A 57,671-nucleotide genomic window follows, 5' to 3' on the forward strand; every position below is an offset into this window, starting at 1 on the left:
CGGCCTGACGCCGAGTCGCGCCGCTGAACTCGATGCCCTGCCGCGCACGACTGAACAAGCCTTGCAACTCGTCCAGTTCCGGCAGGGTTTCGCGCAGTTTCAACAAGCTTTCGCCATCGAACTGCAACACCACATCGCGCCCGATAATCTGCTCGCCGGGCGCCAGGTCACTGATCCAGTCATGGGGCAGTCCCGGCCCGATCAACGCCAGGTGCCCGGGGCCGAAGTGGCCGATGTAGTCCCCGGCGAACAACCGGCCACTGCCGTGGCGAATCAAATGGATCTCGAACTGCGGATGATGATTCCAGCGCGCCAACGGGTACGGGTAGTCATGCTCGTACCAGCGAAAACTGTGCTGTGGCTCGGTAAAGATCACTTCAAGCTCGGAGAGCTTTTCCGTTGTTTTCTTGCTGTTCATCACCCAGGGGTTCCGTTCTGTCAGGTCAACTCAGGGTCGGGTCGAAGCTGATTTGCAGCTTTACATCCCCCGGCAAGGCACTGGCTGCCCGCTCGAACGCTTCGACGCCGCGGGCAAAGGGAAAGGTCGCCGAGACCAGCGGTTTCAGATCGACCTTGCCGCTGGCGATCAGGTTCACCGCCCGTTGGTAGACATTGGCATAACGGAACACCGTTTCGATACGGATTTCCTTGGCCTGGGCGGCCACCACGTCAAATGCCACCGGTTCGACCGGCATGCCCACCAGCACCAGCGCACCGCCAGGGCAGACACTGGCCAGGGCGTCGTCATAGGCGCGCGGGCTGCCGCTGGCTTCGAACACCACGTCGGCGCCCCAGTTGTCGGTCAACTCGGCGACCCTGGCCGGCAATGCGGTTTCGCGGACGTTGATCGCAATAATGCCATCGTAACTCCGGGCAATCGCCAGTTTTTCTTCCATAAGATCGGACACCAACACCTGACTGGCGCCGGCCGCGAGCGCCGCCAGGGCAGTCATGATGCCAATGGTGCCGGCACCGATCACCACCGCCACGTCGCCGGGTTTGATCCGCGCTTTCACCGCCGCCTGCATGCCGATGGCAAAGGGTTCGACCAGTGCGCCTTCGGCAAAACTGACGTGGGCCGGCAGTTTGTAGGCAAACGCTGCCGGATGAATCACTTCCGGCGTCAGGCAACCGTGCACCGGCGGCGTCGCCCAGAACACCACTGCAGGGTCGATGTTGTAGAGACCCAGGCGCGAGGCTTTCGAGGTCGGCTCGGGAATCCCCGGTTCCATACATACCCGGTCCCCGACCACCAGATGCCGTACCCGGCTACCGACCTCGACCACGGTTCCCGCCGCTTCATGCCCGAGCACCAGCGGCTGATCGACCACGAACGGACCGATCTTGCCGTGGGTAAAGTAATGCACATCGCTGCCGCAGATACCGACAGTGTGGACACGAATCCGCACATCGTCCGGGCCCATGACCAGCGGCAGCTCGACATCGCGGATCGTCAGGGTATGTTGTTTTTCCAGAACCAGGGCTTGCATGGTGAACCTCGCTTGTCGGAAGGCCGGTTCGATACCGACTCCCGCAGGTGGAAAACACCTGAACAGGTTCGGCTGGCCGTAACGCCAGAATCCCATTGGCGCGCAAAGGCAGCTAGCGCGGTGGTTTCGCCGCAGCGATGGTTTTTTGCAAGTGCGTGGGGATTGGTGTTGTGATGGTTGGCAGGAGATGCGAGTTACTCACCCTGTGGCGAGGGAACTTGCTCCCGCCGGCCGGTCCGCGCTCGGGCGAAGCAGTCGTAAAATCTGCGGACGAGGTCTACCTGAAGAACCGCAGTTGCAGGTTTTAGGGACGCTTCGCGCCCCAGCGGGAGCAAGTTACCTCGCCACAAAACTTCATCAGCACTTGAGCGGATCCTTCAGACGCACACGCCGGAACAGTTCCGGGGCGAAGTGTGGGATCCCGGTGAAATCCAGTGCCTCGCCTTCGCTGAAGGTGTCGCCGATCTGGGTGGTGCCGTGACTGTGCGAATCTATGATGACGCCAAACAACCTTAATATTGCTCAAGCGTCGCGCAAAGAAAACGAAAAAACCTTACAAAAAAAGAGAACTGCCTGAAAGAATTTTCCGAAAAATCAAACAAAAAATATCAGTTCTTGAAATTTCAAACCTCAAAAAATATACATACACCTACACAACACCAATCTCAAAATCACACGCTGTCTTCTCAAAGCCGGGGCATTATGAAAAACGCAATATCACCTACAAGAAGTGAAAACTTTTCCGAATGGTATCAACAAGTCATCAGCCAGTCTGAACTGGCTGAAAATTCTCCCGTTAGAGGTTGCATGGTCATCCGCCCTTGGGGCTATGGTATATGGGAACAGATTCAACGAGAGCTTGATCAAAAATTCAAGGATACAGGCCATGTGAACGCATATTTCCCACTTTTGATCCCATTATCCTTTCTTCAAAAAGAAGCAGAACATGTCGATGGTTTTGCCAAGGAGTGCGCAGTTGTAACCCATCACCGTCTGAAACAGACCGCAGATGGAAAACTCACTCCCGCTGGTGAACTGGAAGAGCCTTTGATCATCAGGCCTACCAGCGAAACGGTGATCGGTGCCTCCTTTTCACGATGGGTGCAAAGTTATCGGGATCTGCCGCTACTCATCAACCAGTGGGCCAACGTCCTGCGCTGGGAAATGCGTCCAAGAATCTTCCTGCGCACCTCAGAGTTCCTGTGGCAGGAAGGCCACACCGTTCACGGCTCCAGTGAAGAGGCCTTGGACGAGACGCTGAAGATGTTGGATATCTATGAGCGGTTTACTGTCGAGCACCTGGCCATACCAGTAATCAAGGGTGAAAAGTGCTCATGGGAACGTTTCCCGGGCGCTGTCAGCACCTACACCATCGAGGCAATGATGCAGGACGGTAAGGCCTTGCAAGCGGGCACCTCACATTTCCTGGGACAAAATTTTGCCCAGGCATCAGACATCCGCTTTGTTAACAAGGAAGGGGTAAAAGAACTGGCCTGGACCACTTCGTGGGGCGTTTCCACGCGTTTGATTGGTGCAATGATCATGGCCCATGGCGATGACGATGGCCTGGTGATCCCACCGCGGGTGGCACCGACGCAGGTCATCATTGTTCCGATCGTACGCAGTGAACAGGATGCCGAAGCCATCCATGCTTATTGCGACAAGTTGCAAAAGCAGATCTCCCGAAAAAAACTGAAGGGACAAAACCTGCGTGTAAACGTTGATAAGCGGGACATGAATGGCGGCGAAAAAAAGTGGTATCACATCAAGCGCGGCGTGCCTGTTCGGGTCGAGGTCGGGATAAAGGAACTGGAACAGAACATGGTCACCTATTCCTGCAGAGACCACAGTAAGAAAATCTTGAATATGGACATCAATACTTTTGTAAAGGACGTGTCAAAAATACTGAAATCTATCCAGACAGGCATGCTTAAAAGTGCCAGAAAGAAACTTTTCGATAACACAGAGACCGTCACCACGCTCGAAGACTTTAAGCAAATATTCAAGCGTAAAGACAAAATCAATAGATTCGTTCTCGCGCCTTTCATTAATGACGAGAAAATTGAGAAAACCATCAGCGAACTGGGTGTAACGGTTCGCTGTATTCCACTGGTTCAACCCAAGGCTGCAGCCTCCTGTTTGTTTACGGGTCAGCCCACCAGACTCTGGGCACTCTATGCAAAGTCATATTGATCCCTGATCACCAACAGCCCCATTTGCCAGGGGCTGTTTTGCTTCCGGTCGGATTAACTTGCCCCCTTCTACATAGAAAATCACACCGCCGACCATCAGCAACACCAACAAGTACAATAAAAAATACAGCGGATTGAAATCGGCAAGAATGAAACCACAGACCACCGGAGTCGAAGCAGCGCCCAGGTACGTGAAGTTTTGCGAACTGTAATACGCCCCAGCCATGTGCGCCGGTGCGATACGGGTGATGTAGAAAAATTCCAGTGGCTGAATGATTATTTCTCCCACCGTAAAGATGGCAGTGAACAAGCCCCATAAATAGAGGTTGCTGGAGAAAGCAAACCCCATCAGCCCGATCAGGAACGCCAGAATGCAGCCACAGATCCAGTATCTGAATCGTTCAGCAGCCACCCTGCGACCGATCTGGTATTGCAACAGGATCGAAGTCAGTGCATTGGTGACAAACACCACATTGATGATCTCGTACATTTGCGCGGTGGAATGGGTCGTGATCAGATACTGGCCCACGTACATGTGAAACTGCCCGAACACTCCGGCCAGCAAGACGCTGGCTACCGTGAACTTCAGTAGATTGCGATCCTTGGCCATGATTGCCAGCGAACCGAACCACCCTTCGCCTTCGACGTTTTGCTGATCGACCACCCTCGGCAATGCAAACGGATTGACGGCAACCAGAATAAAGATCAACGCCGATGCGCTGCAGAACAGCAATGGCGAAACACCTTGGCGATTCAGCCACAGCCCGATCAGCGGCCCCAATGCATACGCGGTGTTGGTGAAGGTGTATTTGAGCGACAGCACCGACGCGGTTTCCTGCGGAGGAAACAATCGGGCGATGCACATGCGCACGGCTGTCTCCAGTGACAGGTAAGCCAGATTGAGCAGCAGGCACAGGATGAAAACCAGGGCCAGCGAGTTGAACATAAACAGGCTCAAGTACACCGCTGACTGGATGACGGATGAGGTCAGCATCAAGGCTTTGAGACTCAACCTGTCCAGTGCCGAGCCGAACACCAAGCTGGACACTGAGCTCAGGAGAATAAACCCGCCGACAAACAGCCCGATCTGATCCACCGAAAGGTCGAAGCGCTCCTTCAGAAAAATCAGAAAGTAGGAAAGAAAAGCGGCCCGTGCCAACGTCGGGAAAAACGACAGCGGCACTACCAGTGCCGATCCGCTGAACAACCGACTCAGGCCCATTCGGTTAAATACGCCCATAGACCACACGCGTTTTATAGTTGAGTGAAACAAAGCCGTTTTGCTGGTACTCCTGATGCAAGGCGTTCAGGGCGTTGCTGGCCGTACGATATTCGAGTGTTCCTGGCTGCGCCGCATAGGAACAGGACAGGGTTCTTTCAAGCAGAGCCGACTCGCTCAGTTGCTGACTATTGTGGAACGTGCGTTCCTCGTAGGGACCGGAAAAAAACTGCCGGACCCGGCTTTCCAGGGCTTCGTCGATTTGCAACGTCTCGGCATAACGTTCGAAGGCATCGTTCAGCAATTGTTCGTAAGCACGGTGAAACTTATCGCAGTCGGGGCTGCGAATATTCCAGATGAGGAACACCGGATTGTCGGTCGCCAGCACTCGTCTGAATTCAGACTGGGCGCTGGCTGGTTCAAACCAGTGAAAGGACTGGCCGCATACCAGTGCCGCCACCGAGTGCGGCGCCGCCCCCAGTTGCTCGGCCGTTCCAAAGCGATAACTGGCGTTTGGCTGTTCGGTGTGTGCCTTGGCCTTGGCCAGCATGTGTGCGTCAGGTTCGATTCCGATCATCGGCATGCCGGTAGCCGCCAATTGTCGAGTAAGTATTCCGGTTCCCGAACCGACATCCAGTACCGGTAAGCCCTGCGATAAATCGAGTTGACGTTGTATGAACAGGACAGCCTCTTGCGGGTAGGACGGTCTCGCACTGTCATACATCTCGGATTTATTGGTATAGGCAGTAGAGAGGGGATGGGCCATATCAAAGCTCCTTAGAGGGGTATTCAAGCCTGGTGTAGTCATCCAGCAAGCGGGAAAACAGGGCGATGAAATCCCTGGCGTGAGCGAAGGCTGGCATGGGACTTTCAATGCGATGAAGGTCGTCAACGATGATCGAAAAGATGATCCTTACTACGCCGCCATGGGCCAGGTAAGCGACGTTGTTGTAGTTGCGATAGCCGATGCCGTGTTTGTCGCCTACCTGGTCCACATCGGTCAGCCAGCTCCTGATTGCAGTGGTGTCTTGCTGCGCGCGCATGCTGTTCAGGCCGAACTCGCACAACTCCCGGCGGATAAAAGCCCCGCCGGCAGGCAAGCGATTGTTTGCGCCTTCCACCAATATCGACAGGGCCGTTACCAAGTCCGACGCCGTAGTGGTATTGACTGCGCTCAACGAGTGATTGGCAGTCAACGCCTGACTCGGCACCGCCGATAAATGCCAAGTCCCGGTCAACCCAAGTACAGTCGACAACGCATTCAAGCGTTCAAGACCAAGCAGATCCACAAGATAGAAGGTGGCGACGTTGTCGCTTAAACCCATCATCAACTTGAGCAGTTCCGCCACGGTGAATACCCGGGGGCTGTCCAGCAACCAGAGACCACCACAGGTTTGAACCCCTGCTCTTTCGTTATCCACAACGACGCTGTCGCTCAGCGCCAACTCTCCACGCTCAATCAGCAGCAGCACTGCCATCAGGATGTACAGCTTGCGGGTACTTGAGGCGGGAACACGGGCGTGCTCATTGAACGCATGACGGGTGCCGCGCACCACATCGTGTATGCACCAGCGGTAGGAACAGGCTGGTTCATACTGTGCCCGTTCTTTCATCCGCTGCCCGATGACATGCAGTGGCCAACCACGGCTACCCAACCAATTCAGCACCTCAGGTTCATCCATCATTCAATGCAAACTCCTGCAGTTTTTCCCCTACCAGTTTGGCGACCGATATCGTTTGGGAACGAATAAAAAAATGATCCCCGTCGATGACTGATACCTGACACCCACGGGAGGTATGACGGGTCCAGCCTGGATAGTCCTTGAAGAGGTTGGTGACCTTGTCCTGGCTGCCCAGCAACAGGTCGATAGGCGCCATGACGGGCGTAACGATGCTTTTCGAAAGATCGATAGCCAGCTGAAAGTCGGCCTTGATCATCGGCAGCGCCGCCTTCATCAGTGCGGGATTGGCTATCAGTTCCGGCGGAGTTCCCCCCAGGCTTGCCAGTACCTGCAACAAGGTTGAATCGCTCAGATCCTGCTCGCGGATACGCATGGCCTCGGCGAACCGTTCGGGGGCCAGGCATCCGCTGACGATCAACCGGGCGGCTTTAAGCCCGCGCGTTTGTTCCAGCACCCACTGGAACTCGAACGCGATGCGCCCGCCCAGACTGTGGCCGAAGAGCGCATAGGGGGGTACGCACCATCGAGCGTAGTGGGCCAGCAAATAGTCGATCAGTCCGTCGCGGGTGACCAATGCCGGTGCATCCTGTGCCCCACCCCGTCCTGGAATGTCGACCGGAATCACCCTGACATGCGGCAACACACGACGCCAGCGTGCATAGAATCCGGCGCTGCCACCCGCGTACGAAAAGCACAGCAGCGTCAGCGGCTCAGTACTCATCGGTTGTCCTCGCCAGGCTAAGCAGATGCTCCAGGTGCTGCACCATGCGATGCCCCCAGTCTTCAACTTCGGCGGTCGAGAAGCGCTGGGTGTGGAACCAGAAGTTAAAGCGCAAATCATCGCCGTTGATTTCGACCACCAGATGCAGACCCGGTACTCGCCGCATGTCTTCGACGTTGGCCCCCGACAGCAACCCCTCCGATACCGGACCAAGGATCTCCACTCCTTCGATCCGAACCTTGCCCGGGGCCTCAGCGGTGTGGCGATAGTTGAGGAAGTTGATGCCTACGTCCGAAAAGTAGGTGTCGTGCGCCATTCCGGAAAACGCCGACACTTCACCGATCAACATGGACGGGTGCATGAGTGGATAACCCTGAATGGCCTCCAGCGTGCGTGCAACCATTGAGATGCCGCTCAACCAGTCGTGATGCACAGTGATCGGTACCGGCAGTGGAGATGTGAACGGACCGATCACATTGTTGAATTCACTCAAACCACGCCCGCTGTTGATCGCACTGATAATCAACTGATCGCAACCGATGACGTCGGCCATAGTCTTGGCATAAACATACAAGATTGCATTGAACACGCTGAACCCGTGGTGCTCGGCCAGCTCGCTCAAAATACGGTTCGCACCGGCGACTTCGACGCTGTACCGGGACGACGAACAAGCGGCAATAGATGTGAAACCCGGATGCGCGGACAAAACGGTAGGGCCTTCAAAGGCGTTGTACAGTCCCTTAAAGAAGCCGGCATCGATGGCCCACTGCTGGTTCAGATACTGCTGTTGGCGTCGCGCATAGTCGGCATAGCCAATGTCGTGATCTATACGATTCAGCGGCTGATGCTCGGCGAGGTGATGCAGACACTCGCCAAACCGGTCAAACAACAGGGTCAGGGATTTGCCATCGAACTCCAGATGTTGAACCCCTATCAACGCGATGAAGAATGGCTCCCCAACATTGATAAAGTGAATCGCCCAAGTCACATTATCCTCTGGTTTGGGCAACGCCTGCGCCATGGCCTGCACACGGGCCGCGATCTGCTGTGTTTTGTCCGCAGCCGTTTGTGAAGACAAATCCGTAAACAGCGCCCCAAAGTCCTGGAGGACCTCAGCGGTGGTTCTGACTGTTGGCTGTCCTTGCGGGAAAAACGTTCGCAACAACCGATGCTCATCCACCACCTGAAACAACGCATTCCGGCAGTGCTCGGCGTCGAAGCGACAGTAAATCAAATAGGGAATTACGCGCAGACCATAGTCCTTGCCAATAAGCGAAATCCACCGCATCTGTTGTAATGAAACCGCTGTGTCCTGCACATCCATATCAACAGAGCCGTTGCGCTCGCTATGGGCTGCACGCCATGCCGGCTGACTGACGTGGGACACAAGGACGGCATGCAGCTCACTTAACGCCTGCATGGAGTTAAGGTGTTTGACGGTCCACTGCAGGTCAAACTGCGTGACGAGTGCATTCTTCAGTTGCACCAGCGCCAATGAGTCAAAGCCCAGGGCCTTGAAGCCAAACTCTTTGATCTTGTCGTAGCGTCCACGACTCGACGCCTCCAGACCGACCAGCGAATCAATCGTTGCTACGAGCCAGGTCTCGAGCACGCTACCCACCTGAGTTTCATCGGCACACTCGAGAAGGCGAGCCGAAACGCTGGCCGGCCGGGTCCTGTCTTTATTGCTGTCATCAGTCACCAGCTGCTCAAGGAATCGTGCACACACCCGAGATCTGTCGCCCAAGACCTTGGCGTCAATGTTCATGAACCCAGCGATACGGGATGGACCGGACAGTAACTGACGGATAACAAGCAAGCCCTGTTCACTGCTGTGGCTGTTCAAGCCACTGGCTTTGAGCACCTGCATTCGCTGGTGGTTATCGCGCAGTTTTCCGGCATCGCCCCACACCCCCCAATTGACCGTCAGTACCCTGGACGCCCGGGGAAACAATGCCTCATGGGCGGCGTCGAGAAAGGCGCTGGCCGCACCATAGGTCGACTGTCCGCCATTACCCAGAATCGAAGTGGCCGAAGAGAAATTGAAAACACATTCGATCGCCCGTCCCTGGTCACATAGCAGTTGGTAAAGAGTCAGGACACTCGTGCATTTAGCCTCGAACGAACGCTGCAGATCCGCAACCTGAACCTCGCTGGATAACTGGTCATGGAGATCGACGGCCAGATTGAAAATGGTCACCTTGCCAATCGCTGCACATTGCAGCCAATTCGCACACTCGTCGCGCCCTTGATCGGACGAAAGGTCGAGCCCCAGATACCGGACGCTCGGGTAACGTATCATCAGGGCTTGCATCGCTTCACCAGGCAGTGCCGAGCGTCCGATAACATGAATGCACCGGATCTGATCAGCGCAAAGGCTTTCGATCAACTGCCTGCCGATGCCGCCAGCACCGCCGATCAGAAGGTAACTGTGATCGGCAGGGAAGCTGAAGCGGGCGTCATGGCTGTCCATTGTCCTTTCCAGCCGGGGCACGAAGGCTTGCGCCTGTCTGACCGTGATGACGAGCTCGTCGGTTAACGGCAACAACTCGATCGGGCTGGCATCCTCGATGTCTGTGGGAGATTGCTCTCTGATGAAATTGAGAACGGTCACCTTCCAGTCAGGCTCTTCGATCAACACCGAGCGAAGCATGCCCACGACGCTGTTTGCCACCGGGTTGAGGCTCAGGCCCTCATCGCGGATGGCCGCCGTGGCAAACAACAGACAAAATTGTGGAGGTCGGTCATAACCGTCAGGCACGGAGCGCAACAGGTTCAAGACTCGCGCACAGGTACTGACTGCCGTGGATACGTCATTGTTCGGCAACTGCCGCAGGTCGAGATACACCCTGTCTACGCCGTCAACATACTCCATCCACATCCCGTCAAAATCCTGCGCTGCGATGACATCCAAGGCTTCGCGCGATGACGCGTCAATGCCCATGAAGCGATTCAACGCAACACAGTGAAACTGGCCGAAGGTGTTTTCCAGATAGCGGGTTTCAGCCTCGTTGACTGCCTCGTTCGGCGCGAGAAACAAAACCTTTTGTCCGGCAGTCGAGTGGCTGTCCATCCGTTCCACCGTCAACGACTGCCAGACCGTTTGATAGGTGTGTTCGGCTAGGGCGTGAGCCGGCTCAGACGTTTCAATCCAGCAGCGAACGCGCTGGAAAGGATAAGTCGGCAAACCCGCCAGTATCGGCGCCCGCTCTTGCGTGGCCGGCACGTGAACATCGGCGCCGGCCTGGAACAACTCACCCAGCACCGTCAGATACTGTCGATGATCCATCTGCCCTCCCCTCGCCATGGGCAGCACGCTCGAGCCATCTCCGGCCTCGCTGAGCACCAGACCTGACAGCATGGCTTTCGGCCCGATCTCGACCAGGTGAGTGCAACCCAGGTCAAGTGCAACGGCAACGCTCGCTCGGAAACTCACGGTTTCACGCAACTGACGACGCCAATAATGCGAGGTCGCCACTTCATCGCCGGCCAGTGTTGCCGTTACAGTGGAAATGAAAGGACGAACAGGTGGGCTCAGTTCGACGCTGTCCAGATAGGCTTCAAAGCGGTCCAGTAACGGGTCTAACAAAGAGGAGTGCCCGGGACGTGAAATCTTCAATCGCGTTGCGCTCACCCCGGCAGCGTCCGCGTTTTTCAGGAGCAGCTCAACCGCTTCTAGCGTTCCGGATACCGCCGTGTTATTTACCGCGTTCAAAGCGGCAATCGACAGCCCACCTGGCGTTCTTTCGATCAATCTCGACGCGCACTCGTGATCGCCCCCAAGGACTACCATGGCCCCGATGTCTCCCAGCGAATCCAGCAATCGGCTGCGCTGCACAAGCATCCGGAAACCCTGCTCGGCAGTGAACACACCCGCGACGCAGGCTGCCGCGTACTCACCCAGGCTGTGCCCGAATAGTGCCACGGGGCCGATGCCACTACTCAGGAACAGGCGCGACATCGCCACTTGCAGAGCAAATGTCATGGGCTGCGAGCGAGCAATATCCTCCTCGATTTTCCCGTTGATCAGGGGATCGAATAACAGATTTGCGGCAGAGGCACCGAAGACGTCTTGGCAAACCGGGTCGAACGCATCCAGCTCGGCTTTGAACAGCGCTTCATGGGTATAGAGCTCTCGCCCCATGTCCCGATGTTCGCCGCCTTGACCGGAAAACATCAGACCAACCCGTGGCGCGGTCGCCGCCGGCGGCCAAGCGTCGAAGGTCAACCCCGCCAGTGCGTCGATGGCTTCCCTACGATGGCTGGCGATGACGTACGTGCGCTGCTCGAACAATGATCTGGAATGAAGAAGATTGGCGACAAACAGGGGGAAACTGTCGTCCGTTTGAGCCTCGAGAAACTGCCGGTAACCGGTGCACAGCTGCTGCAGGCCGTCGCGCTCTCTGGCCGAGACGGGAATCAGGCACAACCGCTCATGGTCGAGTGATGAACTGGCAACCTTCGGTGCCGGCGCCGTCTCGACAATCAAGTGCGAGTTATTGCCACCCAGGCCGAAACTGCTGACCCCGACAATGACATGAGGCGTCGTGATGACCACTTGTTGCCGGTTGACGGTAAAGGGGGTTTCCTCAATGTACAGCTGCGGGTTGTACTGTTCAAAGTTGAGGGTCGGGGGAATCACCTTGTGTCGAGCGATCAGGACTGCCTTGATCAGACCGGCCATCCCGGCCGCCCATCCCAGGTGCCCGATATTGCCTTTGACACTCCCCAGGAAACAGGTGTGGTCACGGTCGGCAAAGACATTGGCCAGGGCCTTGATTTCGATGGGGTCGCCAATGGAAGTCGCAGTGCCATGGGCCTCGACGTAGCTGACCTGCGCGGGACCGACACCGGCGATATCGAGTGCCTCGCGAATGACCCGAGCCTGCCCGGCCACAGAAGGCGCCGACATACCCGCTCGATGAGCACCATCGTTGTTGGTGGCGACCGAGCGAATCACCGCATGGATCTGATCACCGTCGGCCAAAGCATCAACGAGCCTTTTCAGTCCAACTACCGCTGCACCCGAACCGAACACTGTCCCGCTGGCCTTGGCATCGAACGGACGACAATGCCCATCGGCGCTAAAAGGCATGCCGGGCTCGAAATAGTAGGGGATCGATTGCGGAACAGAGACCGCTGCGGCACCGACCAGTGCCGCATCGCACTCCCTCAGCAATAGCGCCTGAATGGCGGCCTGAATACCGAACATCGACGTCGCACAGGCGGCCTGAACGTTTACCGCAGGACCGCAACAGTTGAGCTTGTAAGCGATGCGACTGGCGAGGAACTCTTTGTCCGTGGCCATGAATTGCGCCAGAGCCTCGGAGGAATGATACAAGCCGCAAGCGTTGTCGCGGGCACGCAGGCCGTGAACATTGTTAATGAAATAGGAACTGGGGCCGGCACCGCAGAATACGCCAACAGCACCGGTCTGCGCGTGCAACGATGCATCCTCCAGCACCTCCCACGCGCATTCGAGCAAGACCCTGTGCTGGGGATCCAGCAACTGGGCCTCCTTGTAGCTGAACCCGAAAAAACCGTAATCGAAGTCTTCGATACCCGGAAGCTCGGCGCGAGCCAAAATTTGCCCGTCCGCGCCGGTCTCGACATAAATGCTTTCAACACCGTTCAACAGGTTTTGCCAGTATTGGTGGATCGATGTTGCCCCCGGAAAACGGCAAGACATACCGACAATCGCAATGCCACTTTCATCCGACGGTCCTTGATACTCCTCATGATCGCGCATGTCAGCCTCCCTTTCTTTCCTGAAATCTTTGAATGGTGGCCGATCTCTGTTTTCGGCTGCTGGTGGGTACAACCGCCGGCGCAACCTGTTGCGTCGTATCCAGCGAGCACTGGTAACAGGCACACAACAATCTGGGCGTCGGGTACTCGAACAGATCAGTCTGGCGGAAGTCATGGGCCAGCACGTAACGTAGTTCGGCCAACAGGGAAATCAGAGTGATCGAGTTCGCACCGACGTCCATGAAGTTATCGGTGGCACCGAGCCGGTCCAGACCAAAACAGGACGCCGCCAGCTCACACACCGTCGTTTCAAGCTCACCATGCGGCTCAACGTAGCTCGTTGAAATGTGCGATCGCAGCCCACCGACTTGAGGCAGCTTTTGCAGATCGACCTTGCCGTTTTGCGTCAAAGGAATGGCCGAAATCTTTTTGTAGAAGGACGGCAGCATGTAATCTGGCAGTCTTGCCGCCAGATGCGTATGCAGGCTCATACTGAGATCTTGATCACGTTCCAGCGCCGTGAAGTACAGGACCAGCGTCGTAGTCCGGCCGAACTGTCGGGCCACGACGAGGCAATCGTCGACCAGCTCGGAATCAGCGACGACGATCTCGATTTCTTTCAGCTCGACCCGGTAGCCACGAACCTTGTACTGCCGGTCACGCCGGCCCTTGTACTCGAACAACGCCTGTTCATTCAGGACACAGATGTCGCCGGTGTTGTACATCCGCTCGTCTGTCTGGGGATGCGTCACGAACTTCTCCGCCGTTTGCGCGGACATACCGTAGTAACCCAGCGCCAGCGAGCGGCCGGCGATATAGAGCAGTCCGGTGTTGCCCGGTAGGACTGGCTGCAACTGGTCATCGAGCAGGTAAGCGGTGCTGGCCTGGGTGACTTGGCCGATGGGAGGCAAATCCGGCCAGTCTTCTGGCTCGCCACCGAGCCGATGCTCCATCACCACATGCGTTTCGGCCGGACCATAGTGATTGATCAGTAGGCACTGAGGATGAGCCTTGAACCATTGCCTGACGACAGGGCTGATTTTCAACTGCTCACCGGCGCAGATCACTTCCTGCAGATCAGCCAACACTTTCGAGTCGTGAAGATTGAACGTGACGAAAGGGATCAGCATTGAGGTCGGCAGAAACAGGCGCGTGACGGCCGCAGAAACCATCTCTCGAGTCAGCTCGTGCAGATCTTTCTTTTGCTCGTCCGTGATGACCAGCAGACGATCCCCATGGCACAACGCGCTGTAGATCTCCTGAAATGAGACATCAAAACCCTGGGCCGCGTACAACAACGTGGTGCCAGCCTGACCTGGCGCTTTCACCATCCAGTCGATCAGGGTGCTCAGCGATCGATACGGCACCATGACCGGTTTGGGCTGCCCGGTAGTCCCGGAAGTAAAAACCACGTAAGCCGGCACTTCATCCAATATCTCGGGCGTAATCTCGACACTGCCAGTACCTACCGACGGCGCGGTGAGCTCATCAATACGCAGCGAGCGCGTCCGCTTGTCTAGCATCACCGTCAACTCGACGTTTTCCTGCTCATTCAGCAGACATAACGACAAGTCGATGGAAGTGATCATTTGCTGTAATCGCTCAACCGGGTAACTCCTGTCCAGTGGTACGACTGTTCGCCCCAATAAGTGAATAGCCAGTATCGAGACGATGTAATCGATACTTTTCTCCATCAACACACCGATCATCGAGCCCGAATTTGTCAAAGCGACAACCTCGGCCAAGCGCTGCGCCTGATCATATAACTCGCCGTATGAAAGCTTCGACGACACATCAACAATGGCTGGAACTTCGGGGAGCGCAAGAGCGAGATCGACAAATTTTTGAATAAACAACATTCGTTCAACCCTCCCGATGACTACCGATTCGAATGGCAAAGTTACCCAAAAGCTCCTTATTCTCGAACATGATTTGATGGGCTTCCGGCAAATATTCAAAATCAAAAACTCTAGTCAAACAAGGCTTTACCAGCCCCTGACAAACCAACTTATTGAATGATCTGCATTGAACCAGATTGGCAAAGTGAGAGCCCTGAAATCTTTTTTGTCGCATCCACTGATAGCGAATATCGAAGGTGCCCTTGTACCCACTGGTTCCGGCACAAATAACCACCATTCCACCGGGCGCGCACACAAAGGAGGATGTCGGAAATGTATCTTCGCCAGGATGTTCAATGACAATACTGGGGTTTTTCTTATCTCCTACCAAACGCCAGATTTCATGCTGAAAACGCCTGGCTTCACTCAGCCATTGGGCATATCCAACCGGATTTTCTATATCTTCGAGTACGCCCCAATGTTCATACTCCTGACGATTGATCGTGCCTTTGGCTCCAATCTGACGACAGTAATCCGCTTTTTCGTCGCTGCTCACTACGGCAATGGGGATGGCTCCAGCGGCGTTTACCAATTGAATAGCCATCGAGCCCATTCCGCCGCTGCCCCCCATATAAGGACCACATCGCCCGGCTTAACCGTATGCGGGGCAAAGCCATGCAGCATGCGGTAGGCCGTCGCCCCGCAGAGCATGTAGGACGCCGCCTGCTCCCAACTCAAGTGCGCGGGCTTGGGCAGAATCGCCTGCCGCTTGACCCGTGTATACTCCGCGAAAGCTCCAAAGTTGATTTCGTAACCCCAGATTTTTGCCGACTTATCCATGATCTCATCGGCCACTGCATCGCAATCCCACCAACCACAGTGCAGCACCACTTCATCACCGATAGCGATGTCGTGCACATCCTTGCCTACCGCAACGACGATTCCGGAAGCATCGGATCCGGCAATATGAAAGTCATGTTTCTCACCGCAGGACCTTTGAAGATCAATGACATCAACTGGATATCCTCGTGCAGCCCAAACGCCATTGTGATTGACACCAGCAGCCATGACCTTGACTAAGCACTCATCGGATTGAAAGCAAGGCACGGGTACCGACTCAAGAGCAAATGCGCTCAAAGGTTGGCCATACCTTTCAGATCTAATAGTTTGCGCCAACATCATCTCAGGAACATTGAGACTTGTAAGATCAAGCATCACGCCTACCTTTTTCATATCTTGAGCATCCTTGGATTTTTGGTTATTTAATTAGAAATCCTTCCTCTACACACCTCACTACCAGCCACCGCCAACAGCAGGTCAATCATTCAAAAAACACAACGAAGTAGACCGACAGATCAATCAATGACGGATCGCCGGAAAACCGAAACTGGTACATTTAAAAAATTCACGCAAAGAAAACACCTGAATTTCAGAGATTACTTACAACCAGCGAAATACTATTCCCAACTCGACTTCAGAAATCTCTCGAAATAGCGTAACCATTTTCCTACAGCAAGATTCGGTATTAACCGAAATATTTCGAACAAAACATTTCTTCTTGTTATGAAAAGTACACAATTCAGAGAAAAAAAACTTCCCAAGGCAAATCTCCTGAGACTCAGAATTTTTGAGTCAAAAAAAACCGCAGCTTTCGCTGCGAGGCTTTGGGTGTTCTCGCTCAGCGCTTGGGGTTTGCCCACTCGCCATAATATTTTCAGCTCTTACACCTCAAGCAGGAGCTGGATTTGAGCCTGCACTATCAGCCGCTGTAGCCGCCCCTTGAGCTTATGCCCTGAGCAACATATATCCCGCCACGACGATGCAAATGCTCGCGAACCCCACCTGCAAGCCTCTGGCCGGCACCCGGGATGACAGTCGTCGGCCCAGCAGCATGCCGACGATGCTCGCGACAATGAACAACATACCCGTCGAATTGATCGAAACGCCCGCGTAGAATGCACCGATCACCCCTATCGCCGAAATCAGGCTGATCACCATCAATGAGGTGGCGACGATTCCGCGCATCTGCACATCGGTCAGTTGCTTGAAGGCCGGAACGATCAGAAAGCCGCCCCCCACCCCGAGCAGTCCTGACACAACGCCAGTGACCGCGCCCAACGCGGCGAGGGTCGCCGAGCATTTCACGGTCCAGGAAAAGCGCCCGGTCTGCTGGTCGAGCATGCAGTTTTTCTGGCCCCAGGAAGCACTGCCATGATCACTCGGCCCGGCATCCCGGGATTCGCGGCGCAGCATCCGCCACGCCACGATGACCATCAGCAGGCTGAACAGTACCATCAGCATTTTTTCCGGCAGACGATGGGCGAAGTAGATACCCACCGGCGAGAACAGGGCCCCGAGCAAGGCGATCAACAACGCCGCGCGGTAACGCACCAGGCCGTGTCGCAGGCCATCGATGGCACCGATCGCAGCCGCGCTGCCCACCGCAAACAGCGCCACCGGCGCCGCCTGGGTCATACTCCAACCCAATCCCAGCACCAGCGCCGGTACCGCGAGAATGCCGCCGCCGGCACCGGTCAAGCCGAGGACCAGACCCATCACCACACCAAAGAATGTTGCCAGCAGCATAAAACGCTCTTGATCCACTTTAATTAAAACCGCAAAAAACCCGGCCTTCGAATGGCGCCTACGATACAAGGTTTGCATCATTTAAAATCACATCCAGACTAGTCAGTGTGCGGATAAAGTACTTAACCTCTGGACGTATCCCGAATGGATCTGCCCCCATGCCAGCGTTGATTCAAGCCTTCCTGGACGAAGCATCATCGACCTACACCTACGTGATATACGAAGGTGATGACCGGCACTGCGCGATTGTCGACCCGGTACTCGACTACCATCCCGCCTCAGGGCGCACCGCAACCACCCACGCGGATCAGGTGATCGCCTTCGTCCGCGAACACCGCTTGCAGGTGCAGTGGCTGCTGGAAACCCACGCCCACGCCGACCACCTGTCCGCCGCACCCTACCTGCGCCAGGAACTGGGCGGCAAGATCGCCATCGGCGAGTCGATCCGCAAGGTCCAGGAGGCATTCAAGACCCTGTTCAACCTTGAGCCGGAATTTTCCGTCGACGGTTCGCAGTTCGACCACCTGTTCGCGCCAGACGAAGAGTTCACCATCGGCAACCTCAAGGCCAAGGCACTGCACGTGCCAGGGCACACCCCGGCAGACATGGCCTATTTGATCGAGGATGAGCTGATCCTGGTGGGCGACACCCTATTTATGCCTGACGTGGGCACCGCACGCTGCGACTTCCCCGGCGGTAATGCGAACCAGATGTTCGGCTCGATCCACAAGCTGCTGGCCTTCCCTGCCGAAACCCGCCTTTACGTCTGCCACGACTACCCGTGCGCCCGCCGCGCCGCGCAATGCCAGACCACGGTCGCCGAACAACGCCAAGGCAATATTCATGTGCACGACGGCATCGACGAAGCCGCATTCGTCGCCATGCGCACCCAGCGCGACGCCGGGCTGACTATGCCAACACTGTTGCTGCCGGCGATTCAGGTGAATGTGCGGGCCGGGAATCTGCCACCAGCGGAAGACAACGGGATTATTTATCTGAAAATTCCCCTCAACCAACTCTGAGCCTGTAGCAGCTGACGAGCACCGCGAGGCAGCGTCCGGCGGCGCAGCCGTCGTAATTCGGCAGACGCGATGTGTCTGGTAAAACGCGGTTGCAGGTTATGCGACGGGTACGCCGCCGGACGCTGCCTGGCGTTGCTCGACAGTTACAACGATCACGAGGTAAATGTCCGTGGCTATCTTTCAAACATTTCTCGTACCACCTGTAATTTCTGACAGTAGACAGCTGCGCTCATAGGGGGGATTGTCAGGGCCGTGGCAACACCTTGAGCAAATGGATGTTACCCCGCAGGAGCAACTTTATGAGCACTTCCAATCTGCAGCCAGACATCGAAAAATCGTCTGCAGCCGTTTTTATAACTCGACCTGAAGAAGGGACCACTGTTGTTGCAAGTCTGCTCTTCAAGGGAGGGGGCGATCCGGGTGCAACTGTGGAATTATTCCTGAAAAACCAAAGTCTTGGTACGACCAAAGTTGATCCGTTTTATAATTGGGAGTTCCCGGTCGGCCCACTCGCCAACGGGAGTTACACAATCAAAGCACAACAGCGCTCGACCCATGGCATGATTACATCTGCCACGGTCAGTTTCTCCTGCCTTGCCGAACGGCCGGTCAGCATCACATGGCCTCTTGAGGGCGGAGACTATCTAGGCGGGGCTCACTTCCAGATCGAGGGTACGGCGCATGCAACCATTGTCGCGACAGAAGATGGCGAAGTCATCGACGAGGGAACATGTGATCAGTATGGCCAGCGCACGTTTGACTACGAGTCTGCTGTACTTGGCAAGAAAACTGTCCTCGTCACACAGACCTCTCAAAACAGCATCGTCACTACCGCCAACGTAAGTTTCTTCATAATCAGCGGGGCCACAGAAGTACACTTTCTATGGCCTGAAAATGATTCCAGCGTTTCGCCAACACTCAGGTTCCATGGCTATGGGGATCTCGGCGCCCAGGTTGTCCTCACCGACGGCGAAACCGTCATTGGTCAGGGAACGGTCGACCATGGCGATGCACATCTCTACTACTGGGAGATTCCGTTTGACGCGGGCTTCGATGAGGGATCAAAAACCATAGTTGCCACACAGACCACCGTCAGTGAAGAAGTGTCTACCGACTCCGTTACCTTCAATGTAATAAACAAACTGCCCGTGCTCATAAGTTTTCCCGAAGATGATTCAACGGTGTCTTCGGCATTTGCTGTTCAAGGCCGCGGCACTGTAGGAGCCACCGTTCGGTTAACCGAGGGGATGATAGAGCTCGGTAACGCCGACGTGGATGGCTTCAATCAATGGAGGATCCCTGTCGAGAACGCGAGCGATGGTGAGAAAGAGTATGTGGCAACCCAAAACTATATGGACGGCCAGTCAACCAGTGATTCGGTCAAATTCCGTGTCCTCGCACAAAGAGCCGTCACCATAGACTACCCGGAACAAGACTCCACAATCCCCGACCTCTATCCAGAGTTCCGTGGCGAAGGTGAGCCGGAGGCTGAAGTCCTCCTGTTGGTGGATGGAGACATAGCCATTGGCGACGGAACCGTCAACGCAGAAGGACACTGGTTCATCCCGATCAAAGGTCCTGGGCTTGTTCAAGGCATCAACTTTGTGACAGCCAGGCAAATCACCCAATGGGGAGACTTCACCGAAGCCACGGTCACCTTTTTCATCGACTGACAAGCTCTACTACCCGTGCGCCCGCCGCGCTTCGCAATGCCAGACCACGGTCGCCGAACAACGCCAAGGCAATATTCATGTGCACGACGGCATCGACGAAGCCGCATTCGTCGCCATGCGCACCCAGCGCGACGCCGGGCTGACTATGCCAACACTGTTGCTGCCGGCGATTCAGGTGAATGTGCGGGCCGGGAATCTGCCACCAGCGGAAGACAACGGGATTATTTATCTGAAAATTCCCCTCAACCAACTCTGAGCCTGTAGCAGCTGACGAGCACCGCGAGGCAGCTGCTACGGTCATGAGGTGAATGTCCGCGGGATTCACCGGCAGTCAGCAATACCCGGCGCTCTGAAGCGCCCGCCCCCGGACTCTGACATTTCCCACAGCCATAACTCAGCTACCGGCCGTACAGTGCCCGGTCTGACGAACACCGCCGAATAGCAGGCTTTGAGATCTTCCGGCCGTAGCGCGCGCAATGCTTGCGCGGGGGGCATGGCTTTGGCCGCGGCCAACTGCAAAAATGCCTCCTCGTCGACCAGCCGTTGAAAGGCTCCGGTATTCACCACCGTCACACTGTGGGTGCTGCTGAGCGGGACCTTCCACCTGGACTCCCAGCGATGGGTATGCCCATAGACAAACAAATCGAATGGTCCGATGGCCTCTTCGCGGCCCCTCAGGTGACGCTTGAAAATCGCCGTCTTGGGCACCAGCACGTCCACCACCAGCGCGGACAGCACCGGGTTGCACGGGTTGATTTTGGTATACACAACGGCATTGCGGCATAACATTTCCAGGTCTTCGGTCGACATGCTCTTGAGCATCGCATCGAGCTCGCGGCGCAGTTCCTCGCCTTCCGGGTTGCTGTCTTGGAGTAGCGCCTTGAATGAATCACCCTCCGGTAACGAATAGCTGAAGAGACGGTGCCCGACCTTCTCCGCCGCCGCGCGATTGAACGGTGGGTCATGCGCGCCATTGGTCGACAACGCACGGTATTTCTGGCCTGGAGTGGTTTCAAAAATGTTGAAGGCAATGAACCTGGCCAGGTCCTGGATGGTTCCCCCTACGCCCCGCTCGCTCATTCGATAACGTGCTCCAGCGGTTTCCGGGTTCAGGTTGTCAATGACCGGATAGTTCATCTCCTGTTCATTGAACAACCGCTGCACGAACTGCTCTCCCCAGGGACGAATCATCAGTTCAGTGCCGCTGGAGTCGGTGGTGGTGACCTTCGGCCAATCGTCAAAGGCATTCACGTCACTGCCAATCTGCTGCCCGTGTTCGGCGACGATCCGCTTGTCTTCCGAGACCCACAACCCACTTTCGACGAATATCACTCGCCCGCTCTGCGCCCCGAGACGCTCGACCAGCGGCGCCCGGACGGCGGGAATGAGCAAGGCCGCATCATGGTTGCCGGGCACCAGATAGAGTCGATTGCTCCCGCGTGTGGAAAACGCCTTCAACGCCTGCAGATCGGCATCATGGGCCTTGATGATTCGCCGGCTCAGGTCGACCAGCTCGGCGACCGAACAGCCGGCACCGGCTCCGCTTCCCTGGCAATGAATGTCATTGGGCAGCTGCCACAGTTCAAGGAAGTCACCGACGATAATCAGGTCGACCTGGTCATTGCCCTCTTTGGAGGCGGCGGCCAGGAACCCTTTGAGAGCCTGCGGCCATCTGAAGTCCTCATAGGGATGCCAATGTCCGTCGGTAGTACGTCCCAGCCCGAAATGCAGATCGCTGACGAATACGCTCAGACGTTCTTGCGCATCCGCGTCACCCACAACCAACACACTTAAACAGGCCAACAACGCACTGCAGAGGCGACGCTTCATTGCACACCTCGCACTTTCTGGTTTGACGCTGTCGGGGCACTACACATGTGCAGCTCGGGATCACCAATGATCTGGAACTCCAGGGCCATATCGGCATAGCCCGAATCCTTGCCATAGGTATCGATGGTCTTCTGCAAGGCCTGATTGAAGATATCGATGACCCGGGCAGACGTACCACTGGCCCGCAGCTGCTGGGCCACCGCCACAAAACTGACCGACAGCCGGGTACCGAAATCGGTGTCTACCGCAAAGGGTGACGCCACCACCGCGCCCACGCCTCGGCGCACCAGCATGTTGACGAACGTCTGGCTGGCCGCCGAGACACCCAGGGTCGAACACGCCGCCAGGACTGCCACGCTACCCGGCGTGAACTGCCGTCTCATATCCGAGTCCAGCACCCGGCTGGGAAGCCCTGACGCAGAAAACGTCACATCGCCCTTGCCATGGTGGGCCAGCAGGACCAGGGCACTGCTGACCGCGGAAGGCGGATCAGCCTGGGTCATGAATTTGAGCAAGTCGGTGTTGTCCTGGTACCAATTGACGTCACGCCCCTGCATCCGCCAGTCATCCATCATCAACAACTCCGCGGAATCGGTATTCACACCATCCAGCGCCTTGGGAATGGCAAAGTCCCAACCGCTGAAACAGGCACCGGGCTGGAGCGTTTGTGCATCCTGCAATGGCTGGACCACGGTAATGCGATGGCTGAATAACTGGTCAGGCGCATCCGCCCCCAACAACGCCAGCGGCAGATTCTGCATATCCCCAAACGAGTCGAAATAACGCACCAACACCACCGCAGCCTCGACCCGTTGGGTCAGTCGCTGCATCGCCGCCCTTGCCCCATCGGCATTTCGCTGATCGGCCGGAGTACGGCCGTTGAACAGAATATTGTTCATTTGCCTGACGACCTCGGTATAAGGCTGCGGGGTCTCCAAGTGCTGGCGGGTGTTCGCGATGGACGCTGGCAGCATGGAGTCCTGCTCCAGAAAATGCGTCAGATTGCCGGCAAGCTCCCACGCATAGATGGGGAGTGTCTTGCCCTGACGCTGAGCCGCGTCAAACTCCGAGCGATCGACGTACACCGCTACCGTCGTTGCGTCCCCCTCTCCCTTCGGGATCGAGTCGAATAGATGCAAGGCCGCGTCCGTGGGCGAGGACCGCCGCGCGCTTTTCCCCACCTCCAGCAACCGTTCCATTCCGGACACCAGTTCACCGCCCCTGAGACTGGTGTCGCAGGCCTGCGGGTCCTTCTGACCGACTTCGCCCACTGGCACGCTGACCACGATGTAGTCCAGGGGGCGCAGCCCCGCAGCGTCCCAAATCGACAGCACAACCTGCGCGCAACCTGCCTGACGGGCAATAAGCGGCCACACCATCGGCCCATCGACACTCAACTCCCTGGCCAGGTCACTCAAGGTGATGAGGTGATTGCGCGCTTTTTCCCGCAGAGACTGGTCATTGCCCCTGGCCTGCAGGCGATCGCGCTGGACAGTGAATCGGCGCGCGCGAAAATCCGTACCCGGTGCCGGCTCGAGTATGCCGCCCATCAGCACGGGTCGAATCAGCAAGTGGACCTCGTCGCTGTCCGGCTCCGCAGCGATCTCCTCCTGCAGCAGGCTGCTGATCCCGCTACTCAACGCCCCGGGATAGATCCCCCGGCCAAGATCCAGCACAAAGTCATAGGGCTTGCCTGCAACCAATGATGCCTTTACCTGCCTGGGCGAGGATTGAAACCAGGCATTCCAGTTGATGGACCAGGCAGTACTCAGCACGCTGTAGCTCATTGCGGAGATCGGCATGATCCTCGCCTCGTACACCAGTGATGGACCAATTCTCTCGATTGCCGACGCCTGGCGGTCCGCCAACGCATCCTGCCATTGAGCCCGCACGCCCTCATCGACGCCCATCCAGGTAATCTTCGAGGAGGACACCTGCACCGCGTCGATGGCTTCGCGCTCCCGCGCGATAATGGTCGAGGTGACATACTCCTCGGCGTAGTTGATGACCTGGGTAATGCGTTGCCGTGCCGGATCAGGCAATGCTGTAAAACGCGAGACCTGGTAGATCGCAATCAAGCCGCTGAAGCGGTGATCGCTTTGGGTCACGAATGCGGCATTGATTTTCGTCACCCGGTCCCAAGGCACCTCTGCCGCGTCGACCGCCCCGGAGGCCATTGCCGAAGCCATTTGCGTATCGGACATTTCGATGGACTCGGCACCGACGCCGGACAGGTCCATCAACCGCCAATCCTCGCTGGAAACCGCCACCCTGGTGCCCTTGAAGTCCCAGGGTGAACGCCTGGGCAGTTGGCTGGCGATAACCCGCGTTCCGCCGTACCAGACTCCGCCCAACGCCTGCAGTCCCTGTGCCTTGAGTTGCTCGGCCAGCTGCGGTTGCAACTGCGATTTCATGAAAAATGAATAGGGTTTGATTTTCGAGAAAGTGAATGGCAGGCCGTAGATGCCGAACGTAGGGGCAAACTCACTCAAGGCAGAAACAGGGACGATCGCCAGATCCGTCTCCCCTTGCATGACACCTTTGATCACGCTACTGGCAGACGCCACCTCATGACTTCTCACGGTTGCAACGCCGTCCAGAGCCTTCTGGATAGCGCCCGTTGCCTGGTCAAATGTCGGGTTGTGGGGAATCGCGATGTCGATCAGCACGGGCCGATCCTCGGCCGCCACCACCAGCGAGGCGACGCACAACAGCAGCGCCGGGAGCCACCTGTGCCAACCTGACCAGGAAGCTGCGCCCTTGCACTCGCAATCCTCCCTTCGGCCCATCACATCACCTCACGCCCGGCAACGCTTGTCGGCATGCGCAGCTGAGGACGACTGACTCTCTTATGCACCTTTATGAATAAAGCACCCCGCCAGTGTTACTGCAAAGCCCCGTGATGAATGGGGCTACCCCATCAATGGCGCTTACCCCGCCAGCGTCAAGCCATTGGCCGGCAACGGCAACGCGGTCTTGTAGCGGACCTGCTTGAGCGCAAAGCTCGAGCGGATGTTGGCCACGCCCGGAACCTTGGTCAGGAAATCCATCATGAACCGCTCCAGGGACTGGATGGTCGGCACCAGCACGCGGATCAGATAGTCCGGGTCGCCGGCCATCAGGTAGCACTCCATCACTTCCGGTCGGTCGGAAATCGCTTCTTCGAAATGCTGCAGGGCTTCCTCGACCTGCTTCTCGAGGCTGACGTGGATGAACACATTGACGTGCAGCCCCAGCAAGTCGGCGTCGAGCAGCGTGACTTGCTCGCGAATAAGCCCCAGTTCTTCCATGGCCTTGACCCGATTAAAACAGGGGGTCGGCGACAAGTTGACCGAGCGTGCGAGGTCGGCGTTGGTGATGCGGGCGTTCTCCTGAAGGCTGTTGAGAATGCCGATATCGGTACGATCCAGTTTGCGCATGAGACAAAACCACCTGCTTTTTGTGTTTATGCAGATTTTTTATCCTCAAATGACTTAAAGCGCAACGAAACAGAGATAAATATTCTTCTTGGCGAGGCCTATGATTGTTGTAGGACAGGATTTCTTTTACCCAAAGAAAGATCGTCAGCTAGCGCGCCCACTACAAGAAATTCACAAGATAGAGCGTAGAAGCCATGAACCAACCGTACGAACCGCTGCACCTGCACGTTCCCGAACCTTCGGGCCGTCCTGGCTGCAAAACCGACTTCTCCTACCTGCGTCTGACCGACGCCGGCACGGTGCGCAAACCCCCAATCGACGTTGAACCCGCCGACACGGCCGACCTGGCCAAGGGCCTGATCCGCGTGCTCGACGACCAGGGCAATGCCCTCGGCCCGTGGGCCGAAGGCGTGCCGGTCGAGATCCTGCGAAAAGGCATGCGTGCCATGCTCAAGACGCGGATCTTCGACAACCGCATGGTGGTCGCCCAGCGTCAGAAGAAAATGTCGTTCTATATGCAGAGCCTTGGCGAAGAAGCCATCGGCAGCGCCCAGGCCCTGGCCTTGAACATCGACGACATGTGCTTCCCCACCTACCGTCAGCAAAGCATTCTGATGGCGCGGGAAGTACCGCTGGTGGACCTCATCTGCCAACTGCTGTCCAACGAGCGTGATCCGCTCAAGGGCCGCCAGCTGCCGATCATGTACTCGGTGCGCGACCACGGCTTCTTCACCATTTCCGGCAACCTGGCCACCCAATTCGTACAGGGTGTGGGCTGGGGCATGGCTTCGGCGATCAAGGGCGACACCAAAATCGCCTCGGCCTGGATCGGCGACGGCGCCACCGCCGAATCGGACTTCCACACCGCTCTGACCTTCGCCCACGTTTACCGTGCGCCGGTAATCCTCAACGTGGTCAACAACCAGTGGGCGATCTCCACGTTCCAGGCGATCGCCGGTGGTGAAGCCACTACCTTCGCCGGTCGTGGCGTCGGTTGCGGCATCGCTTCCCTGCGGGTCGATGGCAACGATTTCGTCGCGGTCTATGCCGCCTCTGCCTGGGCCGCCGAACGCGCGCGCCGCAACCTCGGCCCGACCATGCTCGAATGGGTCACCTACCGCGCAGGTCCGCACTCGACGTCCGATGATCCGTCCAAATACCGTCCTGCCGACGACTGGAGCCACTTCCCGCTGGGCGACCCGATTGCGCGCCTCAAGCAGCATTTGATGAAAATCGGTCACTGGTCCGAAGAGGAACACACCGCCGTCAGCGCCGAACTGGAAGCCGAAGTGATTGCCGCGCAAAAAGAAGCCGAGCAGTACGGCACCCTCGCCGGTGGCCAGACGCCAAGCGCCGCGACGATGTTCGAAGACGTCTATAAAGAGATGCCGGAGCACTTGAAGCGCCAGCGTCAAGAGTTGGGGATCTGACATGAACGATCACAACAACACTATCCAAGTGGAAACCGCCATGACCACCACCACCATGACCATGATCCAGGCCCTGCGCTCGGCCATGGACGTGATGCTTGAGCGCGACGACAACGTGGTGGTCTTCGGCCAGGACGTCGGCTACTTCGGCGGCGTGTTCCGTTGCACCGAAGGCCTGCAGAACAAGTACGGCACCTCCCGGGTGTTCGACGCGCCGATCTCTGAAAGCGGGATCGTCGGCGTCGCCGTGGGCATGGGCGCCTACGGCCTGCGGCCGGTGGCCGAGATCCAGTTCGCCGATTACGTCTACCCGGCGTCGGACCAGATCATTTCCGAAGCCGCACGCCTGCGCTATCGCTCGGCCGGCGAGTTCACCGCGCCGATGACCCTGCGCATGCCTTGTGGCGGCGGCATCTACGGCGGCCAGACCCACAGCCAGAGCATCGAGGCGATGTTCACCCAGGTCTGCGGCCTGCGCACGGTGATGCCATCCAACCCCTATGACGCCAAAGGCCTGTTGATCGCCTCCATCGAAAACGATGACCCGGTGATCTTTCTCGAGCCCAAGCGCCTGTACAACGGCCCGTTCGACGGCCACCACGACCGCCCGGTAACCCCGTGGTCGAAACATCCGGCCGCGCAAGTGCCGGACGGTTACTACACCGTGCCGCTGGACGTGGCGGCCATCGCCCGTCCGGGCAAGGATGTCACCATCCTCACCTACGGCACCACGGTCTATGTGTCGCAAGTCGCGGCTGAAGAAACCGGTGTCGACGCTGAAGTGATCGACCTGCGCAGCCTGTGGCCGCTGGACCTGGACACCATCGTCAAGTCAGTGAAGAAAACCGGACGTTGCGTGATCGTTCACGAAGCGACCCGAACTTGCGGTTTCGGCGCCGAACTGGTCGCCCTGGTGCAAGAGCACTGCTTCCACTATCTGGAAGCGCCTATCGAGCGCGTCACCGGTTGGGACACCCCCTACCCGCACGCACAAGAGTGGGCGTATTTCCCTGGTCCGTCCCGAGTGGGCGCGGCTTTGAAACGGGTTATGGAGGTCTGAATGGGCACGCACGTTATTAAAATGCCGGACATTGGCGAAGGCATTGCAGAAGTTGAATTGTCGGTGTGGCACGTCAAGGTCGGCGACATGGTCGTCGAAGATCAGGTACTGGCCGATGTCATGACCGACAAAGCGATGGTCGACATCCCTTCGCCGGTGAATGGCAAGGTCATCGCCCTCGGCGGTGTACCGGGCGAAGTCATGGCGGTTGGCAGCATCCTGATCAGTATTGAAGTCGAAGGCGCGGGCAACGTTAAAGAGTCGGCTCAGCCTGCGGCCGCTGTCGTTAAAGAAGTACCGGTTGCGGCACCGAAAGTTGAAGCTGCAGTGGAAAGCAAACCGGTCGCAGCCCCGCGCCCAGCCGCCGTTTGCCAGGGCCCGATGGTTGCTCGCGAGGCCGATGAACGTCCGCTGGCCTCCCCGGCCGTGCGCAAACATGCGCTCGATCTCGGCATCCAATTGCGTCTGGTCCGCGGCACCGGCCCTGCCGGGCGGGTTCTGCACGAAGACCTCGACGCCTATCTGGCTCAGGGTCAACAGCCGCAATCGACCGCTGCTGCCGCATACGCCGAGCGTAACGACGAAGAGCAAATCCCGGTCATCGGCATGCGCCGCAAGATCGCCCAGCGCATGCAGGAAGCCACCCAGCGCGCCGCGCACTTCAGTTATGTCGAGGAAATCGACGTCACCGCCGTGGAAGAACTGCGCGCGCACCTGAACGAAAAACACGGTGCGACCCGCGGCAAGCTGACCTTGCTGCCGTTCCTGGTCCGCGCCCTGGTCGTGGCCCTGCGGGACTTCCCGCAGATCAATGCCCGTTACGACGACGAAGCCCAGGTCATCACCCGCCTCGGCGCGGTGCATGTCGGCGTCGCCACCCAGAGCAACATTGGCTTGATGGTACCGGTGGTGCGCCACGCCGAAGCCCGCAGCCTGTGGGACAGCGCCGCGGAAATCTCCCGCCTGGCGACTGCCGCGCGCAACGGCAAGGCCAGCCGCGACGAACTGTCCGGCTCGACCATCACCCTGACCAGCCTTGGCGCCCTCGGTGGCATCGTCAGCACCCCGGTGCTGAACCTGCCGGAAGTGGCGATCGTCGGCGTCAACAAGATCGTCGAACGGCCGATGGTGATCAAAGACCAGATCGTGATCCGCAAGATGATGAACCTCTCCAGTTCCTTCGACCATCGGGTAGTCGATGGCATGGACGCGGCGCAATTCATCCAGGCCATTCGCGGCCTGCTCGAACAACCCGCCACGCTGTTTGTTGAATAGGCATTTGGGGAGCAAGGCATGCAACAGACTCTGAACACCAAGCTGCTGATCATCGGCGGCGGCCCTGGCGGCTATGTGGCGGCGATTCGCGCCGGGCAACTGGGCATTTCGACCATTCTGGTGGAAGGCCAGTCGCTGGGCGGCACCTGCCTGAACATCGGCTGCATTCCGTCCAAGGCACTGATCCACGTCGCCGAACAGTTCCACCAGACGCAGCACCACAGCCAGCATTCGGCACTGGGCATCAGCGTTTCGGCGCCGACCCTCGACATCAGCAAGAGCGTCGAGTGGAAGGACGGCATCGTTGATCGCCTGACCACCGGCGTCGCGGCACTGCTGAAAAAGAACAAAGTCCAGGTAATTCAAGGCTGGGCCAAGGTAATCGACGGCAAAACCGTTGAGGTCGGTGACACGCGCATCCAGTGTGAACACCTGCTGCTGGCCACCGGCTCGAAAAGCGTCAACCTGCCGATGCTGCCTATCGGCGGGCCGATCATTTCCTCCACCGAAGCCCTGGCGCCAACCTCCGTTCCAAAACGGCTGATCGTGGTCGGCGGCGGTTACATCGGGCTGGAGTTGGGGATTGCCTATCGCAAGCTCGGCGCCGAGGTCAGTGTGGTCGAGGCTCAGGATCGCATCCTGCCAGCCTACGATGCCGAGCTGACGCAGCCTGTACACGATGAACTGAAAAAACTCGGTGTGAAGCTTTACGTGAAGCACAGCGTCGAAGGCTTTGATTCACAAGGAAATACCCTGCAAGTTCGTGACCCGAGTGGTGACATCCTGAACCTGGAAACCGATCAGGTGCTGGTGGCTGTCGGTCGCAAGGCCAACACCCAAGGCTGGAACCTCGAAGCCCTGAATCTGGACATGAACGGTTCGGCGATCAAGATCGACAACCGCTGCCAGACCAGCATGCGCAACGTGTATGCCATCGGCGACCTGAGCGGCGAACCGATGCTCGCCCACCGGGCCATGGCTCAAGGCGAAATGGTTGCCGAGCTGATCAGCGGTAAATCCCGCGAGTTCAACCCGACTGCTATTGCCGCCGTGTGCTTCACCGACCCGGAACTGGTGGTGGTCGGCAAGACCCCGGACGAAGCCAAGGCTGCCGGTTGGGACTGCATTGTTTCCAGCTTCCCGTTTGCGGCCAATGGCCGGGCGATGACCCTGGAGTCCAAAAGCGGCTTCGTGCGGGTCGTGGCGCGGCGGGACAATCATGTGATTGTCGGCTGGCAGGCGGTGGGCGTGGGCGTTTCGGAGTTGTCGACGGCATTTGGCCAGAGCCTGGAAATGGGCGCTCGGCTGGAAGACATCGCCGGCACCATCCATGCGCATCCGACGCTCGGTGAAGCGGTGCAGGAAGCGGCGTTGCGTGCCCTGGGGCATGCACTGCATCTATAAGCTGCCGCAGCCCCCCGTAGCAGCTACCGAGCAACGCGAGGCAGCGTTCGGCGGCGAAGCCGTCGCAAAAACCTGCCACCGCGGTTTTTCAGACGAACCGCATCCGCCGGATTACGACGGCTGCGCCGTCGAACGCAGGCTCGCGCTGCTCGCCAGCTGCTACGGATCGCATTTACGGGCTGCGAAACCGCCCCGGAATGAAGTATTGTTGTACCCATCCAGAAAAACGTCAGAAGCCTTGAACCGTTGCGACGGTTGTTAAGCGATAGAGGGTGTCATGGGTAACGAGAGCATCAATTGGGACAAGCTGGGTTTTGACTACATCAAGACAGACAAGCGCTATCTGTCGCACTGGCGCGATGGCGCCTGGGACAAAGGCACCCTGACCGAAGACAATGTGCTGCACATCAGCGAAGGCTCCACAGCCCTTCACTATGGCCAGCAGTGCTTCGAAGGGCTGAAGGCCTATCGCTGCAAGGACGGTTCGATCAACCTGTTCCGTCCGGACCAGAACGCGGCGCGCATGCAGCGCAGCTGCAGCCGTCTGCTGATGCCGCACGTGCCGACCGAAGCCTTCATCGAAGCCTGCAAGCAAGTCGTGCGCGCCAACGAGCGCTTCATCCCGCCTTACGGCACCGGCGGCGCGCTGTACCTGCGCCCGTTCGTGATCGGCGTAGGCGATAACATCGGCGTGCGCACCGCACCCGAGTTCCTCTTCTCGATCTTCTGCATCCCGGTCGGCGCCTACTTCAAGGGTGGCCTGACCCCGCACAAGTTCCTGATCTCCAGCTACGACCGCGCCGCGCCACAAGGCACCGGTGCGGCCAAGGTCGGTGGCAACTACGCCGCCAGCCTGATGCCCGGCTCCGAAGCCAAGAAGGCGCACTACGCCGACTGCATTTACCTGGATCCGATGACCCACACAAAAATCGAGGAAGTCGGCTCGGCCAACTTCTTCGGTATCACCCATGACAACAAGTTCGTCACGCCGAATTCCCCTTCGGTGTTGCCAGGCATCACCCGCCTGTCCCTGATCGAACTGGCCAAATCGCGCCTGGGCCTGGAAGTGGTCGAAGGCGACGTGTTCATCGACAAGTTGTCCGACTTCAAGGAAGCCGGCGCCTGCGGTACTGCCGCGGTGATCACCCCGATCGGCGGCATCAGCTACAACGACAAACTGCACGTGTTCCACAGCGAAACCGAAGTCGGCCCGATCACCCAGAAGCTCTACACAGAACTGACTGGCGTGCAAACTGGCGATATCGAAGCGCCAGCAGGCTGGATCGTCAAGGTCTGATCTGACGGGGCCTCGCCCCATGCAGCACTCAGCCCACCCCTCGCTTCGGCGGTGGGTGGGCTTTTTGTTGCACGGCAATCTGCATCACCGGCGACCGTTAGTCGCTCTCGCCGGTAATGCAAACGTTCCCTGCACGAACATCATCTAGTCTGAGAGCAACACTCAGCTGGAGTTTGACCGATGTCGTTAGCTGATGAGCGCCTGCCCAACTCCGACCGAGGTAAGGAAACCCGGCTGTTTCTCTTCCTGGTTGCCTGCCTGTTCCCCATGCTATCTGTCGCCCTGGTCGGTGGTTATGGTTTCTTCATCTGGTTCATACAAATGATCTTCGGTCCACCCGGGCCACCCAACTGATGCGCCTTTGTTGAATCTATTGGGAGTACGGACATGGACAAACCTTTGCATATCGCCAGCCTGGTGGTGCTTGCCCGTCCCGAACTGTTCGAGGCGGTGAAAGCCAACCTGCGGCTGTTGAAGGGTCTCGAACTGCATCAGGAAAGTCCCGCGGGCAAGCTCGTGGTGGTGCTCGAAGCCGAGGACGAAAGCCAGATCCTCGATTGCATCCAAGAGATTGGCAACCTGCCGGGCGTACTCAATGCCGCGCTGATCTACCACGAAGTCCTAGAAGACACTGGAGAGGTCGTATGAGCATGACTCGCCGGGAGTTCGTCAAGGTTCAGGCCGCCGCTATCGCCGCCGCCGCGGCCGGTCTGCCGATTATTACTTCCTCCAGCAACCTGATTACCGACGCCGAGATGGTCGCCCTGGACTGGAACAAGGCGCCCTGTCGTTTTTGCGGCACCGGCTGCAGCGTGATGGTGGCCACCAAGAATAACCGCGTGGTCGCCACCCATGGCGACGTCAAGGCCGAGGTCAACCGCGGGCTGAACTGTGTCAAGGGCTACTTCCTGTCAAAGATCATGTACGGCGTCGACCGCCTGACCCAACCGCTGCTGCGCATGAAGGATGGTCAGTTCGACAAGCAGGGCGAGTTCCAGCCGATCAGCTGGGATCAGGCCTTCGATATCATGGAGTTGAAATTCAAGGCGGCGCTCAAAGCCAAAGGCCCCGAATCGGTCGGCATGTTCGGCTCCGGGCAATGGACCGTGTGGGAAGGCTACGCCGCCAACAAGCTGATGAAAGCCGGCTTGCGCAGCAACAACATCGACCCCAATGCCCGCCACTGCATGGCCTCGGCGGTGATGGGCTTCATGCGCACGTTCGGCATGGACGAGCCGATGGGCTGCTACGACGATATCGAGGCGACCGACACCTTCGTGCTGTGGGGCTCGAACATGGCCGAGATGCACCCGGTGCTCTGGAGCCGGGTCACCGATCGCCGGTTGAGCCATGCGCATGTCAAAGTGGTGGTGCTGTCGACCTTCGAACATCGCAGTTTCGAGTTGGCCGATATTCCAATGGTGTTCAAGCCGCAAACCGACCTGTTGATCCTCAACTACATCGCCAACCACATCATTGAAAGCGGCTCGGTCAACCAGAGCTTCGTCAGCAAGCACACCCGGTTCGCCAAGGGCGCCGATGATATCGGCTACGGCCTGCGCCCGGACGATCCGCTAGAAATGCAGGCGAAAAATGCCGCCAAGGCCAACACCTGGACCGATATGTCCTTCGAACAATTCGCCGACTTCGTCAAACCTTACACCCTGGAACGCACAGCCAGGGAAACCGGGGTTTCGACCGAACGCCTCAAAGCCCTGGCGCAGCTGTATGCCGATCCCAAGCGCAAGGTCGTGTCGTTCTGGACCATGGGCTTCAACCAGCACACCCGCGGGGTCTGGGCCAACAACCTGATCTACAATATCCACCTGCTCACGGGCAAGATCAGCGAGCCGGGCAACAGCCCCTTCTCACTGACCGGCCAGCCCTCGGCGTGCGGTACCGCCCGCGAGGTCGGGACCTTCGCCCACCGTTTGCCCGCCGATCTGGTGGTGACCAATCCCAAGCACCGCGCCACTGCGGAAAAAATCTGGAAGCTGCCGGCCGGGACCATCCAGGAAAAGGTGGGTTTTCACGCCGTTGAGCAGAGTCGCATGCTCAAGGACGGCATACTCAACGTTTACTGGACAATGGCCAGCAACAACATGCAAGCCGGGCCGAACATCATGCAGGAAGTCCTGCCGGGGTGGCGCAATCCGGAAAATTTCGTGATCGTCTCGGATGTCTACCCCACTGTCTCCGCCCAGGCCGCGGACCTGATTCTGCCCAGCGCGATGTGGGTCGAGAAGGAAGGCGCCTTTGGCAATGCCGAACGGCGCACCCAGTTCTGGCACCAGCTGGTCAGCGCGCCAGGGGACGCCAAATCCGATCTGTGGCAACTGCTGGAATTCTCCAAACGCTTTACCGCCGATGAAGCCTGGCCCGCCGAGTTGCTCGCCAAGGCACCTGAATACAAGGGCAAAACCCTGTTCGAAGTGCTGTACAAAAATGGCCAGGTCGACCAGTTCCCGCTTGAGCAACTGGAAGCCGGGTACAAGAACGATGAAGCCAAGGTCTACGGTTTTTACCTGCAAAAAGGTCTGTTCGAGGAGTACGCCCAATTCGGTCGGGGACATGGTCATGACCTCGCCGAATTTGACCGCTACCACAGCGAGCGCGGGATGCGCTGGCCGGTGGTGGACGGCAAGGAAACCCGCTGGCGGTACCGCGAGGGTTATGACCCTTACGTGGAAAAAGGCAGCGAAGTGCAGTTCTATGGCTACCCGGACAAGAAAGCGATCATTTTCGCCCTGCCCTATGAGCCGCCTGCCGAGGCGCCGGATGCCGACTATCCGTTCTGGCTGAGCACCGGTCGGGTGCTGGAGCACTGGCATACCGGCAGCATGACCCAGCGCGTCGAGGAGCTGTACAGGGCCGTGCCGGACGCGTTGGTCTACATGCATCCGGAAGATGCCAAGGCAATGAATGCGCGCCGTGGCAGTGAAGTGAAAGTGATCAGCCGGCGCGGTGAAATGCGCGCACGCATCGAAACCCGCGGGCGCAACAAGCCTCCGCGCGGCCTGGTGTTCGTGCCGTTCTTCGACGCCAACAAGTTGATCAACAAGGTCACGCTGGATGCCACCGACCCGATCTCCAAGCAGACCGACTACAAGAAGTGTGCGGTGAGGATCGAGCTGATCAGCGCGGCCTGAGGAGGACCTTCATGAGTTACCGCTTGCTACCCGTGCTATTGCTTGCTGCCTTCGGCCTGGCTGTCGCGGCCGAGCTCAACTACCCGCTGGACGCCCCCGGGCCGGACGGCCGCCGACCTGGCGGGACACTGACGCAAAACTCGCCAGCGCCACCCATCGCGAACGACGAGAACAAGGACCTCAAACGCGAGCGCAATTACCCGGACCAGCCGCCGACCATTCCCCACAGCATCCGCGGTTATCAAGTCGACAAGAACAGCAACAAATGCCTGTCCTGCCACAGCCGCGCCAACAGCGCGCGCAGCCAGGCACCGATGGTCAGCATCACCCACTATATGGATCGCGACGGCCAGGCTCTTGCCGCGGTGTCGCCGCGCCGCTACTTCTGCAATCAGTGCCATGTCCCGCAAAAAGAGGTCGCGCCCCTGGTGGGCAACAGTTTCGAGAACATCGACAAGTTGTTGCAAGACGAAGCCAGCGCGCCAGCGAAACCCTGAGGAGAGGTCATGAAATCATTGCTCGCCCTGCTCAAGGACTACTGGGGCGTCTTGCGTCGTCCCAGCGTCCATTACAGCCTGGGGTTCCTCACGCTCGGCGGGTTTATCGCCGGAGTCATTTTCTGGGGTGGCTTCAACACCGCGCTCGAGGCGACTAATACCGAGAAGTTCTGCACCTCCTGCCACGAAATGCGCGACAACGTTTTTGTCGAATTGCAGGAGACCATTCACTACAGCAACCGCTCCGGCGTACGCGCCACCTGCCCGGACTGCCACGTGCCCCACGAATGGACCCACAAGATCGCGCGCAAGATGCAGGCCTCCAAAGAGGTCTGGGGCAAGATTTTCGGCACCATCAGTACCCGCGAAAAATTCCTCGGCATGCGCCGCGAACTGGCCGAACACGAATGGGCCAGGCTCAAAGCCAATGATTCGCTGGAGTGCCGCAACTGCCACAACTTCCAGTTCATGGACTTCACCCGCCAGAGCAAGCGCGCCGCGAGCATGCACTCCACGTCATTGGCCGCTGGCCAGGCGACCTGCATCGACTGCCACAAGGGCATCGCGCACAAACTGCCAGACATGAGTGGGGTCAAGGGCTGGTAAACAGCGGCCGGCTCAGCCCACACGACCAGGTTCTACAGGCTCATGGCTGGTTTTTCGGGAACCCGACCAGCCGAGGCGCAACACTCATGAACCCGCGTTACACGACCACCGCGATTGCCCTCCACTGGCTGATGGCACTGGGGCTGATCGGCGCCTTCGCGATTGGCTTCTACATGCCCGACCTTGCGCTGTCGCCGACCAAGCTCAAGCTCTACTCATGGCACAAGTGGGCCGGCGTGACCCTGTTCCTGCTGGTACTGCTGCGTCTCGCCTGGCGTCTGCTGCATCCCGCGCCGCCGTTGCCGACGAGCATACCCGCGGCATTGCGTTTCGCCTCGCTGGTCATGCATTGGTTGCTGTATGCACTGATGATCGCGATTCCCCTCAGTGGCTGGCTGATGAGTTCGGCGCAAGGTTTCCAGACGGCCTGGTTCGGGGTCCTGCCGCTGCCCGATCTGCTGGACAAAGATGCCGCGCTGGGCGAGCGTCTGCAGGAACTGCATGAGGTGCTTAACTACATCTTGCTTGGCTTGGTGATCGTCCATACGGGCGCTGCGCTCAAGCATCACTTCATCGATCGCAATGACGTGCTCACGCGCATGCTGCCGCTCAGGAACAAGGGCTGACCCAGGGTATTTCAGTCAATGAAGCTCGTGCTCCGGCCGGAGAGTCCCATGAATGATCGGTTCCTGCGTTCTGCCGCCCTGGTCGTCGCACTCATGTTCTGGCCCCTGACCGGTGCCCATGCCGTCCAGTACAAACACGTGAATCCCGTTGCCAGTCAGATCTCCTTCACCTATACCCAGATGGGCGCGCGAGTGTATGGCACGTTCGGCAAGTTCGACGCCACGCTCGATTTCGACTCGGCAAACCCCACAGCGGCCCACGCCGAGCTGACCATCCAGCTCGACAGCATCGACGCCGGCACCAGCGACGCCAACAGCGAGCTGCAGAAACCCGCCTGGTTCAACACGGCGGTGTATCCCGTGGCGAAGTTTGAGTCGAGCAGCGTCAAGGTGCTCGACAACAACCGTTACCAGATCTCCGGCAAGCTCGCGCTCAAGGGCCGCACCCGTGACGTCAACGCATTGGTCGTCTTGAAGCCGCAGCACTCCATCGGCGTGTTCAGTGGCGAGTTCATCCTCAATCGCGCCGATTTCAGCATTGGTGAAGGCGAGTGGGCGGATATCGGGATCATATCCAACGAAATCCTGATCAAATTCCGCGTCGTCGCCCCCGAGCAGTAACCATTACAGGTCCTCTCAATGGGCATAGTGTTTAATAGGGGTATTCCGATTTCATTGAGTGCTGAACAGCCTGGAAGTGTTCCCTCACCGGATCATCAGTCGTCGCGGGTCAGCACTTCCAGCAGCTCGATCTCGAAGGTCAGGTCTGAGTTGGGGGTGATCGCGCCCATCGAGCGATCGCCGTAGGCCAGATGCGCCGGCACCCAGAGTTTGCGCTTGCCGCCGACTCGCATGCCCATCAGCCCGAGATCCCAGCCCTTGATCACCCTTCCTGTGCCAATCACGCACTGGAACGGCTTGCCGCGCTCATAGGAGGAGTCGAACGGGGTGCCATCCTCGAGAAAACCGCGGTATTGGGTGGTAATCAAGGCGCCTTTAACCACTTCTTTGCCTTCACCCAGTTGAATGTCTATCACCTGCAATTCGCTGCTCATCACTCACTCTCGTCGATTCGGTAGCCCTGTCTGGCTCCTGCGGCAGGTTTTCCCAGAATTTTCGCGGGTTGGCAACCTTCATGAGTGCCGTAGCTGTCTCGCGGCTTTCGCAAAAAATACCTGCTGCACTCAAGGGCGAGGACTAAGATAGCCGATGGCCATTTACCAGCAGGGTTTCAATACTCCATGTCGTCAGTGTTCACATGAGCTATGCCTCGCTCAACTTTTGCGCTGTTCTACTGATACTGACGGCCATTGTCGTATGGGCTCGTCGTGAGCGGCGCCTGAAAAACCGCCTGGCCCAGTATCGCGAACTGCTCGAACGCCTGCCGGACGGGGTGATTCTGGTTGGCGCCGATGGTCTCATCCGGCAGCAGAACAGCGCGGCAGCGCGGCTACTGGATAGCGACGACGCCCTCCTGGTCGGCTCGCCACTGTCCAGGTGGTTACCGCATTTGAATGACACCCTGGAGCAACGTCAACGCACCCTGGCCACCCGCGCCAATGGCCAACAGCGGGCGATCGAGGTCACTCGCCTGCCTGCGACCGACAGCGCCAATTGCGTCGTGCTGGTTCATCGCAGCAAGCAATACGGTCACTCGTTCGAGGATGCCGAACGCTACAAACGCAGCCAGTATTTCGCCCGCATCGGCACCTGGGACTGGGATGTCGATACCGAGCAGCTGTATTGGTCAGAAGCGATCTACGGCATGTTCGGCTACAAGGTCGGCGAGGTGACGCCGTCCTATGAACTGTTCTGCAGCTGCGTGCACCCGGATGATCGGGCCCGGGTACGAGCCGGTGAGTTGCGCTGCCTTGAAACCGGCGAGAACCATGACGAGGAATACCGGGTCATCTGGCCGGACGGCAGCCTCCATTGGCTGCGGGAAACCGGCAATGTGGTGAAGAACACCGACGATTCGACGGTAAAAATGATGGGCGTGGTTCGCGACATTACCGAGGAAAGGGCCTCGGCCAGCCACCTGCAGCACCTGGCCCACTTCGATCCGCTGACCGGCCTGCCCAACCGCCTGGCCCTCGAGGCCCGCTTGTCCAAGGCCCTGGAACAGGCTCGGCTGAACGATACACGGGTGATCCTGGTGTTTGTCGACCTCAACAGCTTCAAAGAAATCAACGACCATTTCGGTCACGCCGCCGGAGACCGGGTGCTGGTTACCACCGCTACCCGCCTGAAGAAAATCCTTCGCTCAACCGACACCGTCGCGCGAATCGGCGGCGACGAATTCGTGGTCATTCTCGAAGGCCTGCCCCAAGGCAAGAGCCTGCAAGATGAAGCCCACAGCATTTGCGAAAAAATCTTCGTCGAGCTATCACCCCCTGTCACCATCGGCAATGACCAACGGCACATCGGCACCAGCCTTGGTGTCGCGGTATTCCCGGATCACGCCCCGAGCATGGACACACTCATCCACATCGCCGACCTGGCGATGTACGAGGCCAAGCGCAGCGGGAACAACCAGTATCGGCTAGGCAAGGAAGCTACGTTGCGGGTCCAGGCGGAATAACTGGCCCATTGAAATACGGCGTAGGGCTGAGTCCGTAGCAGCTGCCGAGCCCGTAGCAGTCCCCTTCCCCGCTGCACTATCCCCCCCCACCCCGGTAGAATCCGCACTCAACCAGGACTGGCCGCGCCAGTCTGCATCAATAGTGCGAATCACCCAGGAGTCATCCATGCCCCATGAAGGCAACCTGTTGCAAGCCGCCGTGGTTTTTCTGTTCGCGGCGGTGCTGGCCGTTCCCTTGGCCAAGCGCCTGCAATTGGGCGCGGTACTGGGCTATCTGTTTGCCGGGGTGATCATCGGCCCGTCGGTGCTGGGGCTGATCGGCAACCCACAAAGCGTCAGCCATATCTCCGAACTGGGGGTGGTGTTGCTGCTGTTCATCATTGGCCTGGAGCTCTCGCCGCGACGGCTGTGGGTGATGCGCAAATCGGTGTTCGGCGTGGGCCTGGCGCAGGTATTGCTGACCGGGTCGGTGATCGGCGTCCTTGCCTTGTTCGTCTTCGGTCAACCGCTCAATAGCGCCATCGTGCTGGGCCTGGGCCTGGCGTTGTCGTCCACCGCGTTTGGCCTGCAGAGCCTGGCCGAGCGCAAGGAGCTGACCAGCCCCCATGGGCGGCTGGCGTTCGCGATTCTGTTGTTCCAGGACATCGCCGCGATCCCCTTGATCGCCATGGTGCCGCTGCTGGCCGGTGGCGATCACAGCACCACTGCCACCCAAGACTTGAATCACGGCCTGCAGGTGCTCGGCAGCATCGCCGTGGTGGTCATCGGCGGACGGTATTTGCTGCGCCCGGTGTTTCGCGTGGTGGCCAAGACCGGTCTGCCGGAAGTTTCCACCGCCACCGCGCTGCTGGTAGTGATCGGCACCGCGTGGCTGATGGACCTGGTGGGCGTGTCGATGGCACTCGGAGCGTTCCTCGCTGGTTTGCTGCTGGCCGACTCGGAATACCGTCACGAACTGGAAGCGCAGATCGAACCGTTCAAAGGGTTGTTGCTCGGGTTGTTTTTCATCAGCGTCGGCATGGGTGCCAATATCAGCCTATTGTTCAGCGCGCCGGCCGCGGTGCTGGGGCTGACCTTGTTGCTGATCCTGATCAAGCTGCCGCTGTTGTTTGTCGTCGGCCGGCTGGCCGGCGGACTGGGTCGAGTGAATGCCATACGCCTGGGCATCGTGCTGGCGGCCGGCGGTGAATTCGCCTTCGTGGTGTTCAAGATCGGCCGCGATCAGGGCCTGTTCGAGCCCCATCTGTACGATCTGCTGGTGCTGACCATTACCCTGTCGATGGCGCTGACGCCGCTCCTGCTGCTGTTGTGCGCGCGACTGGTCAAGCCGGCAGTAAAACCGGTGAGCATGCCGCCGGAATTCCGCGACATTGACGCTGATGCGCCGCGGGTGGTGATCGCCGGCATGGGCCGCATGGGGCAGATCGTCGCGCGGATCCTGCGGGCGCAGAATATCAAGTTCGTGGCCCTCGACACTTCGGTGGAAACCATTGAACTGTCCCGCAGTTTTGGCGGGGTGCCGGTGTTCTACGGCGATCCGATGCGCCCGGAGATTCTGAAGGCCGCCAAGGTCGAGCAGGCGGAATTTTTCGTGATCGCCACCGACGACCCGGACACCAATATCAAGACCGCCGAACTGGTGCGCAAACTCTACCCGCAGATGAAAATCATCGCCCGCGCGCGCAACCGCCAGCACGTTCATCGGCTGGTGGATGTCGGTGCGCAAGCGGTGCGGGAAACCTACTATTCAAGCCTGGAGATGAGCCGTCGCACGCTGGTCGGGCTCGGCCTTAGCCAGACCCAGGCCGATGCCCGCATCAAGCGCTTCACCCACCACGACGAACAGGTGCTGGAGGCCCAGCATGCAGTCTATGATGATGCCGCCAAGGTGCTGCAAACCGCCCAGGAAGCCCGGGGGGAACTGGCGCGACTGTTCGAGGCGGATCAGCTGGAGGAACAGGCCAAGGGGTGATGCCAATCAGTAAACAAAATTTATGAACGGAAGATCAATTGTGGCGAGGGAGCTTGCTCCCGCTGGGGCGCGAAGCGGCCCTAAAATCAGTCACCGCGTGTCTTCAGATAGTTTTACGACTGCTTCGCAGCCGAGCGCGAGCAAGCTCCCTCGCCACAGGTACTGTGCCCGACGCCCTGAATGGAATCCATGATGACCACCGCCGACCAAAGCTCCCCTGCCCTCAAGGAAATCTTCAACGCCGAGCGTCTCCAGCATATCGCCACCGAGATGACCGCGGTTTATCCGGCGTTCAATGCTAAAGCCTTCCTCACACTCGCCAATGACGGTCTTGCCGAGTTATCGGTGATGCAACGCCTGGCCCGGGTCAGCGACTGTCTGCACGCGGTGATTGCCCTCGACTACGAACACACACTGGAGCTCCTTCGCGCGCTGGCCCCGCGACTGAACAGCCGTTTCGTCAGCCTGTTCCTGCCCCATTACGTCGCCGCTTATGGCGCCCACGCGTTCGAGCTGTCAATGGAGGCGCTCAAGTACTTCACCGCGTTCGGCTCTTCGGAATTTGCGGTGCGGCATTTCCTGCGCAGCGACTTTGAGCGCGCCCTGGCGCTGATGAACCTGTGGTCGCTGGACGATAACGAGCATGTCCGGCGCCTGGCCAGCGAAGGCAGCCGCCCGCGCCTGCCCTGGTCATTTCGCCTGGAACAGGTGCAAGCAGACCCATCGTTGGCAGCCTCGATCCTCGACAACCTGAACGCCGACAGCAGCCTGTACGTACGCAAGTCCGTGGCCAATCACCTTAACGACATCACCAAGGATCACCCGCAGTGGGTGCTCGAGCTGATCGAAGGCTGGTCCCTGGAAGACCCGCGCACCGCCTGGATCGCCAGACACGCCTTGCGCAGCCTGATCAAGCAAGGCAACCAGCGGGCACTGGCGATCATCGGAGCCGGAGGCAAACCGCAAGTCGAAATCCAGCAACTGAAGATCGAACCGCCAGTGATTCGCCTGGGCGAAAAAATCACTCTGTCCTTCACCCTGAAGTCGACCCTGAGCGACAGCCAGCGACTGGTGGTCGACTACGCCATCGATTACGTCAAAGCCTCAGGCAGCACCTCGGCGAAAGTCTTCAAGCTCAAGGGCCTGACCCTGGCTGCCAACGCCAGGGAAAACCTCAGCCGCGCCCAGCACATTCGCGAGCTGACCACCCGCAAACACTATGCCGGCAAGCACGCCGTGCACATCCTGGTGAACGGCGAACGCTTGGCCAGCAGCGCCTTCGAGATTCTCGATTAGCGCCCTCGGCAGCGCACTCGCAGCGCCGATTCGAAAGTGCCCTGGGTCCCCAAGGCTTCAATCGCCACGTCAACGCCAAGGCTATGGGTGATGGCATGATGCGTTCGACCACATTGCCGTCCTTGAAGTCGACCACATGGGTCGCGCCCAACTGCCTTTACTCAGGCAAACGATAAAGCGCCTGGTCCGGACCGAGCAACAGCGCCTGCTCGCGCTCACACAACTCCACCACGTAATCCCACAACACTCGCAACCGCACCGACTTGTGCAGCTCGCGTCGGGTGCTGATCCAGTAGCTGCGCTGGATGCTCTCGGCCGGCAGCAATGGAACCAGTTGCGGATCGTTGCTGGCCATGTAGCACGGCAACACGGCGACTCCCAGGCCCGAGCGCGCGGCCTGGTGCTGGGCGATCACGCTGGTGCTGTGGAAGACCACCCGCGGGCTGCGGCAGAAGCTGTTGAGGAACATCAATTCCTGGCTGAAGAGCAAGTCATCGACGTAACCGATCCAGGCATGCCGCGCCAGGTCTTCGCGGCTGTGCAGCACTGGCGAGCGGTCCAGGTAGGCGCGGCTGGCATACAGCGCCAGGCGGTAGTCGGTGAGTTTGCGGGTGACCAGCATGTCGACAGTCGGACGTTCGAGGTGGATGCTGATTTCCGCTTCGCGGTTGAGGATGCTGACGAAGCGCGGCACCGCTACCAGCTCCACTTCCAGCCCTGGGTAGCGCTCGAACAGGCCGTTCATGCGGCTGGCCAGGAACATGATGCCCAGGCCTTCGGTCACCCCGACACGGATCTTGCCCTGCGGTGCACTGGACCGGGTGATTTCCTCCTGCGCCAGCAAGGCGACGTTTTCCATGGCTTCGGCGTGCTTGAGCAGCGCCTCGCCGGCGGGCGTCAGTTGGTAGCCCTGGGCGTGCTGGACAAACAGCGCGGTGCCGAGGCTTTTTTCGATCGCCTCGATATGCCGGGCCACCGTGGCGTGGGTGGTTTTCAGCCGGCGGGCCGCGGTCAGCAAACGGCCGCTACGCTGTAACTCGAGAAAAAACCGCAGGTCATTCCAATCGAACATGAGTCTTCCTTGAACGCGCCGCAAGATACAGCTGTCTAAAAACGCACAGCCACTGAGTAAAAACTAACATTCTTTAAACGAAAGCTAACAACTAGGATGAATCACAACAAGAACAACAACAGAAGAGGTCATGGATGCAGCCTGTCGTTGATGAATATGACTACGTGATAGTGGGTGCCGGGCCGGCCGGCTGTTTGTTGGCCAATCGACTGTCCGCCAACCCGGAGCACCGTGTGTTACTGCTCGAAGCCGGCGGCCGCGACAACTACCCGTGGATTCATATCCCCGTCGGTTATCTGTATTGCATCGGCAACCCGCGCACCGACTGGTGCTTCAAGACCGAAGCACAACCCGGCCTGCAAGGTCGCAGCCTGAGTTACCCACGGGGCAAGGTACTCGGCGGCTGTTCGTCGATCAACGGCATGATCTACATGCGTGGCCAGGCCAGCGATTACGATGGCTGGGCCGCCGACGGTAATCCGGGCTGGGCCTGGAAGGACGTGCTGCCTCTGTTCAAACAGAGCGAAAACCATTTTGCCGGCGACTCGCAGTTTCACGGCGCTGCGGGGGAATGGCGGATCGAGCGCCAGCGACTGTCGTGGCCGATCCTCGATGCATTCCGCGAGGCTGCCGGACAAAGCGGCATTGCCAGCATCGATGACTTCAACCGGGGCGACAACGAAGGTTGCGGTTACTTCCAGGTCAACCAGAAGGCCGGAGTGCGCTGGAACGCCGCCAAGGCCTTTCTCAAACCGATCCGCAACCGAACCAACCTCACCGTGCTGACCGATGTCGAAGTCGACCGCGTGCTGCTGGAAAACGGCCGGGCTTCGGCAGTCAGCGCCCGCTGGCAAGGCCAGCCGAAAACCTGGAAGGCGCGGCGGGAAATCGTCCTCTGCGCCGGCTCCGTCGGCTCGCCGAGCATCCTGCAACGTTCCGGGATCGGCCCGAGCGGCTTGTTACAACGCTTGGGGATTGGCGTTGCCCATGAACTGCCCGGCGTCGGCGGCAATCTGCAGGATCACTTGCAGCTGCGGCTGATCTACAAGCTGCAAAACGCCCGCACCCTGAACCAAATCGCCGGCAGCCTGTGGGGCAAGATGGGCATGGGCCTGCGCTATCTGTATGACCGCAGCGGCCCGCTGTCCATGGCCCCGAGCCAACTGGGCGCGTTCGCCCGTTCGGGACCGGAGCAGACTTCGGCCAACCTTGAATACCATGTGCAGCCACTGTCGCTGGAGCGCTTCGGCGAGCCGTTGCATGCGTTCCCGGCGTTTACCGCGTCGGTCTGCGACCTGCGTCCGCAGAGCCGTGGCCGAGTGGACATCCGCTCTGCCAATCCCCAGGAGGCGCCGCTGATTCAGCCGAACTACCTGAGCCACCCTGAAGACCTTCGAGTCGCTGCCGAGGCCATTCGCCTGACCCGGCGCATCGTCGCGGCGCCGGCCCTGGCGCAGTTCAAGCCCAGCGAATACCTGCCGGGCGAGGCCTTGCAGACCGACGAACAACTATACGAAGCGGCGGCCCGGATCGGCACGACCATCTTCCACCCGGTCGGCACCTGCCGCATGGGCAACGACAAGGAGGCCGTGGTCGACGCGCAGTTGCGGGTCCACGGTGTTCCCGGGCTGCGCATCGCCGACGCCTCGATCATGCCGCGCATCACTTCGGGCAATACCTGTTCACCCACCCTGATGATCGCCGAGAAAGCCGCCCAGCTGATTCTCGCACCTACTACAAGGAGCCTCGCCCCGGAAGAAGAACTGCTCACGGAACCACACTTGTAGGAGCTGCCGCAGGCTGCGATCTTTTCAACGGTCACCGTGTTGTCAGGACTGGCTTGAAGATCAAAAGATCGCAGCCTGCGGCAGCTCCTACGCAGGCTGCGATCTTTTCAACGGTCATCGCGTTGTCGGGACTGGTTTGAAGATCAAAAGATCGCAGCCTTCGGCAGCTCCTACGCGCAGATTCCATCACGCAATACCGACATCGTGGCGCCGAACATCGCGGCGACAGTGGAACAACAAAAACAATCACTGTAAGGGATACCGATATGTCAGAACATGCTCAACCCCTGGACGCGACACTTGGAGCGACCACCAGCAAGGAAACCCAGAAAGTCATCTTCGCCTCGTCCCTGGGGACGGTGTTCGAGTGGTATGACTTTTTCCTCTACGGCGCCCTCGCGGCGGTCATCAGTAAACAGTTTTTCGCCGGGGTCAACGACACCACCGCCTTCATCTTTGCACTGATGGCGTTTGCCGCGGGCTTCATCGTGCGGCCGTTCGGCGCACTGGTGTTCGGCCGACTGGGAGACATGATCGGGCGCAAGTACACCTTCCTCGCGACCATCATCCTCATGGGGGTGGCGACCTTCTGTGTCGGCCTGCTCCCCACCTACGCCAGCATCGGCATTGCCGCACCGATCATCCTGGTGGTGCTGCGCATGCTCCAGGGCCTGGCCCTGGGCGGTGAATACGGCGGCGCGGCGACCTACGTCGCCGAGCACGCACCGGCCGGCAAGCGCGGGTTCCACACCAGCTGGATTCAGTCCACCGCCACCCTTGGCTTGCTGTTGTCGCTGCTGGTGGTGCTCGGTTGCCGCTACTTCACCGGTGATCAGTTCGAAGTCTGGGGCTGGCGCATCCCGTTCCTGTTTTCGATCGTGCTGCTGGGGATTTCCACCTGGATACGCATGAGCCTGCATGAGTCGCCGGCCTTCCTGAAAATGAAAGAAGAAGGCAAGGTCTGCAAGGCGCCGATCCGCGAATCCTTCGGCAAATGGGAAAACCTCAAGATTGTGCTGATCGCGCTGTTCAGCATCAACGCAGGGCAAGCGGTGACCTTCTATGCCGCGCAGTTTTACGTGCTGTTCTTCCTCACCCAGTTCCTGAAAATGGACCCGGCCCTGGCCAATGGTCTGCTGATCGTCAGCGTGGTGATCGGCGCGCCGTTCTTCATCTTCTTCGGCTGGCTGTCGGACAAGGTCGGGCGCAAACCGATCCTGATGCTCGGCCTGTTGCTGGCGACCGTGTTGTACTTCCCGATCTTCAAGAGCATTGCCCACTACGCCAACCCGGCAATCGACCTGGCCAGCCGTCAGGCACCGATCACCGTACTGGCCGACCCGGCCACCTGCACCTTCCAGTTCGACCCGGTGGGCAAGGCGCGTTTCGACAGCCCATGCGACAAGGTCAAGACCTTCCTGGTCAAACAAGGGCTGCCCTACAGCAGCGCAGCGGCGCCGGCCGGCAGCCAGGTGCAAGTGAGCATCGGTGACGTGCGCATCGACGGTTACGACGAAGCAGCGTTGCGCGGCGCGGTGACCCTGGCCGGGTATCCGCAAAAGGCGGACGTCCAGCAGGTCAACAAACCGATGATCGTCGCGCTGATGGTCGCCCTGACCTGTATCGCCGCCATGTGCTACGGCCCGCTGGCGGCGCTGATGGTCGAGCTGTTCCCGACCCGCATCCGCTACACCTCGATGTCCCTGCCCTACCACATCGGCAACGGCTGGTTCGGCGGCTTCCTGCCCACCGTGTCCTTCGCGTTGGTGGTGTACACCGGCGATATCTTCTACGGGCTGTGGTACCCGGTGGTAATCACCGGGGTGAGCCTGGTCGTGGGTATGATCTGCCTGCGGGAAACCAGAAACGTGGATATCGATAAGAACTGACGGCCGGGATAGCCGTCCATGACCGGACACAGGTCATGGACGGAGCGGATTCAGGCGGGTTCGCTAACATTTCGCAGCGCGAAATCAACTTGCCCGGCAGCGCTTAGCAGAGCGCTATCGTCCCTGAATCCCCCAATCACTTGAAGGCCTACAGGTAGAGCACCGCTCTTTCGAACCAGTGGAATGTTTATTTGGGGCAAGCCAAATGCCATCCAGCACTTGCTGAAATCGGAAGGGCCTGTTGCTTCAAGACCCAACGGTGCGACGATGCCACAGCTCGCACCGAGGATGGCATCAAAGGGCTTGAAGATTTTTTCCAGCACCGGTGCCAACCTTGCCAGGCGCCTTTTGGCCGCTGACTCTTGTTCCCACGTTGTCGAACCGGCACGTTCTATCATCGCCAGAAGTTCCAGGCTCAGCTTGTCGGGATGCATCTGCAGCTCTTTGGAAAATGATCGGGCGCCCTCGCAATCATTGATCAACAGGTGGTCATCGAAGACGTCAGAAAACTCGTCGGGTAACAGCACCCCCGTCACCAGATGTCCTGCCGAACGTAAACGTTCCATAGCGAGCTCTATGGACTCAGCCACTTCCTCATCCACTTGATTCCAGCGAGCGGTACGAATAAAACCAAAGGTTAACAAATGGGTTTTCCGAGGAAGCCCAGGGAAGCCCGGGATCAACACTCGTGCCATCAGCTCCAGGTCACGAACCGACCGGCCATACCAACCCACAGTGTCGAAGCTGGGTGCCAGTGGCTTGACGCCTTCCAGCGCAACCAACCCAAACGAAGGCTTGAAGGCGTAAAGCCCACAATACGATGCGGGCTTGATCAGTGATCCGGCCGTCTGCGTTCCCAACGCCAGCGGGAAAAAGCCGGCAGCCATTCCTGCCGCAGATCCGGCGCTTGAACTTCCAGGGGTTCGGTCCAGGTCATGTGGATTGCGGGTCGGCCCCGTATGCATGTAAGCGAATTCGGTGGTATGGGTCTTCCCCATGATTACCGCACCTGCCTGGCGTAGCAACGAAACAACGTGCGCGTCACGCGATGGGCAATTTTCAGCATAAATCGCAGAGTAGAACCGGGTGGGATGATCAACGGTGTCGAAGTTGTCTTTGATACCCACCGGTACACCGGCTAGAAGGCCCTTCGCTTTGACCTTTGCCAACTCCCGGGACTGATTGCGTACCTGGTCGGGGTCAAACGACACAAATGCCTTGATGCTCGGCTCATGAGACTCAATACATTCCAGGAAGTGTTCGCTGACCGTCTCGGGATTGGCGACACCGGAGCGAACCCTTTCGGCGATAGCAGTAGCATCGATTTTATTGTAATTATTCATAGCATTCCTTTGCGCCAGGCAGATGTCAACGAATAGTGCGGTCTTGCTATAAACGGGATGGGCAGCCTCATATTGCGTAAACCGATGCCAGATCAGCGAAGCCTTTTATCTCGATAGGATTTCCCGCTGGATCAAGGAAAAACATCGTTGCCTGTTCACCGGCCGCCCCTGGAAAACGAATGCTCGGTTCAAGGACAAACTTGACCTTGCTCTCGATCAGGCGATCTCGCAAAACAACCCAATCCTGCATTTTCAATATCACCCCCAGATGAGGCATCGGCACCCTGTGATCGCCAACACGCCCTGTATTGGTTACAGGAAATGGCTCACCCAAGTGCAACGACAACTGATGTCCAAAGAAGTCGATGTCAATCCAGGTATCGGTACTGCGACCTTCCTTGCACCCCAGCAAATCGCAATAAAAACGACGAGACAGCTCTAGATCGCGGACGTGATAAGCCAAATGAAAAATCGACTGCATACGCTTCTCCCAAGCAGGAACTGCCGAGACAGCAGCACAGAGCCCAGCTTGGTCTTTGTTCATCGATAGAGATAGCATGTTATTTTTTTCAAAGTCGAAAGAAATTCTTATGGATACTCGTTATCTCAAAAGCCTTGTAACCGTTGTGAATTGCGGATCCATAGCCAATGCCGCTCGGTCGGAAGGGTTGACGGCGGCCGCAATCAGCCAGCGTATTCTCGCGTTGGAACGCCAACTCGGCTTTGAATTGCTGTCCCGCGTCGGGCACGCTGCCAAACCCACCGAAGCCTGTCTGGGGCTTTTGCCGAGGGCTCAGCGAATTATTCGCGAGGTCGCGTTGCTGGCGGGAGATGCCGATGCGCACGGACTTACCGGGCCTTTGAGAATAGGCGCGATTTCAACAGTTCTGACCGGCCTGCTACCCCGTACATTACGTGCCCTGACGCAGTCGGCGCCGGGCCTCAAACCGGTAATCGTGCCGGGTACATCGAGGTCGCTGTATCAAGCGCTTCAGTCAGGTGAACTGGACGCGGCCATATTGGTCGCCCCACCTTTTGAACTGCCGAAAGTCTTCCATTGTGTGTCGCTGCGAAAAGAGCCGCTGGTGTTCCTGTCGAAGGAAAATTCCCCGCAGAGCATCCCCGCGCAACTGCTCACGCACCCTTACATTCGCTACGATCCTGATTCGTGGGGCGGACGACATGCGGAACATTACTTGGCAGACAATGGTTTGCTGCCAACGCCGCTGGTGGATCTGGACGCGCTGGAAACCATTGCCATGCTGGTGACCGAGGGTCTGGGCGTCAGTCTTGTGCCTTATTGGTCCGGGTTTGAGCAGTGGGGCCATACCTGTGCGGTGGAACGGGTAGGTATCGACCGGTATGACAGAGAGATTGTGCTGATCAGCCATGCTCAGACGCAGCGCCCCAGGATGTTGGGCGCTTTGTCCGAAGCTCTTTTAACAGGTTCTTGATCGTTTTAAATCCTCTACTGCCTGGCCCTATCGAAAGGACCAAAGGCCTGCCGTCCCGGCCCCTTGGCACAGGCCGGCAGCAACCTGTGCGCTTCACCGAAACGGGCTGACTGTCGCAGCGAATCCCTCTAGTGGGCGCCTTGGCGGGAGGAGCAGGTCATAGCCAAGAATTATGTAGTACCTGAAAATATTCACTACAAATCTATTGACGTGTCGATTGTCCTTTTGCATTATCGACTCGTCTCTCGGATCGGGAGAGCTGGCATGGGATTACGAACACCTCGACAGACCGCCGAGCTGTTCCTTGATATGTACTGCCCACAAGGCAGATTGATGAAGCTTATCTGGCAGAACCGTCCACACATGGACGAGAAGCGCTGGCGAAACGTCCTCATGATCCTTGTGGCTGACCGCGTAACGGTCAGTACGGGCATCCGGGTTTGCGCTGCTTCTCCTCGTTGTGACAGTGCCGCGTAGTCGCTTTTCATCAATGCTACATCCATCAAGCCCAAGGCTGGATCTGCACCTGACGGACAGGTGCTTCAGGAAACGATTGGCCCATTTGGCCATATCGTTCAGCGAACCAACCAGACAAGATCAACGAGTGGTCAAGGGGCTTACCAATGAATCTGAATAATCAACCCACTATTGATGAACTGGCTCGTCTGTTCGCATCGCACAAAGACAACCACGACAGCCACGTACTGTGGATCTGCAAGTCGGGTGAAGTCCGAATCGATTGCCTCGCGCCGTACTCGCAGGAAGCCGAATTCGAGAAGGCCCATCAAAGCATGCGTGCCCGACTCAAAATGTACCGCCGGGGCCAGGGCTACGTTGGAAAGAAAGCGGCAGCGGACAAAGACTTCATTGGCCGGGTTTTTCAGACTTTGAGCGAGGAGTGGAAACTGCTGCAGAATCAATCCGGAATGAACCTGCTGGACCGCTATTGCTGAGAACTCCTTGCGGTGTCGCTGTTAGCGACATGCGCTTCTGCAAACACCCTACGGCGGCCGCTTTCATTTAAATGAAAGCGGCCGCGCTGTTTTACCCTGTTTATTTTTAACGGTGAGATCCATTAAACCTTACAGGGGATAACTCGTGTTAAGTTGGCATTCCATGTTGTATCGAATCCTTTGAACTATCGCCGCATACAACAAATATTTTTCAGTCCCTTAGTCAACCCGGCCGTCTTGCATGCTGGTAACACGAGCTATTCTTTCATTAGTTGCTCTGCTACTGACCCGGCAACTCCATTGATTATTCAAATCAAAAGGGGCGCACAAAATGGCGACCTTAAAGTTAACCCCTGCACTACGGGCTGAATATGAATCATTGTTCAATAACTGCCTGATCCGGCCGGATCGCATGGCGGTCGTCAACACCCTGGTCGAGCGCCTCAACCAGCACCGGGACACTTATCAAAGCGTCGCCAATGAAGTTGGCGTGCCCTGGGGTTTTGTCGCGGTCATTCACAACATGGAGGCCAGCCAGCGCTTCGACGGGCATTTGCATAACGGCGACCCGCTCACGGCGCGCACCGTTCATGTTCCGGCAGGCCGGCCGGCCAAGGGCAACCCGCCGTTCAAGTGGGCTGAAAGCGCAGCTGATGCCTTGCGCATGAAAAAACTCGGCCCCGCGACCGACTGGACACTGCCTGGCACCTTGTTTCAACTGGAACTGTTCAACGGCATAGGATATCGGCGTTTTCATCCGCACGTGCTAACCCCCTACCTATGGAGCTTTTCCAATCATTACAAAAGCGGCAAGTACATTTCCGACGGCACCTGGTCGGAAACCGCAGTCTCGGCCCAGTGCGGCTCGGCGGTGTTATTGCGGCGCATGGCGGAGAACGGCTTCCTCGACTTCGAGGACCAGCCCGCCCCTGCCGAGGGCGCCCAGCCGATCATTGTGAACCACTCCAACAAGAAACCCGATGATCCCGCCGAACTGGCAAAAGCCATCGCGTTGCAGAACTGGTTGAACACCTTCCCCGGAATCTTCGTCAAAGTCGACGGCACCCCCGGTGATCGGACGTCAGCGGCATTTTTCAAAGTGACGGGACGGTTTCTGCCGGGTGATCCCAGAGGGTGATAATCGCGCAAATGATCAGGCGTAAGCAGCTCCCTGTAGGAGCTGCCGCAGGCTGCGATCTTGGCGATTTCGCTTGCGTCGAACATTCCTGGCTACGTCGCTGGCACTCCCCGCGACCGACCAGCCTCACGACAAGCCCAAAACGTCAGCAAGATACCGACAATGGACGGCAAGGTGACCGCCGGAAAATCCACCCGCAACACCTCCGGACCACAGATCCCCGCCGCCACCTCCCAAAAATGAAACAGCGCGTGGGCGGTCAGCCAGGTGGTCGCCGAAGCCCAGAGCAGAACCCGATGCACCGCGCTCAAACTGCCACCGACAAAGGCCGCGCCAATTGCCACGTAGAGCAAGCCAATATCGCGAATGAAATGCTGGTTGAACAAGCCGGTGCGCTCGACACCCGGCACCGAGGTATACCAGAGGGCGGGATCAATCAGCATGAACACCCCGTTGACGGCCATCGCCACGCCCAGTACCGCGGCGAAAACCAGTATCGGGCGCTGGAACAAGGGTGTTGCGGATTGCAGATTCATCGGGGTTTCCTTGCAGGTGTCGCCGCGCAGAATCCAGTCGTTCAACGTTGCGCAGCGACCAGAGATGACGGTTCGAAAAGTGAACCCCAACGCTAATCGACCGCTGCGCAAATCCCTATAGCCAATGTTCAGCTTTTCCAGCACTCCATTTGATCCAGGTGGAAACGGACGAAGGATCGAGGGAACCGATCCAAGTGTCTCAGCGCCTTGACACCCGCGGCCTTAAGCCTTCGGCGCCGATGAGCTACACTTGTGAGCCCTTTGATAGCTGCTAGATTTCACAGATAGCGTCTCGCCATCTCTGGACACCCACCCCCCTTGCCGGTGCCCCCATGGCCCAGGCAGTGGCGCACAGACGGCAGCGGCCCGGCCCTGCCAGGGTTCCCAGGCAATCCCCTGGGCAAGCGCGTTACTGGGTATGGAGCCAGGAAATGCCAAAGGCATTTCATCCAGCCGACTCAACGCAGCCGGCGCCTCGGCGCTCGCCGGGAGGCTGGATTGCGCGCCTCTCGCACCATCTGCCCGGGGCCCTGGTTGTCGCCTCGCTGGTGACTATCGGCCATCTCCACTTTCACCTGCTCGATGCCATCGACAGTTATGCCTTTATCGGTATCGGCAACCTCAGCGCGGTAGAAGCCCTGTCCAGTGAAGCCGAAAAACCCACCGTTGCGGTAGTGCTCATCGACCAGTCGAGCTTCGAAACGGACTACCACGAACGTTCACCGCTGGATCGCTGCCAACTGTGGGCCGACCTCAAGTTCCTTTACGACCTCCCGATACCGCCCAGACTGCTGGTCATCGACCTGGACCTGTCGCCTCCTGCGCAAAAGGAAGAGGCCCGTTCCAGTCGCAGCGGCGTCGATTGTCAGGATTTGCTGAATCAGCTGCTCATAGATGGCCAGAGCAGAACCAGGACAGTGTTGATGGCCCCGCTTCGCGTGAATGACCCGCACGCATCGAAAATAATCCAGAACTGGCGCAAAACCATGGAGGACGCGCACATCGTCTTCGGTGATCCGAACCTGCCTATCCGTTATGGCCTGGTGACTAAAATCGAATGCGAGGAGAAAAGGCTCCCGTCAGGCGACTTAGAGAAAAAGCTCGCGGCAGCCGCCCTGGACGCTGCAGTCGCCCTGGACGCGGCAGCCGCCTCAGACACGGCAGTCGCCTTAAAGACGCTCACGAACGATCGCCCCAACCCTTGCCGGGACGAACTGGGAAACACCATTCAATCCAAGGAGTTTCTGATCAACCCCAAGCAATACGTTATGGGACTGCGTCCGGTGTCGGCCTTCAGACTGCCAAGACAACGCGAACTGTTTTCCGAGTGGCCGGGACACCCCCTACCCTGGGAGCTGCCCGTGGTGTTCTTCGGTGGCAGCTACGGCGAGGATGACACCTACCTGACCCCTCTGGGGACCATGTACGGCGTCGAGGTGCATGCGGCGGCCTTTAAGTCCCTGGTGGATCCAGCGAGCGAGTTCGATCATCTGCGCGGCTTCGGCCTGGAAATTCTCATCGCCGTGATCTTCGGCGGGATCATCAGTTTTTGCTGGCGGCACTACTTCTCCATGCGTTTCAGCCCCTCCCCCCTGAAACGCCAGTTCTCCACGATTTTTGTGTGGTTCCTGGGTGGTGCGCTGATAATTTTGGTCATGTTGACCACTGTCGGCTCGCTTTACCTCTTGAGCAACAGCAACTACTGGCTCTCGCCCATCCCCATCGCGCTCGGGATGTTGATCGAGAGTTTCTTCGTCGGCGCCGTGCACGAAGCCGTGAAGGAAGGAGACCACCAGCGCGAGATATTGGTCAAGGACTTGATGATTGCCCACCAGAATGGCCCGACCCAATTCGCCAAGGCCGCCGCCGAGTTGGTGCGACAGCGCCCGAAGCCCTCCCGCAACCTTCGAGACCGATGCTTGCACTTCATCTTCGGCGACATTGCAGGATATATCGTAAACCCCGACTACATCAGCGCTCTGCTCCTGCTAGCGCGTCGCCTGGCGCTTTTCGTCCTGCTGGGTTTTGCCCTGCATCTGATCTTCACTCATCACTGAAGGAGTCTAACGATGAAACGACCCACCCTCCATCTGTGTGCGGTCACACTGCTTGTGCTGTGCGGTACCAGCGCTTTCGCTCAGGACTGCAAGGGGCTGCAAGCGCTAAACCTCAAGGCCAAGGGCAGTGCCTTGGGCAATCTGGTGAGCGCAATCATGGGTAACAAATCGGAACCCGTCGAATGTGGCTCGCTGGAATCGGTCCTCGCCAGCGTGACGAACACCCACAAAGCCGGTGGGCGCAAGCTCGAGGAAGACCGTCCATTCAACCTCCAGGAAGCCCAGGCCAACCTCGCCGAAGCCCAGAGCGAGCCCCTGGTGAAGAGGCGCCTGGAGCAGATCAGGAAAAATGTTCCGGACGCCAACCAGCGACTGCTCTACGAAGCCGCGACGCTCGACGAAGAGGGTTACTACGGCGCCAGGGATTTGCGCATTCGCCAACTCCAGCAGCAACTCAAATGACAGGCTTGCGCCTGCCAGCGGAGGCCTCATGAAACCGCGCACTCCTCCCCTTTGGACAGTCACGCTGGTGGCCCTGTTGGCCGCCTGCAGCGCATCGCAACTGTCCAACCCGTTCGACGCCGGCAAGGGTGAGGCGGTACGGGTGAAACAGATCACCACCCTCTCGCCGAGGGCCTCGGTGGTACTCGACAAGAACTGCCCGGACCTGGTCCAGCCCTACCGGCTCACCGACAACTTCGCCTCGGTCGCGATGTTCAGCATGAAGGAAAGCATCAAGGACCTGCCCGGCAAGCTCGGCAATCTGCTGGGCAAGGCGCCTGCCCCGGCTACCGGCGACAAGCTCTCGGCTTCGACCAAGCTGGCCGCCAAGCAGCTCAACTGGATGCCGATGACCGCCGAGGAACTCTATGGGCAGCGCCAGCATAACGCCCGCACGGACATCCTGTCGCGCGACAGCAAGCTTGGCCGCAAGTACTACCCGATCGCCGACAAAATGCTCCGCGAGATTCTCGCCAGCATCGACGAACCCTACGATTACCGGTTCAAGTTGTTCATCCTGAAGACCTCCAACCGCAACGCCCTCGCCCTGCCCGGTGGCTACCTGTATCTCGACCAGGGCCTGGTCGACAGCCCCTCGCGCCTGCCCAAGGCCTATTTCGCCCTGGCCCACGAGGTAGCCCACGTACTGCAGCGTCACGAAACCAAGGAGATGCAAAGTCTGGTGGTGGACTCGTTCACGGTGAAGAAGGAACTGGTCGAGACCCTGGAGGCGGCCAAGAACAACCCGACCGTAGTGGTTGATCGGGTCAAACTGGAAAAAGGCCAATTCACCAAGCATCACGTGGACCAGGAACTGCAGGCCGACTCCTGTGCAGTCAGAATGCTCAGCCACGTCTACCCTGACCGTCAGGAGCTGGCCGTATCGATCAACGCCTTCGAGGTCGACCTGCCGAAGATGGAACCCTCTTCCCCCACCAAGGCCCCACAGAACGATGCCGAGGCACTGGCCGAAAGCGTGCACGACATCGTCAATTCGCCGGTGATGCGCCACCCCAATACCCGGGAACGCACGGAGAACCTGCAGGCGATCTATCGGGAGGTGACCAGCACCACCACCGCGGCCAAATGAACAGCCGGTCGATCCTGATCGAGCATGGGGTGAGGCGTTGCCCGGCGATTGCCTGCGGAGGATGGATGCTGTTTCATCAGCCCCTGACTTCCTGAAAGGACTCCCCCATGTACCGCCTGGACTGGCTCGAGCAACACACAACGATGCTGGCCGGCTTCAAACCAGGCAAGAGGCTCAACGCATACTAGAGCAAGCGTGGCCCGCGCACGGTGTTTTGCACCGCGGCCTCGCCAAGACGCTCCAGCACAAAGGCCTTCGCGTGGCGGGTCATCTGGTCGAGATGCCGGTCACGCTTCTTCTCGGCCTCCACCATCGCTTTTTTCCCGTGCTGTTGAAGCAGATAAGTATGAATCTGCCGCACTTCCACAGAGCGATAGATCGGTGCGACGTCCAACACTGCCAATAAGCCGTCCGTGCCATGGTCGCGGGTATTCATGACAACCTGAGGACCACGCGCACCCAAAACCTGAAACCCCAGCGCCTCGAAACACGGCACCTTGCCAACGCTGCAGGCCAGCTCGGCATGCGGGTATCGACCGAGCATTTGCTGGAGCATCGCGCGTGCGACACCCTGCCGTCGATGGCCTTTCCCCACGGCCATATAGGCCACCGCGCAGGCCTCGGGATCGTCCTTCACCGGCAGATACAGCAAGAAGCCGACAACGGTGCAAGGGTCCTGGGCATCCGTGGCCACGATCAGTTCGACTGGAATGCCCCTGGAACCATCCATAGCGTCCAGGTAGAGATGAACCTCGAACCCGATACCGTATTGATACAGGTTGTAGAGGGGATTGCTGGGTGCAATGGCCACCATGCTGATGTCGGTGAGGTAGTCGACAACCATCTGCAGGATCTGGCTTTTGACGGGCTCGGGGGGCGGGGCTTCAAACAGGGTGATCGTGAACATCGAACTTCTGACTCCGAGGGTTAAGGCTTGCCCGTGACTTCATGGGTCAACGCTGGGCGGGGTCATCATAACCTGTCTTTGCGCTGACAACGGACGGCGCGGCTCGCCCATCGCCCTCGCTCATCAGCCGTTCGCGCTTGCCCCGATCTCGCTCCACCTCACAGGTGGAACGAGATCGGCTTGCGACGCTTATGCGCTCACAATCATCTCGAAGCCGCCAAAAATCATCCGTTGCCCATCGAAGGGCATCGGGTTGACGTCCGGTTGCAGCCTTGGGTCGGCCATCACTTTCTGCATACCCGCGTCGCGCGTCTGGCGGGACGGCCAGATG

The 57,671-nt window shown here is 58.5% G+C and carries 47 protein-coding genes and 3 pseudogenes (2 of these 50 running past the window's edge); 27 read left to right on the plus strand and 23 right to left on the minus strand.

What is annotated here, in order from left to right; translation table 11 throughout:
• The 3 genes and pseudogenes from AC3IUA_RS17540 to AC3IUA_RS17550 form a co-directional block, all read right to left on the minus strand.
• Positions 1-418 carry the start of a helix-turn-helix domain-containing protein gene (locus AC3IUA_RS17540; protein WP_489355768.1) on the minus strand. The gene continues 491 nt to the left of window position 1, outside the view, so the window shows 418 of its 909 coding nt (coding positions 1-418); it begins with the start codon at positions 416-418; its stop codon lies beyond the left edge, outside the window.
• 25 nt (positions 419-443) lie between these two features.
• Positions 444-1,490: an NAD(P)-dependent alcohol dehydrogenase gene (locus AC3IUA_RS17545; RefSeq protein WP_489355770.1), complete on the minus strand. Its 1,047-nt coding sequence runs from the start codon at positions 1,488-1,490 to the stop codon at positions 444-446.
• A 363-nt stretch (positions 1,491-1,853) separates the two neighbouring features.
• Positions 1,854-1,994: pseudogene (locus tag AC3IUA_RS17550) on the minus strand (hypothetical protein); the annotation flags it as partial.
• A gap of 198 nt (positions 1,995-2,192) precedes the next feature.
• Between AC3IUA_RS17550 and proS the strand changes: the two are divergent.
• Positions 2,193-3,683: a proline--tRNA ligase gene (gene proS / locus AC3IUA_RS17555; RefSeq protein WP_489355772.1), complete on the plus strand. Its 1,491-nt coding sequence runs from the start codon at positions 2,193-2,195 to the stop codon at positions 3,681-3,683.
• Here the strand turns inward: proS and AC3IUA_RS17560 are convergent.
• The 9 genes from AC3IUA_RS17560 to AC3IUA_RS17600 form a co-directional block, all read right to left on the minus strand.
• Positions 3,675-4,922 carry an MFS transporter gene (locus tag AC3IUA_RS17560; RefSeq protein WP_489355774.1) on the minus strand — a complete coding sequence of 416 codons (1,248 nt, stop codon included), beginning with the start codon at positions 4,920-4,922 and terminating at the stop codon, positions 3,675-3,677. The genes proS and AC3IUA_RS17560 overlap by 9 nt on opposite strands.
• Complete coding sequence (locus AC3IUA_RS17565) at positions 4,909-5,667, minus strand: class I SAM-dependent methyltransferase (RefSeq protein ID WP_489355776.1); 759 nt, start codon at positions 5,665-5,667, stop codon at positions 4,909-4,911. Before AC3IUA_RS17565 ends, AC3IUA_RS17560 begins: the two co-directional genes overlap by 14 nt.
• 1 nt (position 5,668) lies before the next feature.
• Entirely contained in the window at positions 5,669-6,586 is a 918-nt protein-coding gene (locus tag AC3IUA_RS17570) for a serine hydrolase (RefSeq protein ID WP_489355778.1), read from the minus strand.
• Complete coding sequence (locus AC3IUA_RS17575; protein WP_489355780.1) at positions 6,576-7,304, minus strand: thioesterase II family protein; 729 nt, start codon at positions 7,302-7,304, stop codon at positions 6,576-6,578. The genes AC3IUA_RS17570 and AC3IUA_RS17575 overlap by 11 nt, the downstream gene beginning before the upstream one ends.
• Entirely contained in the window at positions 7,294-13,053 is a 5,760-nt protein-coding gene (locus AC3IUA_RS17580; protein WP_489355782.1) for a beta-ketoacyl synthase N-terminal-like domain-containing protein, read from the minus strand. Before AC3IUA_RS17580 ends, AC3IUA_RS17575 begins: the two co-directional genes overlap by 11 nt.
• Position 13,054: 1 nt before the next feature.
• Positions 13,055-14,911: a non-ribosomal peptide synthetase gene (locus tag AC3IUA_RS17585; protein ID WP_489355784.1), complete on the minus strand. Its 1,857-nt coding sequence runs from the start codon at positions 14,909-14,911 to the stop codon at positions 13,055-13,057.
• Positions 14,912-14,915: 4 nt separating this feature from the next.
• The gene (locus AC3IUA_RS17590; protein WP_489355786.1) at positions 14,916-15,494 is read right to left on the minus strand and encodes a zinc-binding dehydrogenase; all 579 of its coding nucleotides are present in this window, start codon (positions 15,492-15,494) and stop codon (positions 14,916-14,918) included.
• Positions 15,476-16,123: an alcohol dehydrogenase catalytic domain-containing protein gene (locus tag AC3IUA_RS17595; protein ID WP_489355787.1), complete on the minus strand. Its 648-nt coding sequence runs from the start codon at positions 16,121-16,123 to the stop codon at positions 15,476-15,478. The genes AC3IUA_RS17590 and AC3IUA_RS17595 overlap by 19 nt, the downstream gene beginning before the upstream one ends.
• Before the next feature lie 552 nt (positions 16,124-16,675).
• On the minus strand, positions 16,676-17,476 hold the full coding sequence (locus tag AC3IUA_RS17600; RefSeq protein WP_489355789.1) for a sulfite exporter TauE/SafE family protein: 801 nt from the start codon (positions 17,474-17,476) through the stop codon (positions 16,676-16,678).
• 158 nt (positions 17,477-17,634) lie between these two features.
• On the opposite strand from AC3IUA_RS17600, the gene AC3IUA_RS17605 reads away from it, so the two are divergent.
• The 3 genes and pseudogenes from AC3IUA_RS17605 to AC3IUA_RS17615 form a co-directional block, all read left to right on the plus strand.
• The gene (locus AC3IUA_RS17605) at positions 17,635-18,498 is read left to right on the plus strand and encodes an MBL fold metallo-hydrolase (RefSeq protein WP_489355791.1); all 864 of its coding nucleotides are present in this window, start codon (positions 17,635-17,637) and stop codon (positions 18,496-18,498) included.
• 299 nt (positions 18,499-18,797) lie between these two features.
• The gene (locus AC3IUA_RS17610; RefSeq protein ID WP_489355793.1) at positions 18,798-20,171 is read left to right on the plus strand and encodes a hypothetical protein; all 1,374 of its coding nucleotides are present in this window, start codon (positions 18,798-18,800) and stop codon (positions 20,169-20,171) included.
• 34 nt (positions 20,172-20,205) lie between these two features.
• Positions 20,206-20,427 (plus strand): annotated as a pseudogene (locus AC3IUA_RS17615) (MBL fold metallo-hydrolase); the annotation flags it as partial.
• A gap of 65 nt (positions 20,428-20,492) precedes the next feature.
• On the opposite strand, the gene AC3IUA_RS17620 reads toward AC3IUA_RS17615, so the two are convergent.
• The 3 genes from AC3IUA_RS17620 to bkdR form a co-directional block, all read right to left on the minus strand.
• A complete protein-coding gene (locus AC3IUA_RS17620; protein WP_489355794.1) occupies positions 20,493-22,001 on the minus strand; it encodes a metallophosphoesterase in 1,509 nt (502 codons plus the stop codon).
• Complete coding sequence (locus tag AC3IUA_RS17625; protein WP_489355796.1) at positions 21,998-24,670, minus strand: TRAP transporter substrate-binding protein; 2,673 nt, start codon at positions 24,668-24,670, stop codon at positions 21,998-22,000. Before AC3IUA_RS17625 ends, AC3IUA_RS17620 begins: the two co-directional genes overlap by 4 nt.
• Positions 24,671-24,931: 261 nt before the next feature.
• A complete protein-coding gene (gene bkdR, locus AC3IUA_RS17630) occupies positions 24,932-25,420 on the minus strand; it encodes a Bkd operon transcriptional regulator BkdR (RefSeq protein WP_018929722.1) in 489 nt (162 codons plus the stop codon).
• 194 nt (positions 25,421-25,614) lie between these two features.
• On the opposite strand from bkdR, the gene AC3IUA_RS17635 reads away from it, so the two are divergent.
• The 12 genes from AC3IUA_RS17635 to AC3IUA_RS17690 all read left to right on the plus strand — a co-directional run bounded on the left by AC3IUA_RS17635 (position 25,615) and on the right by AC3IUA_RS17690 (position 37,385).
• Complete coding sequence (locus AC3IUA_RS17635; protein ID WP_489355797.1) at positions 25,615-26,850, plus strand: 3-methyl-2-oxobutanoate dehydrogenase (2-methylpropanoyl-transferring) subunit alpha; 1,236 nt, start codon at positions 25,615-25,617, stop codon at positions 26,848-26,850.
• A 1-nt stretch (position 26,851) separates the two neighbouring features.
• The gene (locus AC3IUA_RS17640; protein WP_489355799.1) at positions 26,852-27,910 is read left to right on the plus strand and encodes an alpha-ketoacid dehydrogenase subunit beta; all 1,059 of its coding nucleotides are present in this window, start codon (positions 26,852-26,854) and stop codon (positions 27,908-27,910) included.
• A complete protein-coding gene (locus AC3IUA_RS17645; protein ID WP_489355800.1) occupies positions 27,911-29,185 on the plus strand; it encodes a dihydrolipoamide acetyltransferase family protein in 1,275 nt (424 codons plus the stop codon).
• A gap of 18 nt (positions 29,186-29,203) precedes the next feature.
• Positions 29,204-30,589, plus strand: a complete 1,386-nt coding sequence (gene lpdA, locus AC3IUA_RS17650; RefSeq protein WP_489355802.1) for a dihydrolipoyl dehydrogenase — start codon at positions 29,204-29,206, stop codon at positions 30,587-30,589.
• Between the two features lie 277 nt (positions 30,590-30,866).
• Positions 30,867-31,886, plus strand: a complete 1,020-nt coding sequence (locus AC3IUA_RS17655; protein WP_489355804.1) for a branched-chain amino acid aminotransferase — start codon at positions 30,867-30,869, stop codon at positions 31,884-31,886.
• A gap of 180 nt (positions 31,887-32,066) precedes the next feature.
• Complete coding sequence (gene napE / locus AC3IUA_RS17660; RefSeq protein ID WP_489355806.1) at positions 32,067-32,240, plus strand: periplasmic nitrate reductase, NapE protein; 174 nt, start codon at positions 32,067-32,069, stop codon at positions 32,238-32,240.
• 33 nt (positions 32,241-32,273) lie between these two features.
• Entirely contained in the window at positions 32,274-32,534 is a 261-nt protein-coding gene (locus AC3IUA_RS17665) for a chaperone NapD (RefSeq protein WP_489355808.1), read from the plus strand.
• Positions 32,531-35,035, plus strand: a complete 2,505-nt coding sequence (gene napA, locus AC3IUA_RS17670; protein ID WP_489355810.1) for a nitrate reductase catalytic subunit NapA — start codon at positions 32,531-32,533, stop codon at positions 35,033-35,035. The genes AC3IUA_RS17665 and napA overlap by 4 nt, the downstream gene beginning before the upstream one ends.
• A gap of 11 nt (positions 35,036-35,046) precedes the next feature.
• The gene (locus AC3IUA_RS17675; protein ID WP_489355812.1) at positions 35,047-35,532 is read left to right on the plus strand and encodes a nitrate reductase cytochrome c-type subunit; all 486 of its coding nucleotides are present in this window, start codon (positions 35,047-35,049) and stop codon (positions 35,530-35,532) included.
• A 9-nt stretch (positions 35,533-35,541) separates the two neighbouring features.
• Positions 35,542-36,138, plus strand: a complete 597-nt coding sequence (locus AC3IUA_RS17680) for a cytochrome c3 family protein (protein ID WP_489355813.1) — start codon at positions 35,542-35,544, stop codon at positions 36,136-36,138.
• Between the two features lie 86 nt (positions 36,139-36,224).
• On the plus strand, positions 36,225-36,764 hold the full coding sequence (locus AC3IUA_RS17685; protein WP_489355815.1) for a cytochrome b: 540 nt from the start codon (positions 36,225-36,227) through the stop codon (positions 36,762-36,764).
• 48 nt (positions 36,765-36,812) lie between these two features.
• A complete protein-coding gene (locus AC3IUA_RS17690) occupies positions 36,813-37,385 on the plus strand; it encodes a YceI family protein (RefSeq protein ID WP_489355817.1) in 573 nt (190 codons plus the stop codon).
• Positions 37,386-37,480: 95 nt separating this feature from the next.
• Here AC3IUA_RS17690 and AC3IUA_RS17695 read toward each other — a convergent pair whose 3' ends face one another.
• The gene (locus tag AC3IUA_RS17695; RefSeq protein ID WP_489355819.1) at positions 37,481-37,819 is read right to left on the minus strand and encodes an FKBP-type peptidyl-prolyl cis-trans isomerase; all 339 of its coding nucleotides are present in this window, start codon (positions 37,817-37,819) and stop codon (positions 37,481-37,483) included.
• Between the two features lie 203 nt (positions 37,820-38,022).
• On the opposite strand from AC3IUA_RS17695, the gene AC3IUA_RS17700 reads away from it, so the two are divergent.
• The 3 genes from AC3IUA_RS17700 (at position 38,023) to AC3IUA_RS17710 (ending at position 42,613) form a co-directional block, all read left to right on the plus strand.
• Positions 38,023-39,345 carry a diguanylate cyclase domain-containing protein gene (locus AC3IUA_RS17700; RefSeq protein ID WP_489355821.1) on the plus strand — a complete coding sequence of 441 codons (1,323 nt, stop codon included), beginning with the start codon at positions 38,023-38,025 and terminating at the stop codon, positions 39,343-39,345.
• Positions 39,346-39,511: 166 nt separating this feature from the next.
• Entirely contained in the window at positions 39,512-41,317 is a 1,806-nt protein-coding gene (locus AC3IUA_RS17705) for a monovalent cation:proton antiporter-2 (CPA2) family protein (protein ID WP_489355823.1), read from the plus strand.
• Between the two features lie 192 nt (positions 41,318-41,509).
• The gene (locus tag AC3IUA_RS17710; RefSeq protein ID WP_489355825.1) at positions 41,510-42,613 is read left to right on the plus strand and encodes a DNA alkylation repair protein; all 1,104 of its coding nucleotides are present in this window, start codon (positions 41,510-41,512) and stop codon (positions 42,611-42,613) included.
• A gap of 14 nt (positions 42,614-42,627) precedes the next feature.
• On the opposite strand, the pseudogene AC3IUA_RS17715 reads toward AC3IUA_RS17710, so the two are convergent.
• Positions 42,628-42,770: pseudogene (locus AC3IUA_RS17715) on the minus strand (zinc-binding dehydrogenase); the annotation flags it as partial.
• Complete coding sequence (locus AC3IUA_RS17720; protein ID WP_489355827.1) at positions 42,771-43,685, minus strand: LysR family transcriptional regulator; 915 nt, start codon at positions 43,683-43,685, stop codon at positions 42,771-42,773.
• Between the two features lie 134 nt (positions 43,686-43,819).
• On the opposite strand from AC3IUA_RS17720, the gene AC3IUA_RS17725 reads away from it, so the two are divergent.
• On the plus strand, positions 43,820-45,472 hold the full coding sequence (locus AC3IUA_RS17725; RefSeq protein ID WP_489355829.1) for a GMC family oxidoreductase: 1,653 nt from the start codon (positions 43,820-43,822) through the stop codon (positions 45,470-45,472).
• Between the two features lie 266 nt (positions 45,473-45,738).
• A complete protein-coding gene (locus tag AC3IUA_RS17730) occupies positions 45,739-47,361 on the plus strand; it encodes an MFS transporter (RefSeq protein WP_489355831.1) in 1,623 nt (540 codons plus the stop codon).
• Positions 47,362-47,411: 50 nt separating this feature from the next.
• Here AC3IUA_RS17730 and AC3IUA_RS17735 read toward each other — a convergent pair whose 3' ends face one another.
• Positions 47,412-48,704 carry an amidase gene (locus tag AC3IUA_RS17735; RefSeq protein WP_489355832.1) on the minus strand — a complete coding sequence of 431 codons (1,293 nt, stop codon included), beginning with the start codon at positions 48,702-48,704 and terminating at the stop codon, positions 47,412-47,414.
• Between the two features lie 67 nt (positions 48,705-48,771).
• Positions 48,772-49,185, minus strand: coding sequence for a VOC family protein (locus AC3IUA_RS17740; RefSeq protein ID WP_489355834.1), 414 nt, complete (start codon positions 49,183-49,185; stop codon positions 48,772-48,774).
• A gap of 76 nt (positions 49,186-49,261) precedes the next feature.
• Here AC3IUA_RS17740 and AC3IUA_RS17745 point away from each other — a divergent pair, with 76 nt between their 5' ends.
• The 3 genes from AC3IUA_RS17745 (at position 49,262) to AC3IUA_RS17755 (ending at position 52,249) form a co-directional block, all read left to right on the plus strand.
• Positions 49,262-50,158 carry a LysR substrate-binding domain-containing protein gene (locus AC3IUA_RS17745; RefSeq protein WP_489355836.1) on the plus strand — a complete coding sequence of 299 codons (897 nt, stop codon included), beginning with the start codon at positions 49,262-49,264 and terminating at the stop codon, positions 50,156-50,158.
• A 623-nt stretch (positions 50,159-50,781) separates the two neighbouring features.
• A complete protein-coding gene (locus AC3IUA_RS17750) occupies positions 50,782-51,111 on the plus strand; it encodes a hypothetical protein (RefSeq protein ID WP_489355838.1) in 330 nt (109 codons plus the stop codon).
• Between the two features lie 412 nt (positions 51,112-51,523).
• The gene (locus AC3IUA_RS17755; protein ID WP_489355840.1) at positions 51,524-52,249 is read left to right on the plus strand and encodes a hypothetical protein; all 726 of its coding nucleotides are present in this window, start codon (positions 51,524-51,526) and stop codon (positions 52,247-52,249) included.
• 92 nt (positions 52,250-52,341) lie between these two features.
• Here the strand turns inward: AC3IUA_RS17755 and AC3IUA_RS17760 are convergent, their stop codons facing one another.
• Complete coding sequence (locus tag AC3IUA_RS17760; RefSeq protein WP_489355842.1) at positions 52,342-52,785, minus strand: hypothetical protein; 444 nt, start codon at positions 52,783-52,785, stop codon at positions 52,342-52,344.
• Between the two features lie 332 nt (positions 52,786-53,117).
• Between AC3IUA_RS17760 and AC3IUA_RS17765 the strand changes: the two genes are divergently transcribed.
• From AC3IUA_RS17765 to AC3IUA_RS17775, 3 genes are read left to right on the plus strand one after another with little or no spacing between them, the layout of a single operon-like run.
• Positions 53,118-54,842 (plus strand): CHASE2 domain-containing protein, encoded by a 1,725-nt coding sequence (locus AC3IUA_RS17765; RefSeq protein WP_489355844.1) that lies wholly within the window; start codon positions 53,118-53,120, stop codon positions 54,840-54,842.
• Between the two features lie 12 nt (positions 54,843-54,854).
• Positions 54,855-55,304, plus strand: a complete 450-nt coding sequence (locus AC3IUA_RS17770; RefSeq protein WP_489355846.1) for a hypothetical protein — start codon at positions 54,855-54,857, stop codon at positions 55,302-55,304.
• 28 nt (positions 55,305-55,332) lie between these two features.
• Positions 55,333-56,433: a M48 family metalloprotease gene (locus AC3IUA_RS17775; protein WP_489355848.1), complete on the plus strand. Its 1,101-nt coding sequence runs from the start codon at positions 55,333-55,335 to the stop codon at positions 56,431-56,433.
• 184 nt (positions 56,434-56,617) lie between these two features.
• On the opposite strand, the gene AC3IUA_RS17780 is transcribed toward AC3IUA_RS17775, so the two are convergent.
• Together AC3IUA_RS17780 and AC3IUA_RS17785 are read right to left on the minus strand one after the other, a co-directional pair.
• The gene (locus tag AC3IUA_RS17780) at positions 56,618-57,340 is read right to left on the minus strand and encodes a GNAT family N-acetyltransferase (protein WP_489355850.1); all 723 of its coding nucleotides are present in this window, start codon (positions 57,338-57,340) and stop codon (positions 56,618-56,620) included.
• 189 nt (positions 57,341-57,529) lie between these two features.
• Positions 57,530-57,671 carry the 3' portion of a DUF1428 domain-containing protein gene (locus AC3IUA_RS17785; protein WP_489355852.1) on the minus strand. It continues 212 nt past the right edge of the window, so the window shows 142 of its 354 coding nt (coding positions 213-354); its start codon lies beyond the right edge, outside the window; it ends in the stop codon at positions 57,530-57,532.

Source organism: Pseudomonas sp. KH_050 (assembly GCF_057838875.1).

Coding starts and splice junctions, on each gene's coding strand:
- proS (WP_489355772.1), top strand. CDS start 2,193: ATGAAAAACGCAATATCACCTACAAGAAGTGAAAACTTTTCCGAATGG.
- AC3IUA_RS17680 (WP_489355813.1), top strand. CDS start 35,542: ATGAAATCATTGCTCGCCCTGCTCAAGGACTACTGGGGCGTCTTGCGT.
- AC3IUA_RS17610 (WP_489355793.1), top strand. CDS start 18,798: ATGAGCACTTCCAATCTGCAGCCAGACATCGAAAAATCGTCTGCAGCC.
- AC3IUA_RS17755 (WP_489355840.1), top strand. CDS start 51,524: ATGGCGGTCGTCAACACCCTGGTCGAGCGCCTCAACCAGCACCGGGAC.
- AC3IUA_RS17780 (WP_489355850.1), bottom strand. CDS start 57,340: ATGTTCACGATCACCCTGTTTGAAGCCCCGCCCCCCGAGCCCGTCAAA.
- AC3IUA_RS17635 (WP_489355797.1), top strand. CDS start 25,615: ATGAACCAACCGTACGAACCGCTGCACCTGCACGTTCCCGAACCTTCG.
- AC3IUA_RS17570 (WP_489355778.1), bottom strand. CDS start 6,586: ATGATGGATGAACCTGAGGTGCTGAATTGGTTGGGTAGCCGTGGTTGG.
- AC3IUA_RS17775 (WP_489355848.1), top strand. CDS start 55,333: ATGAAACCGCGCACTCCTCCCCTTTGGACAGTCACGCTGGTGGCCCTG.
- AC3IUA_RS17745 (WP_489355836.1), top strand. CDS start 49,262: ATGTTATTTTTTTCAAAGTCGAAAGAAATTCTTATGGATACTCGTTAT.
- AC3IUA_RS17750 (WP_489355838.1), top strand. CDS start 50,782: ATGAATCTGAATAATCAACCCACTATTGATGAACTGGCTCGTCTGTTC.
- AC3IUA_RS17585 (WP_489355784.1), bottom strand. CDS start 14,911: ATGTTGTTTATTCAAAAATTTGTCGATCTCGCTCTTGCGCTCCCCGAA.
- AC3IUA_RS17665 (WP_489355808.1), top strand. CDS start 32,274: ATGGACAAACCTTTGCATATCGCCAGCCTGGTGGTGCTTGCCCGTCCC.
- AC3IUA_RS17720 (WP_489355827.1), bottom strand. CDS start 43,685: ATGTTCGATTGGAATGACCTGCGGTTTTTTCTCGAGTTACAGCGTAGC.
- AC3IUA_RS17770 (WP_489355846.1), top strand. CDS start 54,855: ATGAAACGACCCACCCTCCATCTGTGTGCGGTCACACTGCTTGTGCTG.
- AC3IUA_RS17685 (WP_489355815.1), top strand. CDS start 36,225: ATGAACCCGCGTTACACGACCACCGCGATTGCCCTCCACTGGCTGATG.
- AC3IUA_RS17580 (WP_489355782.1), bottom strand. CDS start 13,053: ATGCGCGATCATGAGGAGTATCAAGGACCGTCGGATGAAAGTGGCATT.
- AC3IUA_RS17675 (WP_489355812.1), top strand. CDS start 35,047: ATGAGTTACCGCTTGCTACCCGTGCTATTGCTTGCTGCCTTCGGCCTG.
- AC3IUA_RS17575 (WP_489355780.1), bottom strand. CDS start 7,304: ATGAGTACTGAGCCGCTGACGCTGCTGTGCTTTTCGTACGCGGGTGGC.
- AC3IUA_RS17710 (WP_489355825.1), top strand. CDS start 41,510: ATGACCACCGCCGACCAAAGCTCCCCTGCCCTCAAGGAAATCTTCAAC.
- AC3IUA_RS17735 (WP_489355832.1), bottom strand. CDS start 48,704: ATGAATAATTACAATAAAATCGATGCTACTGCTATCGCCGAAAGGGTT.
- AC3IUA_RS17695 (WP_489355819.1), bottom strand. CDS start 37,819: ATGAGCAGCGAATTGCAGGTGATAGACATTCAACTGGGTGAAGGCAAA.
- AC3IUA_RS17595 (WP_489355787.1), bottom strand. CDS start 16,123: ATGAAAAAGGTAGGCGTGATGCTTGATCTTACAAGTCTCAATGTTCCT.
- AC3IUA_RS17645 (WP_489355800.1), top strand. CDS start 27,911: ATGGGCACGCACGTTATTAAAATGCCGGACATTGGCGAAGGCATTGCA.
- AC3IUA_RS17620 (WP_489355794.1), bottom strand. CDS start 22,001: ATGAAGCGTCGCCTCTGCAGTGCGTTGTTGGCCTGTTTAAGTGTGTTG.
- AC3IUA_RS17760 (WP_489355842.1), bottom strand. CDS start 52,785: ATGAATCTGCAATCCGCAACACCCTTGTTCCAGCGCCCGATACTGGTT.
- AC3IUA_RS17690 (WP_489355817.1), top strand. CDS start 36,813: ATGAATGATCGGTTCCTGCGTTCTGCCGCCCTGGTCGTCGCACTCATG.
- AC3IUA_RS17560 (WP_489355774.1), bottom strand. CDS start 4,922: ATGGGCGTATTTAACCGAATGGGCCTGAGTCGGTTGTTCAGCGGATCG.
- AC3IUA_RS17765 (WP_489355844.1), top strand. CDS start 53,118: ATGGCCCAGGCAGTGGCGCACAGACGGCAGCGGCCCGGCCCTGCCAGG.
- napA (WP_489355810.1), top strand. CDS start 32,531: ATGAGCATGACTCGCCGGGAGTTCGTCAAGGTTCAGGCCGCCGCTATC.
- AC3IUA_RS17705 (WP_489355823.1), top strand. CDS start 39,512: ATGCCCCATGAAGGCAACCTGTTGCAAGCCGCCGTGGTTTTTCTGTTC.
- AC3IUA_RS17565 (WP_489355776.1), bottom strand. CDS start 5,667: ATGGCCCATCCCCTCTCTACTGCCTATACCAATAAATCCGAGATGTAT.
- AC3IUA_RS17725 (WP_489355829.1), top strand. CDS start 43,820: ATGCAGCCTGTCGTTGATGAATATGACTACGTGATAGTGGGTGCCGGG.
- AC3IUA_RS17700 (WP_489355821.1), top strand. CDS start 38,023: ATGAGCTATGCCTCGCTCAACTTTTGCGCTGTTCTACTGATACTGACG.
- AC3IUA_RS17605 (WP_489355791.1), top strand. CDS start 17,635: ATGCCAGCGTTGATTCAAGCCTTCCTGGACGAAGCATCATCGACCTAC.
- AC3IUA_RS17600 (WP_489355789.1), bottom strand. CDS start 17,476: ATGCTGCTGGCAACATTCTTTGGTGTGGTGATGGGTCTGGTCCTCGGC.
- AC3IUA_RS17640 (WP_489355799.1), top strand. CDS start 26,852: ATGAACGATCACAACAACACTATCCAAGTGGAAACCGCCATGACCACC.
- AC3IUA_RS17655 (WP_489355804.1), top strand. CDS start 30,867: ATGGGTAACGAGAGCATCAATTGGGACAAGCTGGGTTTTGACTACATC.
- AC3IUA_RS17545 (WP_489355770.1), bottom strand. CDS start 1,490: ATGCAAGCCCTGGTTCTGGAAAAACAACATACCCTGACGATCCGCGAT.
- bkdR (WP_018929722.1), bottom strand. CDS start 25,420: ATGCGCAAACTGGATCGTACCGATATCGGCATTCTCAACAGCCTTCAG.
- napE (WP_489355806.1), top strand. CDS start 32,067: ATGTCGTTAGCTGATGAGCGCCTGCCCAACTCCGACCGAGGTAAGGAA.
- lpdA (WP_489355802.1), top strand. CDS start 29,204: ATGCAACAGACTCTGAACACCAAGCTGCTGATCATCGGCGGCGGCCCT.
- AC3IUA_RS17590 (WP_489355786.1), bottom strand. CDS start 15,494: ATGGCTATTCAATTGGTAAACGCCGCTGGAGCCATCCCCATTGCCGTA.
- AC3IUA_RS17730 (WP_489355831.1), top strand. CDS start 45,739: ATGTCAGAACATGCTCAACCCCTGGACGCGACACTTGGAGCGACCACC.
- AC3IUA_RS17740 (WP_489355834.1), bottom strand. CDS start 49,185: ATGCAGTCGATTTTTCATTTGGCTTATCACGTCCGCGATCTAGAGCTG.